48 protein-coding genes and 2 tRNA genes (1 of these 50 running past the window's edge) are annotated in these 56,834 nt (G+C 71.1%); 24 read left to right on the top strand and 26 right to left on the bottom strand.

Annotated features, from left to right (window positions below; translation table 11 throughout):
- The 3 genes from ACSDR0_RS30375 to ACSDR0_RS30365 form a co-directional block, all read left to right on the top strand.
- Positions 1–140, top strand: the 3' end of a protein-coding gene (locus ACSDR0_RS30375) for a YciI family protein (protein ID WP_435292326.1). It extends 235 nt beyond the left edge of the window; only the last 140 of its 375 coding nucleotides appear in the window; its start codon lies beyond the left edge, outside the window; it ends in the stop codon at positions 138–140.
- A gap of 191 nt (positions 141–331) precedes the next feature.
- Entirely contained in the window at positions 332–1,591 is a 1,260-nt protein-coding gene (locus ACSDR0_RS30370) for an RNA polymerase sigma factor (protein ID WP_435292325.1), read from the top strand.
- A 119-nt stretch (positions 1,592–1,710) separates the two neighbouring features.
- Positions 1,711–1,998 carry a YiaA/YiaB family inner membrane protein gene (locus ACSDR0_RS30365; RefSeq protein ID WP_435292324.1) on the top strand — a complete coding sequence of 96 codons (288 nt, stop codon included), beginning with the start codon at positions 1,711–1,713 and terminating at the stop codon, positions 1,996–1,998.
- An 86-nt stretch (positions 1,999–2,084) separates the two neighbouring features.
- Here ACSDR0_RS30365 and ACSDR0_RS30360 read toward each other — a convergent pair whose 3' ends face one another.
- Positions 2,085–2,594: a winged helix-turn-helix transcriptional regulator gene (locus tag ACSDR0_RS30360; protein ID WP_435292323.1), complete on the bottom strand. Its 510-nt coding sequence runs from the start codon at positions 2,592–2,594 to the stop codon at positions 2,085–2,087.
- Positions 2,595–2,692: 98 nt separating this feature from the next.
- Between ACSDR0_RS30360 and ACSDR0_RS30355 the strand changes: the two genes are divergently transcribed.
- Both ACSDR0_RS30355 and ACSDR0_RS30350 read left to right on the top strand, forming a co-directional pair.
- The gene (locus tag ACSDR0_RS30355; RefSeq protein ID WP_435292322.1) at positions 2,693–3,373 is read left to right on the top strand and encodes a DUF899 domain-containing protein; all 681 of its coding nucleotides are present in this window, start codon (positions 2,693–2,695) and stop codon (positions 3,371–3,373) included.
- Between the two features lie 61 nt (positions 3,374–3,434).
- Positions 3,435–3,956: a pyridoxamine 5'-phosphate oxidase family protein gene (locus ACSDR0_RS30350; protein ID WP_435292321.1), complete on the top strand. Its 522-nt coding sequence runs from the start codon at positions 3,435–3,437 to the stop codon at positions 3,954–3,956.
- 16 nt (positions 3,957–3,972) lie between these two features.
- Here ACSDR0_RS30350 and ACSDR0_RS30345 read toward each other — a convergent pair whose 3' ends face one another.
- Positions 3,973–5,205: an FAD-dependent monooxygenase gene (locus tag ACSDR0_RS30345; RefSeq protein WP_435292320.1), complete on the bottom strand. Its 1,233-nt coding sequence runs from the start codon at positions 5,203–5,205 to the stop codon at positions 3,973–3,975.
- Between the two features lie 173 nt (positions 5,206–5,378).
- Between ACSDR0_RS30345 and ACSDR0_RS30340 the strand changes: the two genes are divergently transcribed.
- The 3 genes from ACSDR0_RS30340 to ACSDR0_RS30330 all read left to right on the top strand — a co-directional run bounded on the left by ACSDR0_RS30340 (position 5,379) and on the right by ACSDR0_RS30330 (position 6,972).
- A complete protein-coding gene (locus tag ACSDR0_RS30340) occupies positions 5,379–5,930 on the top strand; it encodes a TetR/AcrR family transcriptional regulator (RefSeq protein ID WP_435292319.1) in 552 nt (183 codons plus the stop codon).
- A 350-nt stretch (positions 5,931–6,280) separates the two neighbouring features.
- The gene (locus tag ACSDR0_RS30335; protein ID WP_435292318.1) at positions 6,281–6,634 is read left to right on the top strand and encodes an STAS domain-containing protein; all 354 of its coding nucleotides are present in this window, start codon (positions 6,281–6,283) and stop codon (positions 6,632–6,634) included.
- 140 nt (positions 6,635–6,774) lie between these two features.
- Positions 6,775–6,972 (top strand): hypothetical protein, encoded by a 198-nt coding sequence (locus ACSDR0_RS30330; RefSeq protein WP_435292317.1) that lies wholly within the window; start codon positions 6,775–6,777, stop codon positions 6,970–6,972.
- Positions 6,973–7,112: 140 nt separating this feature from the next.
- Here the strand turns inward: ACSDR0_RS30330 and ACSDR0_RS30325 are convergent, their stop codons facing one another.
- Positions 7,113–7,595 (bottom strand): MarR family transcriptional regulator, encoded by a 483-nt coding sequence (locus ACSDR0_RS30325; protein ID WP_435292316.1) that lies wholly within the window; start codon positions 7,593–7,595, stop codon positions 7,113–7,115.
- Between the two features lie 125 nt (positions 7,596–7,720).
- Between ACSDR0_RS30325 and ACSDR0_RS30320 the strand changes: the two genes are divergently transcribed.
- The 4 genes from ACSDR0_RS30320 (at position 7,721) to ACSDR0_RS30305 (ending at position 11,301) form a co-directional block, all read left to right on the top strand.
- The gene (locus ACSDR0_RS30320) at positions 7,721–8,203 is read left to right on the top strand and encodes an HGxxPAAW family protein (protein WP_435292369.1); all 483 of its coding nucleotides are present in this window, start codon (positions 7,721–7,723) and stop codon (positions 8,201–8,203) included.
- Positions 8,204–8,580: 377 nt separating this feature from the next.
- Positions 8,581–9,513, top strand: a complete 933-nt coding sequence (locus tag ACSDR0_RS30315) for an STAS domain-containing protein (protein ID WP_435292315.1) — start codon at positions 8,581–8,583, stop codon at positions 9,511–9,513.
- A gap of 420 nt (positions 9,514–9,933) precedes the next feature.
- Positions 9,934–10,617 carry a hypothetical protein gene (locus ACSDR0_RS30310; protein WP_435292314.1) on the top strand — a complete coding sequence of 228 codons (684 nt, stop codon included), beginning with the start codon at positions 9,934–9,936 and terminating at the stop codon, positions 10,615–10,617.
- A gap of 51 nt (positions 10,618–10,668) precedes the next feature.
- Positions 10,669–11,301 (top strand): hypothetical protein, encoded by a 633-nt coding sequence (locus tag ACSDR0_RS30305; protein ID WP_435292313.1) that lies wholly within the window; start codon positions 10,669–10,671, stop codon positions 11,299–11,301.
- A gap of 81 nt (positions 11,302–11,382) precedes the next feature.
- Here the strand turns inward: ACSDR0_RS30305 and ACSDR0_RS30300 are convergent, their stop codons facing one another.
- From ACSDR0_RS30300 to ACSDR0_RS30285, 4 genes are all read right to left on the bottom strand, one after another.
- Positions 11,383–12,942 carry an ankyrin repeat domain-containing protein gene (locus tag ACSDR0_RS30300; protein ID WP_435292312.1) on the bottom strand — a complete coding sequence of 520 codons (1,560 nt, stop codon included), beginning with the start codon at positions 12,940–12,942 and terminating at the stop codon, positions 11,383–11,385.
- A 236-nt stretch (positions 12,943–13,178) separates the two neighbouring features.
- On the bottom strand, positions 13,179–15,413 hold the full coding sequence (locus ACSDR0_RS30295; RefSeq protein ID WP_435292368.1) for a heavy metal translocating P-type ATPase: 2,235 nt from the start codon (positions 15,411–15,413) through the stop codon (positions 13,179–13,181).
- 205 nt (positions 15,414–15,618) lie between these two features.
- Entirely contained in the window at positions 15,619–16,620 is a 1,002-nt protein-coding gene (locus ACSDR0_RS30290) for a hypothetical protein (RefSeq protein WP_435292311.1), read from the bottom strand.
- 457 nt (positions 16,621–17,077) lie between these two features.
- Positions 17,078–18,277 (bottom strand): hypothetical protein, encoded by a 1,200-nt coding sequence (locus tag ACSDR0_RS30285; RefSeq protein ID WP_435292310.1) that lies wholly within the window; start codon positions 18,275–18,277, stop codon positions 17,078–17,080.
- A gap of 138 nt (positions 18,278–18,415) precedes the next feature.
- Here ACSDR0_RS30285 and ACSDR0_RS30280 point away from each other — a divergent pair, with 138 nt between their 5' ends.
- Positions 18,416–19,108: a hypothetical protein gene (locus ACSDR0_RS30280; protein WP_435292309.1), complete on the top strand. Its 693-nt coding sequence runs from the start codon at positions 18,416–18,418 to the stop codon at positions 19,106–19,108.
- Positions 19,109–19,262: 154 nt separating this feature from the next.
- Here the strand turns inward: ACSDR0_RS30280 and ACSDR0_RS30275 are convergent, their stop codons facing one another.
- Entirely contained in the window at positions 19,263–21,851 is a 2,589-nt protein-coding gene (locus ACSDR0_RS30275; RefSeq protein WP_435292308.1) for a GcvT family protein, read from the bottom strand.
- 75 nt (positions 21,852–21,926) lie between these two features.
- On the opposite strand from ACSDR0_RS30275, the gene ACSDR0_RS30270 reads away from it, so the two are divergent.
- Both ACSDR0_RS30270 and ACSDR0_RS30265 read left to right on the top strand, forming a co-directional pair.
- Positions 21,927–22,877 (top strand): phosphotransferase, encoded by a 951-nt coding sequence (locus tag ACSDR0_RS30270; RefSeq protein ID WP_435292307.1) that lies wholly within the window; start codon positions 21,927–21,929, stop codon positions 22,875–22,877.
- On the top strand, positions 22,878–24,446 hold the full coding sequence (locus ACSDR0_RS30265; RefSeq protein WP_435292306.1) for an amino acid permease: 1,569 nt from the start codon (positions 22,878–22,880) through the stop codon (positions 24,444–24,446).
- A gap of 188 nt (positions 24,447–24,634) precedes the next feature.
- Here ACSDR0_RS30265 and lipB read toward each other — a convergent pair whose 3' ends face one another.
- The 3 genes from lipB to ACSDR0_RS30250 form a co-directional block, all read right to left on the bottom strand.
- Entirely contained in the window at positions 24,635–25,273 is a 639-nt protein-coding gene (gene lipB / locus ACSDR0_RS30260; RefSeq protein WP_435292305.1) for a lipoyl(octanoyl) transferase LipB, read from the bottom strand.
- A gap of 65 nt (positions 25,274–25,338) precedes the next feature.
- Positions 25,339–26,595, bottom strand: a complete 1,257-nt coding sequence (locus ACSDR0_RS30255) for an RNA-guided endonuclease InsQ/TnpB family protein (protein ID WP_435292304.1) — start codon at positions 26,593–26,595, stop codon at positions 25,339–25,341.
- A 231-nt stretch (positions 26,596–26,826) separates the two neighbouring features.
- Positions 26,827–27,012 carry a PspC domain-containing protein gene (locus tag ACSDR0_RS30250; RefSeq protein ID WP_435292303.1) on the bottom strand — a complete coding sequence of 62 codons (186 nt, stop codon included), beginning with the start codon at positions 27,010–27,012 and terminating at the stop codon, positions 26,827–26,829.
- Between the two features lie 215 nt (positions 27,013–27,227).
- Here ACSDR0_RS30250 and ACSDR0_RS30245 point away from each other — a divergent pair, with 215 nt between their 5' ends.
- Both ACSDR0_RS30245 and ACSDR0_RS30240 read left to right on the top strand, forming a co-directional pair.
- A complete protein-coding gene (locus ACSDR0_RS30245) occupies positions 27,228–28,790 on the top strand; it encodes a M28 family metallopeptidase (protein WP_435292302.1) in 1,563 nt (520 codons plus the stop codon).
- Positions 28,791–28,886: 96 nt separating this feature from the next.
- Positions 28,887–30,392, top strand: coding sequence for a M28 family metallopeptidase (locus tag ACSDR0_RS30240; protein WP_435292301.1), 1,506 nt, complete (start codon positions 28,887–28,889; stop codon positions 30,390–30,392).
- A gap of 463 nt (positions 30,393–30,855) precedes the next feature.
- Here ACSDR0_RS30240 and ACSDR0_RS30235 read toward each other — a convergent pair whose 3' ends face one another.
- Positions 30,856–31,488 (bottom strand): mycothiol-dependent nitroreductase Rv2466c family protein, encoded by a 633-nt coding sequence (locus tag ACSDR0_RS30235; protein ID WP_435292300.1) that lies wholly within the window; start codon positions 31,486–31,488, stop codon positions 30,856–30,858.
- A gap of 264 nt (positions 31,489–31,752) precedes the next feature.
- On the opposite strand from ACSDR0_RS30235, the gene ACSDR0_RS30230 reads away from it, so the two are divergent.
- Positions 31,753–32,583, top strand: coding sequence for an undecaprenyl-diphosphate phosphatase (locus ACSDR0_RS30230; RefSeq protein WP_435292299.1), 831 nt, complete (start codon positions 31,753–31,755; stop codon positions 32,581–32,583).
- Positions 32,584–32,649: 66 nt separating this feature from the next.
- On the opposite strand, the gene ACSDR0_RS30225 is transcribed toward ACSDR0_RS30230, so the two are convergent.
- The gene (locus ACSDR0_RS30225) at positions 32,650–33,873 is read right to left on the bottom strand and encodes an extracellular catalytic domain type 1 short-chain-length polyhydroxyalkanoate depolymerase (RefSeq protein WP_435292298.1); all 1,224 of its coding nucleotides are present in this window, start codon (positions 33,871–33,873) and stop codon (positions 32,650–32,652) included.
- 526 nt (positions 33,874–34,399) lie between these two features.
- Here ACSDR0_RS30225 and ACSDR0_RS30220 point away from each other — a divergent pair.
- Both ACSDR0_RS30220 and ACSDR0_RS30215 read left to right on the top strand, forming a co-directional pair.
- The gene (locus ACSDR0_RS30220) at positions 34,400–37,156 is read left to right on the top strand and encodes an ATP-dependent RNA helicase (protein ID WP_435292297.1); all 2,757 of its coding nucleotides are present in this window, start codon (positions 34,400–34,402) and stop codon (positions 37,154–37,156) included.
- 142 nt (positions 37,157–37,298) lie between these two features.
- Positions 37,299–38,681 carry an amidase gene (locus tag ACSDR0_RS30215; RefSeq protein ID WP_435292296.1) on the top strand — a complete coding sequence of 461 codons (1,383 nt, stop codon included), beginning with the start codon at positions 37,299–37,301 and terminating at the stop codon, positions 38,679–38,681.
- A 149-nt stretch (positions 38,682–38,830) separates the two neighbouring features.
- Here ACSDR0_RS30215 and ACSDR0_RS30210 read toward each other — a convergent pair whose 3' ends face one another.
- Genes ACSDR0_RS30210 through deoC form a run of 4 tightly spaced genes read right to left on the bottom strand, consistent with a single transcriptional unit; the run spans position 38,831 to position 42,327 of the window.
- Entirely contained in the window at positions 38,831–39,769 is a 939-nt protein-coding gene (locus ACSDR0_RS30210) for an aldehyde dehydrogenase family protein (protein ID WP_435292295.1), read from the bottom strand.
- Positions 39,762–39,959: a hypothetical protein gene (locus ACSDR0_RS30205; RefSeq protein ID WP_435292294.1), complete on the bottom strand. Its 198-nt coding sequence runs from the start codon at positions 39,957–39,959 to the stop codon at positions 39,762–39,764. The genes ACSDR0_RS30210 and ACSDR0_RS30205 overlap by 8 nt, the downstream gene beginning before the upstream one ends.
- Entirely contained in the window at positions 39,952–41,379 is a 1,428-nt protein-coding gene (locus tag ACSDR0_RS30200; protein WP_435292293.1) for an aldehyde dehydrogenase family protein, read from the bottom strand. The genes ACSDR0_RS30205 and ACSDR0_RS30200 overlap by 8 nt, the downstream gene beginning before the upstream one ends.
- Before the next feature lie 9 nt (positions 41,380–41,388).
- Positions 41,389–42,327 (bottom strand): deoxyribose-phosphate aldolase, encoded by a 939-nt coding sequence (gene deoC, locus ACSDR0_RS30195; protein WP_435292292.1) that lies wholly within the window; start codon positions 42,325–42,327, stop codon positions 41,389–41,391.
- 363 nt (positions 42,328–42,690) lie between these two features.
- On the opposite strand from deoC, the gene ACSDR0_RS30190 reads away from it, so the two are divergent.
- Positions 42,691–42,852: a hypothetical protein gene (locus ACSDR0_RS30190; protein ID WP_435292291.1), complete on the top strand. Its 162-nt coding sequence runs from the start codon at positions 42,691–42,693 to the stop codon at positions 42,850–42,852.
- A gap of 124 nt (positions 42,853–42,976) precedes the next feature.
- The gene (locus tag ACSDR0_RS30185) at positions 42,977–45,835 is read left to right on the top strand and encodes a helix-turn-helix transcriptional regulator (RefSeq protein ID WP_435292290.1); all 2,859 of its coding nucleotides are present in this window, start codon (positions 42,977–42,979) and stop codon (positions 45,833–45,835) included.
- 134 nt (positions 45,836–45,969) lie between these two features.
- Here ACSDR0_RS30185 and ACSDR0_RS30180 read toward each other — a convergent pair whose 3' ends face one another.
- From ACSDR0_RS30180 to ACSDR0_RS30145, 8 genes are all read right to left on the bottom strand, one after another.
- Positions 45,970–46,539, bottom strand: coding sequence for a TMEM165/GDT1 family protein (locus ACSDR0_RS30180; protein ID WP_435292289.1), 570 nt, complete (start codon positions 46,537–46,539; stop codon positions 45,970–45,972).
- 263 nt (positions 46,540–46,802) lie between these two features.
- Complete coding sequence (locus ACSDR0_RS30175; RefSeq protein ID WP_435292288.1) at positions 46,803–47,840, bottom strand: UDP-N-acetylmuramate dehydrogenase; 1,038 nt, start codon at positions 47,838–47,840, stop codon at positions 46,803–46,805.
- Between the two features lie 41 nt (positions 47,841–47,881).
- Positions 47,882–49,147, bottom strand: coding sequence for a CysS/YqeB C-terminal domain-containing protein (locus ACSDR0_RS30170; RefSeq protein ID WP_435292287.1), 1,266 nt, complete (start codon positions 49,145–49,147; stop codon positions 47,882–47,884).
- 214 nt (positions 49,148–49,361) lie between these two features.
- A complete protein-coding gene (locus ACSDR0_RS30165; RefSeq protein WP_435292367.1) occupies positions 49,362–49,790 on the bottom strand; it encodes a MaoC family dehydratase in 429 nt (142 codons plus the stop codon).
- Position 49,791: 1 nt separating this feature from the next.
- Positions 49,792–50,238 carry a MaoC family dehydratase N-terminal domain-containing protein gene (locus ACSDR0_RS30160; protein WP_435292286.1) on the bottom strand — a complete coding sequence of 149 codons (447 nt, stop codon included), beginning with the start codon at positions 50,236–50,238 and terminating at the stop codon, positions 49,792–49,794.
- Between the two features lie 292 nt (positions 50,239–50,530).
- Entirely contained in the window at positions 50,531–50,695 is a 165-nt protein-coding gene (gene rpmG / locus ACSDR0_RS30155) for a 50S ribosomal protein L33 (RefSeq protein WP_030921771.1), read from the bottom strand.
- An 80-nt stretch (positions 50,696–50,775) separates the two neighbouring features.
- A tRNA-Met gene (locus ACSDR0_RS30150) sits at positions 50,776–50,849 on the bottom strand.
- 202 nt (positions 50,850–51,051) lie between these two features.
- Positions 51,052–51,124 (bottom strand) — tRNA-Thr (locus ACSDR0_RS30145).
- Positions 51,125–51,495: 371 nt separating this feature from the next.
- Here ACSDR0_RS30145 and ACSDR0_RS30140 point away from each other — a divergent pair.
- The gene (locus tag ACSDR0_RS30140; protein ID WP_435292285.1) at positions 51,496–52,137 is read left to right on the top strand and encodes a hemerythrin domain-containing protein; all 642 of its coding nucleotides are present in this window, start codon (positions 51,496–51,498) and stop codon (positions 52,135–52,137) included.
- Between the two features lie 271 nt (positions 52,138–52,408).
- Here ACSDR0_RS30140 and ACSDR0_RS30135 read toward each other — a convergent pair whose 3' ends face one another.
- Positions 52,409–56,002 carry a BTAD domain-containing putative transcriptional regulator gene (locus ACSDR0_RS30135; RefSeq protein WP_435292284.1) on the bottom strand — a complete coding sequence of 1,198 codons (3,594 nt, stop codon included), beginning with the start codon at positions 56,000–56,002 and terminating at the stop codon, positions 52,409–52,411.
- 95 nt (positions 56,003–56,097) lie between these two features.
- On the opposite strand from ACSDR0_RS30135, the gene ACSDR0_RS30130 reads away from it, so the two are divergent.
- Positions 56,098–56,409, top strand: coding sequence for a hypothetical protein (locus ACSDR0_RS30130; protein ID WP_435292283.1), 312 nt, complete (start codon positions 56,098–56,100; stop codon positions 56,407–56,409).
- Positions 56,410–56,834: the final 425 nt, after the last annotated feature.

Here is a 56,834-nt window from a genome sequence, read left to right as displayed (position 1 = left end):
ACCAGGTCCGGTCGAAGGAGGAGGCCGTGGAGTGGGCCTCCCGCTTCGTGAAGATCCACCGCGACCACTGGGAGGGCTGGGAGGGGGAGGGCGACCTCCTTCGCGTCTTCGGCCCCGAGGACTTCGCCGCCCCCGCCTGAAGCCGCCGTCGCCGACGCCCCGGCCGGGATCCCCGCGAGGATCCCGGCCAGGGCGCCGGTCTCTCCTCACCGATCTCGCCCCGCACCCTCCCCGGCACCGGTCGCCGCGCCCGACCGGGGAGCCAGGGAAGCCTGGAAGCCGGGAAAAGGGCGATGTCACGAGCGGGGACGACGTGCTTGGATCGGGAGGCATGACGGTTGGTGATCCTCACAAGGCCATCGAGGCGGTCTGGCGGATCGAGTCCGCGAGGGTGATCGCGGGGCTCGCCCGGATGGTGCACGACGTCGGCCTGGCCGAGGAGCTGGCGCAGGACGCCCTGGTCATCGCGCTGGAGCAGTGGCCCACGGCCGGCGTACCGGATAATCCCGGCGCCTGGCTCATGCTCACCGCCAAGCACCGGGCGATCGACCTGCTGCGCCGCAGGAACCGGTACGAGCAGAAACTCGAAGAGGTCGGCCGGGACATGGAGATCCGCCAGGAGTCGGCCGAGGCCGAGCTGGACGACGCCCTCGACGATCACATCGGCGACGACGTGCTGCGCCTCCTCTTCACGGCCTGCCACCCCGTACTGTCCGCGGAAGGGCGTCTGGCGCTCACCCTCCGCCTGCTCGGCGGCCTGACGACGGAGGAGATCGCGCGCGCCTTCCTGGTGCCCGAGCCGACCGTCGGGCAGCGGATCTTCCGGGCCAAGCGCACCCTCGCCGACAAGCGGGTACGGGTCGAGATGCCCACTCCTGCCGAGCTGGGTGACCGGCTCTCGTCGGTCCTGGAGGTCGTCTACCTCATCTTCAACGAGGGCTACTCGGCGACCGCCGGTGACGACTGGATGCGCCCCTCGCTCTGCGAGGAGGCGCTGCGTCTGGGGCGGATCCTGGCGGGTCTCATGCCGGAGGAGTCCGAGGTGCACGGCCTCGTCGCCCTGATGGAGATCCAGGCGTCCCGCATGCGCGCCAGGACGGGCCCCGGCGGCGAGCCCATCCTGCTCCTCGACCAGGACCGGGGACTGTGGGACCGGCTGCTCATCCGCCGCGGGCTGGACTCGCTCGCTCGCGCCGAGGCGCTCGGCACGCTGGGCCCGTACGGCCTGCAGGCCGCGATCGCCGCCTGCCACGCCCGCGCGCTGTCCGCCGGCGACACGGACTGGGAGCGGATGGCCGCCCTCTACCGGGTGCTCGCCCATGTCGCCCCCTCGCCCGTGGTGGAGCTGAACCGCGCGGTCGCGGTGGGCATGGCGTACGGCCCGGGGCGTGGCCTGGAGATCGTGGACGAGCTGGTGACGGAGCGCGCGCTCAGGGACTACCCGCTGCTGGCCGCCGTACGGGGTGACCTGCTCGTGAAGCTGGGCCGCCTCGACGAGGCGCGCGAGGAGTTCGAACGGGCCGCGGGGCTCACCCGCAACGAGCGCGAGAGGGCCCTCTTCCTCGCCCGCGCGACCGCCGCGACCGGCTGACGGGCCGCGAGGAGAACCGGGGACCGGACCGCGGACCGGCTGTCGCGGCCGTCGTACTCACCGGTAACTAAGTAGCGGTGCTCACGCCCCGGGAGCGGATCGTCACGACGATGGAGTGCATGACGACACGACCGGTGAAAAACACGACGACGACCGCTTTCTACGCGCAGGCCGTCCTCTCCTTCGGGCTGTCGGTGGCGGCCCTGGGGATCGGCATCGCCTACCTGCCCGTGACCTCCTGGGTCCGATCCTTCATGGGGATCGGGCTGCTCTACGTGGTGACGTCGACGTTCACGCTCGCCAAGTGCGTCCGGGACCGGAACGAGGAGGCGGCCGTCGTCAGCCGCGTCGACCAGGCCAGGCTGGACAAGCTGCTGGCCGAGCACGACCCCTTCAAGAACGACTGACGCCCACGGGCCGGCGGCGACCCGGCACGCGCGGAAAACCGGTCGTCCCCCGCCCGCACCCGGTGCCCGGGTGGCGGGCGCACGTCTCAGGGCTCGGAGTGCTCGTACCGGTCCGTGCGGGCCTGGTCGTGTGGCGCGGGCGGGGACCCGCCCCCGGGGCCGGGCAGCACGTCGACGTCCGTGGCGCGCATCGGCCGGTCGCACACCGCGCAGTGCAGTTCGACATGGCTGATCTCGCCGCAGGCGTGGTGACGGTAAAGCACCGGCGGACCGGCCTCGCCCGCCGTCCACCGGTCGCCCCAGCGCACCATCACCAGGAGCAGGTCGCACAACTCCAGGCCCTTGGTGGTGAGCGTGTACTCGTGGCGGGGCGGGCGGCTCGAATACTCCTGCCGCTCCAGCACACCGTTCTCGACCAGCCACTTGAGCCGCTCGGCGAGCACCTTGCGTGAGATGTCCAGACTCTGCTGGAGCTGGTCGAAGCGGCCTATGCCGACATAGACGTTCCGCAGGATCAGTGGCGACCACGGCTCACCGATGACATCCAGCGTGCGGGCGATCGAGCAGGCCATGTCACCGAATCGGGTTCGCTGCATGAGGGCAGTCTAGGCGAGAGGGTTCCCTTAGGGAACGATCCCCTGTTACCGTCTCCCCTGCCAGTTCCTTGAGGGAACTCACTGGAGGGAGCATCGTCATGAACCGTCCACAGGTCGTCTCGGCCCAGGATTGGCGGGCCGCGCGGGAAGCACTGCTGGTGAAGGAGAAGGAGCACACCCGCGCACTGGACGCGCTGGCCGCCGAGCGGCGCAGGATGCCGATGGTCCGGATCGGCGGGGACGGCGGGGGATACGTGTTCGAGGGCCCGGACGGGCCGGTGAGCCTGCTCGACCTGTTCGACGGGCGGCGCCAGCTCATCGTCTACAGCTTCATGTGGCTGGGCGCCGACACCTTCTGCCCGGGGTGTTCGATGTTCACCGACAACATCGGGCACCTGAGCCATCTCCACGCGCGCGACACCTCCCTGGTCCTGGTGTCCCGCGGCCCGCTGGCGGAGATCACGCCGTTCAGGGAGCGCATGGGTTGGACGATCCCGTGGTACTCCTCGCTGGGCAACGACTTCAACGACGACATGGGAGCGGGCGACGGGTTCGCGCTGAACGTCTTCCTGCGCGACGGCGACGACGGCGACGGCGACGACACCGTCTACCGCACCTACTTCACCTCGGGACGGGGCGTCGAGCGGCTCGGCAGCGGCTGGACCTTCCTCGACCTCACGCCGCTCGGCCGGCAGGAGACCTGGGAGGACTCCCCTGAAGGCCGGCCGCGGAGCCGACCCTACGAGTGGTGGCGCCTGCACGACGAGTACGAGGTGTGAGCACCACCCGATCGATCATCTCCCGACGAGGAGTCAGGACGCCGAGAATGAGGAACCCGCGATGACCGAGACGACGCCCGTCGCCGAGCTCCTGTTCGGCGACGCCGACGCGACACCGATCAGCACGGACGAAGCGACGATCAAACCGTGGGACGAGGCGCGGGCGTGCCTGGAGTCCGCGCCGAAGGCCTGGCTCTCGACGGTGTGGCCCGACGGCCGCGCGCACGCCGCGCCCATCCTGCTGGTCTGGGTCGGCGACGCGTCCTGGATCGCCACCCGCCCGACGTCCCGCAAGGCCAGGAACCTCGCCGGTAACCCCCACTGCGTCATCACCGTCGCCGACGAGACCCTCGACCTCGTGGTCGAGGGGAACGCCACCCGGGCGCGGGACGAGGACGAGCTCCGGCGGGTGGCCGCCGCCTTCAGGGCGAAGTACGAGTGGGAGCTCGCGGTGCGCGACGGCTCCGTCCACGAGGACAGCCTCCCCGGCTCACCCGAGTACGGCTTCTACCAGGTCAAGCCCACGCGCGCCTTCGGTTACGGCACGGACGGCAGGACGGCGACACGCTGGCGGTTCGGATGACCGGAGCCGCCCGGCCTCACGCCTGCTCACGCCCGGCCCGTTCCCCGCGGGAGTAGTCCCTGAGCTCGATGGTGTCGTGCAGGCGCACGCCCGTGCGCTGGAGCCCGGCCAGGGCGCGGATCACACCGGGGGGCAGGAAGGCGAACAGCCGCGTGCCCAGCAGGAGGGCCCGCAGCTGGAACCGGCTGTCCGACACGAGCCTCTTCGCCATCCTGCGCCCCATCGCCCAGCTGTATCTCACGTAGTCGCCCAGCTCGCTCTCGTACGCGCGAAAGGCACGCTCGTGGTCGCCACCGGCCGCCGCCAGCTCTCCTGCGAGGACGTAGGCGCCGACCACCGCGAGGCTGGTGCCGCCTCCGACCGCCGCGCCCGGCGAGTAGCCCGCGTCGCCGACCAGGCTGATCCGGCCGCGCGACCAGGAGTCCATGCGGATCTGGGTGATGGAGTCGAAATAGAAGGCGGAACTCCGGTCCATCTCGTCGAGCAGTCTCGGCACCTCCCAGCCCGCCCCGGAGAACGCCTCCCGCAGCAGCCGCTTCTGGCGCGGGACGTCGCGGTGGTGGCAGTCCAGCTCCTCGCTGCGGAACAGGAAGAGCGCGCGGGCCTCGTCCAGGTGCGCTGCGCTGTAGAACGCGACGCCCCTGCCCACGTCGCCGTACGCGAGCATCTCGGCGTCGAGGTCCCGGTAGTCGGGCAGGGAGAAGACCCCGAGATAGGTGCCGACGAACTCGGCGAAGCGCGACTCCTCGCCGAAGGTCAGGCCGCGCACGTTCGAGTGGACGCCGTCGGCACCGATCACCAGGTCGAACCTGCGGGGCGCGCCCGTCTCGAAGGTGACGTCGACCCCGTCGGCGTTCTCCCGGAGGGACGCGATCGAATCGCCGAACACGTACTCCACCCGGTCACGGGTCGCCCCGTGGAGGATCTCGCTCAGGTCGTCGCGCATGATCTCGACGTGCCGGTCGGAGAACGCGACGACCAGGCGGTCGATGTCCACGCGGACGGGCCGCCCGCCCCCCGCGCCGACGAGGGTGACGCGCCGGGTGCCCGTCTTCCTCTCCTCGATCGCGGGGAGCAGGCCCATCCGCTCCACGATCTCCACGGCCGGTTTGAACAGGTCGACCGCGTGCCCGCCCGCCTTGCGCAGGGCCGGTGCCCGCTCGACCACGGTGACCTCGAAGCCGTGGTGGTCCAGCCAGTACGCCAGGACCGGCCCGGCGACACTGGCCCCGGAGACGAGGATTCGCATGGTTTCCCTCCCTCTCAGCCGTTTTACTTAACGGAAGGTAAGTCATTCGGACGCCCTCACACAAGTGCTTACCTATCGTTAAGTCAGGAACCTGCACCGTGCCGGTACCCTTGGGCCGAGCACGAGGACGCCCGCGTACGGACGTCCGGCACGAGGACAGGAGAGAGCACCAGGTGGCCAGGCCGTCCGACACCAAGGCGCGCATCCAGGCGGTCGCACGGGAACTGTTCGCCGAGAAGGGCGTGCAGCAGACGAGCCTGCGGGACATCGCCGACCGGCTCGGGATCACCAAACCCGCGCTCTACTACCACTTCACCTCGCGGGAGGACCTGCTCCGCAGCATCGTCCAGCCGCTGATCGACGATGTCGACGCCTTCCTGGCCGACACCGAGGCGAATGCTCCACAGAGTCCCCGCGATCTTCTCCAGAGCTACTTCGACATCACCTTCCGGCACCGGGAGGTGACCGTGATGGTGGTCCGGGATCTGTCCACCCTGGCCCACCTCGATCTGGGGTCCCGCATGGGCAGCTGGCGGCGGCGGCTCATCGCCCTGCTGCTCGGCCCGGACCCCGACCTGGCCGCCCGCGCCCGCGCGGTCGTGGCCATCGGCGGGCTCTCGGACTGCACGGTGGAGTTCGCCGACGTACCGGCCGCGGCACTCGGCCCTCCCGCGGTGGCCGCCGCGCTGGCGGCGCTCGGGGCCGGCCCGCCCGTGGCCGGGTGAGCCCCCGCGAAAGCGGCCCCACCGGAACGGGTTCCGGGGGAAACCTGAGTACCGGCGTGAGTTCCGGCGAAAACCCGAGAGCTCACGTGACCTCCGGTGAAACCCCGAGGGCCGCGGGAAAGCGGCTCCGGTGGACCGAACCTCGGCGGAAAGCGAATTCACCGGGTCGGTTATCGGTGAAAAGCAGACCCGCCGCCCCGAACACCCAGTGGTGCCGAACAGGCACCACGAAAACGCACCCCGGTGTGACACACTTTCGACATCGCCACAGCGGCATCGATCGGTCACCCCGCCCCATTCCAACGGACGCACCACGGGTTGATGCCCGCGGCCGCCGATCGGAGGTCCACATGGACCTGTCCACGCACGCCCACCCAGACTGGATGATCTGCGACGTCGCAGGGGAGATCGACATCTTCACGGCCAACGCCCTCCGCGAGCATCTGCTGGCCGCGCTGGGCCGCCCGGGATACCGGCTTCTCCTCGACATGTCCATGGTCACCGCCATGGACGCCAGCGGGGTGGCCGTGCTGCTCTCCACCCTGCGCAGGGCCGTACGACGCGGTGGCACGCTGCGGCTGATCGCGCCCGCGCCGGTGGTGCGCGGGCTGCTGAAGACCAGCGGGCTGTCGGGGAAATTCGCCGTCAGCGCCGATCTGGCCGGTGCGCGGATCGCGGAACCGCTGCTCGTCGGCGCCATGTGAACCACCGCCCGCACGCCGTTTCGGCCCGGGGAACCCCCGCGGACCCGGGGCCGGGGCGGTCCCGGGCAAGCCTCATTGATTTATCAGCAAAAAGAGCGAGGAAACATCATAAAAGCGTCAAACGAGTCTAAAGTTAGCTCATGGTGACTCACCGCACGGCGGTCGTACCGGCAGATTCAGGAACCCCCGGCAAATGTCTCTGCGGCCATCAGGCCGACTACGTGATCGAAACGCGCTGGTTCTCCGGCAGGCACTCCCGCGATCCGGTCTGCGCCCCCCATGTCACCGAGGTTCTCCAGGGAATCGCGAAGCAGAATGCCCGCCGCGACGGGGGGTGAACGCTCGACGGGAACCGGCCGCGAGCTCGCCCGCGCGCCGGTGATCGACACTCCGGCCGGCGTGAGCGTCACGATCAATGCCACGACCCGTGGACACTCCGGGTCGCGGACCCCGTCCTCGACGGGCACGACACCCGGCCTCAGGGGGCCGGAGATTCGCGGATCTCGGCCAGGGAGATCCGCATGGCGTCGGCGGCGCGCGTGAACCAGTCGGAGATGGCGGCCAGCTCGTCCGGGCCATAGCTCTCGAAGAGCTCGGTGAGCCGCCGATAGGTGGGCTCGTACGCCGACGCGAGGCGGACGGCCGAGTCGCCTTCCGGGACGATCCGGACACGGCGCCGGTCCCGGGGATCGGGGACGCGCCGGGCATAGCCCGCGTTCTCCAAACGGTTGACCACGCCGGTGACGGCCCCGGTGGTGAGACCGGCCAGCTCGGCGAGACGTCCCGCGGTGAGCGCCTCCTCCCCCGCGCCGAGGACGAAACCGAGACACGTCAGGTCCGTGACGTTGATGCCGAGGCGCTCGGCGAGCGTGTGCTGCCCGACCAGGCTCAACGCGATCAGCTGGTCCATCCGGGCCAGGACCTCCAGCGGCGAGGCGCCGGCTTCGGAGTTGCGTTCCACCGTGAAATCTCCTTACTATCTAAGAAGCTTAGCTCGTGAGATAAATGATACGAGCGGATTCAACCTAGCGCCTGCCGCCACGGCCCGCGGGGGACGGCGCTTCAGATGGAGGAGACATCGTGGGGATGAGAAAAGACCTCGCGGAGCTGGCGGAGATCCACGAAGAGCACGACATGGGACACACCGTGGCGGGCTGGACCGGCTCGATCGTCTGCATCACCGGCTTCGCGATCTCCGGGGTGGCGATGACCGCCGCCAGCGTTCCCTTCTTCTGGATCGGCGCGGGGGTCGTGGTCCTGGGCGGCGCCCTGGGATGGCTTCTCCACCAGATGGGCCTCGGCAAGGAGGTCGGGCCGCGACCGGCGTCCGAACGCGGCATGCGCTGGCGCCCGGCACCGAAAACGCCGAAAACGCCGGAAGCACTGGGAGCACCGGGAGCACCGGGAGCACCGGGAGCACCGGGAGCACCGGGAGCACCGAGAACGTCGGGGGTGCCGGAGGCTTCGGGAGGAGCGGCACGGTCCCGTACGGAACCTCACGTCTCCGCCCGCCCGGCTCAGCCCGTGGCGGCGGTCCAGGCCGCATCGGGCACGCGGTCCACTCTCTGATCCGGCCGTATCCCGCACGATCCGGCCCCGGTGTCTCACCGGAGCGCGCAGGCCGGCCCCTCAGCCGAGGGGCCGGCCTTTGCGATTCTCCCGCCCGTTCGGCCCGTCCCGTCTCCGGCTCGCTCCAGCACGTCCCGGCCCGTTTTGGCCTGTTCAGGCCTGTTCAGGCTCGCTCGGGCCGGTGAAGAAGGGCCGTTCGAGACGGAGATCCAGCGGCCGGCCCTCCGAGCCACCGACACTCACCCCGCCATATGCCAGATGGGACGAAATCACGCAAGTACACTGTAATTCCCCGCCATCAGGGCGACCAGATCTGCATACCTGGTAAGACGGGGGGAACGCCCGCCCTGTGAACTGCGGGTCTAAGGAGTTTTTCCATGCCACCCGAAGGTGTGAACACGCTCTCGATATCGGCCGATGTGCGCGGAAGCGCCATCGTGGTCCGAGCGATCGGAGAGCTCGACTACGACTACGCACCGATCTTCCGGAGAGAGCTCACCAGGGTCTGGATCATGGGCGCCGGTAACGCGTCATCCGGGCTTCCAGCGTCTTCGCCGGTCGCCGCGCCGCCCGAGCTTCCGGTGCCCACGGCACTCGACCCGTCACCGCTTCCCTCGGAGACGTCCTTCCTCCTGGAGGCGCCGCTCCTCCCGGAGACGTCGTTCTTCTCAGGGTCGCCACTCCTGCCGGAGACGCCCTTCCTCTCGGAGGCACCGCTTCTCCCGGAGACGCCGTTCCTGTCGGAGAGACCGTTCCTGTCGGAAGTCCCGCCGACCTCGGAAGGCCCGCCCCCCTCGGGGCCACCGTCACCGCTGTCGCCCGAGCCCCCTTCACCGTTCTTTCCCGGGGGCCCGCCTCTCCCGGAGCCGGGCAGTCCGACGCCGCTCTTCCCCGAAGGTCCCTCCCCCCTCTCCCCGGACGTGCCGCCACCGGACGAGCCACCATCGAACGGGCCGCCATCGAACGGGCCGCCATCGCTCTCCACGACGGCCTCGCCCCCTCCGCCGCCACTGGTCGTCCCTTCCTCCCCTGAGGCGTCCCCGGGCACGCGAGCCGAAGGCGCGCCCTGGCTCATCCTCGATCTGGAGGGACTCACCTTCTGCGACTCCACCGGGCTCGCGGAGCTGCTGTGGATCCTGCGCAGGAGCCAGGAGACGCGGACACGCCTGGTGGTGACCGGGGCGAGCCGGACGCTGCGTCACATGATGGCCATCACCGGGCTCCTGCCCTACTTCGCAATGGCCGCCTCCGTGGAGGAGGTCCTTTCGGAGATGGAGTCCAGCACGGCGGAAGGACAGGGACACCACTGACGCGCGGGTGCGCGACGGCTCCGGTCTCCGGCGTGGAGCGGCTCCCGGCCGGGTGGCGGAGCCGGTGAACCGGCCACGGACCGCGAGCGGCTGACGGGGAGAGCGTCCGCGCCCTTCGGGAGGGCCCCGCGGGGAGGCACCTCTCAGGAGGACCCCTGAGGAAGACCCCGCGGGAGAGACACCCCGCTCCGGGAGACACCCCCCTGCGGGAGACACATCCGCAGGGGACGCCCCCGCGAAGGACGCGTCCCCGCGAGACACATCCCTGGAAGGCGCGCCCGCGGAAGAGTGTCCGCAGAAGTCTGAGACGTATGTCGTTAAAACGCACTCATTCGCCTGACAAATGGGTCAATATCTTCTTACGGGAAAATCCACTATCCCTCGAAAGTGGGGGTCCCGATGCGGAAGATGTCACCGCGGATGATCGCGGGAGCACTGCCCGAGTCCCTGGACGGGCTGCCCGTAGAACCCAGGGAATTCCTCGCCCTCGTGTCCGTGGACTTCACCGGGACGTACCAGGTCTACCTGGCGGCCAAGGACGAGCGCATCAAGATGACCCGGCTGTCCATGAGCCTGCTCGCCGCCCCGTTCGCCGCCGCGGTCGCGCTGGCCAGCGCGAAGGTGGTCAGCCCGCAGATGTTGACCACCTGGCACAGCGTCCCCTGGCACCTGTTCGCGATGGTCGCCGCGTTCGGGCTGCTCAGCGTGCTGCCCTTCCTGCGACTGATCGAGGCGGTCAACGCGCACATGAGGACCGCGCGGGCGCTCAACAACTTCCGGCTGCTCTACACGGTCCACCTCAAGGACCAGTTCGCGGCCCTCGGCTGGACTCCCAACCTGCCGGTGGATCCCCGCTATCCGGAGACGTACGCGCCGCTGGCCTGGCCGGGGATCAACGTGATGATGCTGGCCCTGGTCAACAGTTCCTACATCGCGGTCGGCGTGCTCGGGATGATCGGGGCCGCGCCGACCGTGGCCCTGCTCCTGGTGATCATCGGACTGCTCGCACTGGTCCACTATTTCGTCTACTACGTCCGCGCCAATGTTTCCCGGCAACGACGACTCCCACACAATCCCTTCCATTTCCCCAACGTGGAGACCTGAATGCCCGACCTCCTCAGATTCGCGTCTTGTGGGGAGACGTGGATCTGGCTGATGCGACACGTGACAGACAACGGCGGGCCCGCCCTGGACGACCGCGGCCCGATCATCGAGGCTCCGGCGGTGCTGTTCGAGGTCACCGGCCTGACCTGGGACGATCCGGTCCTGAAATGCTACGGCGACGCCGGGAAGATCCCGCTGTACTCCAGCAAGTTCAGCGAGCGGTCGATCGTCCCGCCGTTCAAGTACAGCTACGGAGGGCGGCTCCGCCAGTTTCTCGGCGTCGACCAGCTCGGCTGGATCGCCGACGTGCTGCGCGCCAAGCCGTACACCAAGAGCGGCTGGATCTCGCTGACCGCCCCCGGCGAGCCTCCCGACGCGGTGCCCTGCCTGACCAGCCTCGCCTTCAGGCTCCGTGCCGGGCGGCTGGTCATGACCGCCGCCTTCCGATCGCAGAACGTGTACACCTCCTACCTGAACTACGTACCGCTGCGCGGCATCCAGAGCGAGGTCGCGGACGGCCTCACGGTGGGCTGCGGATCGATGAGGGTCTTCGTCGACGTTCCCCACATCTACACCGCGGACAGGGCGGCGGTCGGGGAGATCCTCCAGCTGTCGGAGCACGACGGGCTCGGCGAGGGAGCACCGGCACCGGGCCCCGATCGTCGGATCTGCCCCGTTCGCTGACCTGGCGGGCCGCCTTTCGGGACGACCGGCCGCCTCCCGGCGCCTGCCGTCCCGAAACGCGGCCCGCGACAGGTCACCGCGTCACAGGGAGGCGAGGTGGGCGGCGACCTCGTGCCGTCCCCCGTGCTCGGCCCATCCCAGGGGCGTGGCGCCGAACTCGGTGTCGCGTACGGACGGGTCCGCGCCGAGTTCCAGGAGGGTCTTGACCATGGGCAGGTCCCCCGCCCACGCCGCCTCGTGCAGCGGCGAGGCCCGGCGCACGAGGCCGACCTCGAACCCGAGGGAGGCCATCAGCCGCACCGCCTCGGCGTTCCCGTGCGCCGCCGCCCGGTTGACCAGGTGCGGCATGCGCTCGACGGCCCTGGCCACCAGTCCGGGAGCGGCGTCCAGGCGCTCGGCGCGCATGCAGGCGCCCAGGAACAGGTCGACCTCGTCCAGGGAGCCCGTCGCCCCGGCCTCCGCGAGCATCGCGGCCGCCTCGACGTTCCCGCCGAGCACGGCCAGCTCGTAGGGCGTACGGCCCTCGAAGATCGGATGACCGGTGCCGGGGCCGTTCACACCCGCGCCGTGCTCGATCAGGAGCCGCAGGCGCCGGGGCCGCCGCATCATGGTCGCGGCGAGCACCTCGTCCTGGAGCATCCGCTCCGGTGTCGCGTGGGCGGGACCGAGGCGCCGGTGCCACGGCCCGCCGTCCCCCCGGCCGAGACCGTACTCGAAGAGCAGTTCCAGGTGCTCGGTGTCGTCGGCGCCGGATGCGCCGAGTCCCCGGTTGTAGAGGGTCTGGCTGTCGTTGGGATCGGCGCCCGCCTCCAGCAGGAGCCGGGCCAGCTCGGCGGAGCGCGGGTGCGGCGGCTCGCCGCGCTCGCCGCCGCCGAAGACCCCGGTGAGCGCGGTGAACGGCGAGGGCAATCCGTCCCACAGGTATCCCGCGTCCGGGTCGGCGCCGTGTTCGAGCAGCACCCGGGCGGTCTCCAGCGCGTCGCCGCCCTCGACCCGCGAGTACGCCAGGTAGAGCAGCGGCTCCCACCGGTGCGGCCCGCCCTCGGCCCGCGCCTGGGCCGGGTCGGCCGCCAGCGTCGCGGCCATCGCCTCCGCCTGACCGGTCGCGGCCATGGTGTGAACGCTCGCGACCGCGAGTCGCGGGTCCAGGGCCAGCGCCCGCGCCGCCCCGCGACGGCGCGACGGGTCGTCGTTCCCGTACGGCAGGCAGGCCAGCCGGAGGAACTCCTCGATCGGGTCCGCGCTCTCGGGCATCAGGTGGGGTGAGCGGGAGTGCCGCGCGAGGACGTCGAGGTGTGCGCGGAGCCTGGGCCAGCTCGCGAAGCCGTACGCCCTCGCGACCGTCAGCTGGGCATCGGCCAGCGTGAACCCCTCCGGCGCACGCGGATGTCCCCCGACCCGCGGTGACACCACGGGTCCTGCGGGGAACCCCGGCGTCGCGGATCTCTCCGGGCGCGGACGGTCTTCGCCCCGCGGCGATGCCGAGGGGCGCTCGGGAAGCTCTCGCGGTGGGCGGGGATGAAACTCCGCGACCAGTTCCAGCGCGGCGGTGTCGGCGGCGCGGACCGCCTTCTTGAGCCGCTTGGCCTGGTTTCTCAGGTGTTCGAGGCTGGGGTTGTCGGGAAGACGGCGAACAGGCACGGGTGCCTCCCTTTCGTCGCGCCCGACGTCCGCGTGATCAGGCCGAAAAGGAGGTTGGCCGCATGAGGGGGGTGGCGCTCAGGTGGGCTCTGCCCTTCCCGCGGACCGGGTGCGCCCTGCCGCGCGGACTCCACCATAACGCCCGCGCCGCGAGGGCGCCCCTCACCCGAGGCGGCGCGACCGGAGGCCGTCGCCGGTCCGCGCGGCCACCCCGAACCCGGTCGTGATCCCAGACCTCACCTGAAGCGGCGCAGCCGGAGGCTGTTGCTGACCACGAACACCGAGGAGAGCGCCATCGCGCCCCCGGCGATCATCGGGGTGAGCAGCCCGAACGCGGCCAGCGGGATGGCGGCGACGTTGTAGGCGAAGGCCCAGAACAGGTTGCCCCTGATGGTGCGCAGCGTGCGGCGGGACAGCCTGATCGCGTCGGCGGCCACCCGCAGGTCGCCCCGGACCAGGGTGAGGTCGGAGGCCTCGATCGCGACGTCGGTGCCGGTGCCCATCGCCATGCCGAGATCGGCCTGGGCGAGCGCGGCGGCGTCGTTGACCCCGTCGCCGATCATCGCCACGGTACGGCCCTCGGACTGGAGCCGCTTGACGACCTCCACCTTGTCGGCGGGCAGCACGTCGGCGATCACGTCCTCGATGCCGACGGCCTCGGCGACCGTACGGGCCACCGTCTCGTTGTCGCCGGTCAGCAGGATCGGGCGCAGGCCGAGCGCGCGCAGCGCGGCGACCGCCTCGGCCGAGGTGGGCTTGATCGCGTCGGCGACGGTGAGCACCGCGCGGGCCTTCCCGTCCCAGCCGACCGCGACGGCCGTCTCCCCGCGCGCCCGCGCCAGCTCCAGCTCCTCCTCCAGCTCGGACGGCAGGCGCTGCGACCAGTCGGCGAGCAGCCGCGGCCGGCCGACGAGAACGGCGTGCCCGTCGACGACGCCCTGGACGCCGAGGCCCTCGATGTTCGCGAAGTCCTCGACCTGGGCGGTGGATTCCGCGGCACGGGCGACGGCGCGGGCCACGGGGTGCTCGGAGGCGGCCTCCAGCGCCCCGGCCAGCCGGAGCACCTCCTCGCGCTCCTCACCGGCGGCGGGGAAGACGTCCTTGAGGGTCATCGTGCCCGACGTCACGGTGCCGGTCTTGTCCAGGACCACGGTGTCGATGCCGTGGGTCGACTCCAGCGCCTCCGGACCCTTGATCAGGATTCCCAGCTGGGCGCCCCGGCCGGTGCCGACCATCAGCGCGGTCGGCGTGGCGAGGCCAAGGGCGCAGGGGCAGGCGATGATCAGCACCGCCACGGCGGCGGTGAAGGCCGCGGCGGCGCCGGAGCCGGTACCGAGCCAGAAGCCGAGGGTGGCCACGGACAGCGCGATCACGATCGGCACGAACACCGCGGAGATCCGGTCGGCCAGCCGCTGCACGGCGGCCTTGCCGTTCTGCGCGTCCTCCACCAGCCTGGCCATCTGGGCGAGCTGGGTGTCCGAGCCGACCCGGGTGGCCCTGACCACGAGCCGCCCCCCGGCGTTCACGGTGGCGCCGACCACCGCGTCACCCGGCCGCACCTCGACCGGGACCGACTCTCCGGTCAGCATGGAGGCGTCCACGGCCGAGGAGCCCTCCTCGACCACGCCGTCCGTCGCGATCTTCTCCCCCGGCCGTACGACGAAGAGATCGCCCACCTTGAGCCCGTCGACGGGAACGAGTTCCCCGGAGGCCAGCGTGACCTCCTTGGCGCCCATCGACAGCAGCGCGCGGAGCGCGGCACCGGCGCGGCGCTTGGAGCGGGTCTCGAAGTATCGGCCCGCGAGGATGAAGGTGACCACCCCGGCGGCGGCCTCGAAGTAGATGTTTCCCGAGCCGTCGCCCCCGGACAGGGTGAACTCAAAGCCGTGCCGCATGCCCGGCATGCCCGCCGTGCCGAAGAACAGGGCCCAGAGAGACCAGGAGAAGGCGGCGATCGTCCCCAATGAGACCAGCGTGTCCATGGTCGCGGCGCCGTGTCGCAGGTTGGTCCAGGCCGCCCGGTGGAAGGGCCACCCGCCGTAGACCACGACGGGACCGGCCAGGGCGAGGGAGAGCCACTGCCAGTTGTCGAACTGCAGCGCCGGGATCATCGCCATCGCGACGACCGGCACCGACAGCACGGCGGAGATGATCAGGCGCTGCCTGAGGGGGGCGAGCCCGTCGCGCTCCCCTTCCCCCTCCGCTCCGGCCGTCCCGTCCGTCTCGGCGGATGCCGGAGGAGCGGGCAGCTCGGCGGTGTATCCGGCCTTCTCCACCTCCGCGACCAGGTCATCGGGGGTGACGTCGGCGGGGTATACGACCTTCGCCTTCTCGGTGGCGTAGTTGACGGTCGCGGTCACGCCGTCCAGCTTGTTGAGCTTGCGCTCGATGCGGGCCGCGCAAGAGGCACAGGTCATGCCGCCGATGGCGAACTCGATCTCGCCCTGGACGGACGCCTCGCCGGTGGTCATGGACGTCACGGCCTCTCCTCATACCTTGTCTGTCGTGTCGGGCGGCCCGGGGCCGCCACCGGCCGGTCGGCCGGGGCCGGAAACCTCGCCGCCGTGCGGAAGCGAGCCCGTCCCTCGACCCGGCACGGGATGCCGCCCCCGGGAGGGGTGTGTCGAGGCATGTGTCTCTCCTTGTCATGAGAACGCATAACCCCTACGGGGTATTTCACGGCTGGTGGCTGTGCCCGTGGCCGTCCCCGGACGGCGCCGTGGCCCCGCCTTCGGGATCCGGGCTCGTGGCGGCGGTGAACACGGCGGTGCGCACGGTCCCGGCGTGCTTGAAGTCCAGGTAGAGCCCGTAGGTCCCCGCGCTCGGCACCTCGGCGTAGAAGGTGATGTTCGGGCCGGGCACGGTGCGCCCGTCCCCGGGCGTGCCGTCTGGGTGCACGTGCAGGTAGGCCAGGTCGCCGTCACGCAGCGCGACCAGGTGCCCGTACGCGGCCAGATAGGGCTGGAGGTCGGTGACCGGCTCGCCGTCCTTGGCGATCGAGAGCGTGAGCATGCTCGTACGGCCGGGGACGAGGTCACCCTTCAGGGTGACGGTGTAGTCGCCCACCTTGGCGGTCTCGGCCGGGATCGCGGGCGGCTCGGGCCGGTAGTCACCCGCCACCGACAGGTCCATGCCGAGCGTCAGGGGCCCCGCCCCCTCGGGGGCGAAGTCGGCGAACGCGCGGTACTCCCCGGCTGCGGGGAGCTCAAGAGGGACCGACCAGATCCCGCCTCCCAGCAGGGTGGGATGCAGATGCTGAAAGCCCGTCAGGTCGCGGCGGACCACGATGAAGTGCAGCTTCTTGTCGTGCTGCGTGGTGAACCCGGTGACGGGGGAACCCCCGGGGCCGATCACCGAGAAGCGGAAATCGGTCCGTTTGCCCACCTTGACCTCGTCGGTCTCCGGCATGAGCATGTATCCCCCCTGGGAGACCTGGAGTCCCGCGGGAACGGTCAGCGCCTTCGCGGCCGCCGTCTTCTGCTCCGTGCCCTGATGGGCACCGTGACCCGCGCCCGCCCCGGCGTCCTGACCCGCGCCGCCCTCGGCGCCTGGAGGGTCCTTGGTCGCCGCGCCCGCGGCCGGGCCGACCGGCCCCGCCACCCGGCCCGCCCCCATGGCGCCGCCGAACACCACGGCCAGCACCAGCGCGTACGCACCCACCTTGATCGCGCCGTTCATCTCGACCACTCCTCCTGAATACCCATAGGGGGTATCTTTTCGCTCGACCACAGTGCCACACCACCACCTTTTCTGCAACCCCCAGGGGGTATACCTGACGCCGGTCTCCAGGTCACAGAATGGCTGATGTGTGGGTCGATGACGGGAGCTATGGGAAATCCGGGACGGGCGTTGCCCTCTCACCGCCGGGCGCGCGAAGGGCCGTGAAACCGGGCGAACCCCAGCCGGCCAGCGCCTTTACTCTCCGGCGGCCCCGTCGGCCACTCTCCGGCGGCCCTGCCGGCCGCTCTTCGGTGGATCTGCCGACCACTTTCCGGTGAACCTGCCGGCCGCTCTTCGGTGAACCTGCCGGCCGCTCTCCGGTGGACCTGTCGACGCCGGACCCGGCGTACGCGCCGGGTGACCTGTCCCGCGGCCGTGCCGGGCGGGGAGAGGAGCCTCCCCGCCCGGCCGTGACTCAACTCGTCGCGATGACGCCCGGGAAGCCGTAGTAGGCCTCATAGATGTCGGTGAAGTACTCCCTGCACGGGTCGAGCGCGCCGCCCCAGTTGTCGGATCCACCGCCGCCGGAACCGCTGTGAACCCCCTTGGCGATCACCTTGCCCGCCGAGTTCACCGTGTAGACGGGACCGCCAGAGTCACCGCCGATGTTGCACTGCCCCTGCTTGTAGCCGCGGATCATGTTGCGGGCGTAGTTGCCGCTGCCGTACCGAACGTTGATCTTCAGGGCGTTGACCTTCCACCCGCACAGTTCGCCCGTGGAGGTGCCGCCCGTGCAGTACTGGTCGCCATAGGTCGGGCGCCGCGACCACATGCCGCCCACGGCGCGACTGGAGCCGGAGGTCTTGTTGCCGACGTAGATGCGGGCGGTGCTCTTCTTGCTGCCGCTCAGCTTGATCAGCGACAGGTCTCCGCGATAGGTCGACTGCCCGTCGATGTAGACGGTCCCCTTGCTGTTGTTCCAGGTGTCCTTGACCACCGTTCCCATGGACTCCGAGGGGGTGGAGACGGAACCGTTGAGGCTGGTGCAGTGCCCGGCGGTGATCATGGCGTGGTAGCCGCTGTAGCGCCAGGGGAAGGCGTTGGTGCAGCCGCCGACACTGGTGCTGATACGGGCTCCGCCGTAGAAGCCGCCGACGCTGGTGTCGTTCCACCGGGCGTCCTCTTCCGCGGGAGCCGGGTCGGCGCTCACCCGGACGACGACGGCGTCGGAGCCGTAGCGAGTCGCCAGGGCGAGGCGCAACTCGTCGGACGCCTGGGTGGCCTCCACGATGACCCGGTCCTGCTCGACCTGGACGAGCGAGCCGGTGACCGTGTCGACGCCGGGAAGGACGTCGGGGGTCAGCGCGACGACCTCGTCCTTGACGGCCTCAAGCCGGCTCAGACCGTACTTGACCAGTTTCACCTTCGGGTAGACGAGCCAGGGATTGTCGACGGCGGGCTGCGAGGCCGCCGACTCCAAAACCTTCTGCTCGGCCGTCAGGCCGGACCTGTCGGTCGTCCGCGCGGTCGCCGAGGGCTCCTCGACGGGCACGGACTCCTTGTCCTGCGGCGGCGGGACCGAGTCGGGATCGGCCGTACCGTCGTCCGGGGGAGTGAGCTGGGGCGGCAGGGTCAGGGGCCGCTCCGCCTCCGCCCGCACGTCCTCCGTGGTCACGGGGATGACGATGACCCCGGAGTTGACGTACGGCTGGCCGTAGGCGGCGGGGTTGGCCTGGGCGCGCGCTGCTCGGCCTCCTTGAGCGCGTAACTCAGCTTGTAGTCGGGAGGGGTCACGTTCGCGTAGGGGTCATCGGTGATCACCGCTACGGGTGTCACCGGATCGGCGCCGGCGGCGGGTGTGGGGATCGCGGTCCCCGCCTACCTGGTCCTCGCCCCGGCCTCGGTCCTCGACACGGCTCCGGCGCGGCCGGGCCCGGCCGCCGCCTCGGAGACGGCGGGCCCGGACACCGGCGACCAGGGCGCACCGCAGCCCCTTTTCACCGAGCCCCCGCCCCCCGCGCCGACGCCCACGGCCACCCCGCGCATCTCCCGGCCGCCCATCGACATCGGCAGCGGGAACACGGTGGGACGGGTCCGCGTGGGCTACATGCCCAAGGGCCTCGTACGGGACGAATGGGCGGTGAACCACGGCGACAGATACTCCACCTCGTGGAGCTATCCGGATGACAGCGGAGGCGGCTACCGCATCCAGATCTTCGTCTTCGAGGGCCTGTCCGCCGCGACCACCGACAAGCACTGGCAGACATACGTGAACAACGGCACGGCGAAGAAGGTGTCCCTGGGCGCCGGCCGGATCGGCCACATCACCAACCAGTGGGTCGGCGAGGACGGCGGCAAGGGAACCCCGACCGCCTTCGTAAAGGTGGGCGAGGAGAGGGTGGTCGAGGTGTTGATGAGCCCCGACTACGCGAAGGACCTCGGCAGCGAGAGGGCGATCGATCGCGAGCTGACCAGGGTCGCGGCCGGTCTGACCGCCGACGACTGAGGACCGCTGAGGACCGCTGAGGACCGCTGAGGACGACCGAACCGGTGGGGAGGCGCACTCCGGTGCGCCTCTCCGCAGGTCCCGCGCGTTCCCTCGGGATCCGGCGGAGCGCGCCTTCGGGGACGGCCAGGACCTCGGGCTCAGGACCGCGGGCTCAGGACGGCAGGCGCCGGACGCGCTCCGAGGACGGGTCGTAGAGGGGTTCCGCGGTGACGGCGGCACCCACCCAGGTGCCGGTGACGCCGACCTCGACGCGGTCGCCGGGGGCGGTGCCCTCGGGCAGGTAGGCGTAGGCGATCGAGCGGTCGACACGGTGGCCGTACCCGCCGCTGGTCACCCGCGAGGCGGGCAGCCCGCCGGCGCGGACCGGTTCCCCGCCGAGGCAGACCTGGCGGGGGTCGTCCAGGACCAGGCAGAACAGACGCCGCGCGGGCACTCCGGCCCCCGCACCCGCGCTCACGTCCGAACCCGCATCCGCACTCACGCCTGAACCCGCACCCGCACCCGCCTTCGCGCCCGCGTCCGGTGCGCCCGGTGCGGGACGGTCCGTACCCGGTGCGGGACGGTCGCCGGCAGAGTGTCCGGCGGTGTCCAGGGCCGCGTCCAGAGCGGCGCGGCCGAGGAAGTCCTTGTCGCGGGCGACCGCGAAGCCCAGGCCCGCCTCGTGCGGGGTGGTCTCCGGGGTGATGTCCATGCCCCAGACGCGGTATCCCTTCTCCAGGCGCATCGAGTCGATCGCGCGGTACCCGGCCGGGCGCATGCCGTACGGCGTTCCCGCCTCCATGAGCGTGTCCCACAGCGTCAGCCCGTACTCCGACGGGCAGTACAGCTCCCAGCCGAACTCGCCCACGAACGTCACCCGCTGGGCCAGTACCGGGACGTTCCCGACGCTGATCTCCCTGGCCCTCATGTAGCCGAAGGTCAGGTCGTCGCCAGAGATGGAACCGAGGATGTCGAGCGCCCGCGGACCCCACAGGCAGTAGCAGGCGTGGGCCGAGGTGACGTCGCGGACGTCGAGGCCCTGGCCTCGGAGCCAGGCGGCGTCGTGGACGCCGAAGGCGGTGCCGGTGACCAGGCGGAAGCGGTCGTCCGCCAGGCGGGTGACGGTCAGGTCGGCCTCGATGCCACCGCGCCCGTTGAGGAGCTGGGTGTAGACGATCGAGCCCACCGGCCTGTCGAGCTGCCCGGCGCACGCCCGCTGCAGCCCCTCCAGGGCCCCGGGCCCCGACACCTCCAGCTTGGAGAACGAGGTCTGGTCGAAGAGTCCCGCGGCGTCGCGGGTGGCCAGGCACTCCTCGCGCACGGCGGGCGACCAGATCCGTCCCGCCCAGCCGTCCGGGCGGGGGCTCCGGTCATCCGGGGGGACGTCCTGGCCGGGCTCGTACCATTTGACCCGTTCCCAGCCGGACTTCTCGCCGAACGCCGCTCCCAGCTCCACGTGCCGCACCCAGGCGGGAGAGCGGCGGAGCGGCCGGGCGGCGGAGCGTTCCTCGCCGGGGTAGACGATGTCGTAGTACTTCGAGTACGAGTCCAGGGCCTTGGCGCGGGTCCACGACGCGGAACGGGCGTGGGCCCCGAAGCGCCGCAGATCCATGCCGAACACGTCGTACTCGGGCGAGCCATCCACGATCCACTCGGCCATGACCTTGCCCACGCCTCCGGCCGCCGCCAGGCCGTGGACGCAGAAGCCGGCCGCCGCCCACAGGCCGCGGACCGGGGTCTCGCCGAGGAGGAACTCGCCGTCGGGGGTGAACGCCTCGGGGCCGTGGACGACCTTCGTGATCTCGGTACGGGCCAGTTCGGGGACCCGCCGCACCGCCGATTCCCACGATTCCTGAAATTTCGGCATATCGGGGGGAAACAGGGTCCGAGGCTCCTCCAATGGAGCGGCCGTATCCCATATTTCTGGATTCCGGATATATCCGCCCACCAAAATCCCGGCATTCTCTTCCCGGAAATAGACAATGTTGTCCGGATCCCGCACCGTGGGCATGGACGACGGAACTCCGAATGATTCGGTGATGACATATTGGTGTTTGATCGGCACAACCGGAATATCCACCCCGGCCAGCCGCCCGACCCGCCCGCTGGCCGCGCCCGCCGCGACGACCACGGTCTCCGCCAGGACCGACCATTCCTCGACGTCGTCGGAGCCCTCCGCTCCCGACGCGAGCCGCACCCCGGTGATCGCGCCGTCCTTCACGTCGAGCCCCGTCACGCGGGTCCCGGTGTGAATCCGCACGCCCAGCTTCTGCGCCCCGGCGGCCAGCGCCCTGGCCAGCAGTGCCGGGTCCAGCCAGCCGTCCCCGGGCAGCCAGAGCGCCGCCCGCACGTCGTCGGCGTGCAGCAGCGGGAGCATCTCCTTCGCCTCGGCGCCGGAGACCACCTCCAGGCCGAGCCCGTAGGTCTCCCCCGCTCCGGCCAGCCGCAGCGACTCCTCCACCCGCTCGGGCGTGGTCGCCAGGCGCAGGCCGCCCACCCCGTGCCACCCCGGGTCCAGCCCGGTGAGCTCGGCCAGTTCGGGGTAGAGACCGGCCGAATACATGATCATCTTGGTCTGGGTGACGGTGGAGCGGAGCTGGCCCACGAATCCGGCCGAGTGCCAGGTGGTTCCCTCGGTGAGTTCGTGCCGCTCGACGAGGATCACCTCGGTCCAGCCGAGCCTCGCCAGATGGTAGGCGACACTGCAACCGGCGACCCCGCCGCCGATCACGACGGCCCGCGCGGAGCTGGGAAGTTTCAAGGAGCGCAACCCCTCTGTAACAACTAGTCCACAGAATCGGATCAATGGTATGAAGGTAGGCCAAAGGAGGGCGGCATGCCAGATCCTCTAGCGGACGTCCGTAAATGGGCTGACCAGCCCCTGACCGAGGCACCGATCAAAGGCGGGCTCAGCCACCGGATCTCCCGGCTGACCACGGCCGACGGGCAGCGATGGGTGCTGCGCGTGCTGGATCCCCGGGTGGCGGAGGCCGGCCTGGGCATACCGCTCGACCAGGAGATCGCCAACACGGTCCACGCGGCGGACGCGGGAGTCGGCCCCCGGGTGCTGCACCGGCTGCCGGACGCGCTGGTGCTGGAGTATCTCGACGGCGTCACCCTGGACGCCCACGCCGTACGGACGATTCCAGGCCCCATCGCGGCGGCCTGCCGCCGGCTGCACGCCGGGCCCCGGTTCGTCAACGACTTCTCCATCTTCCGCAAGCTCGACGAGTTCCTCGCCCTCTGCCGTACCCACGAACTGGGCACACCCGACGGCTACCAGGACCGTCTTCCCGCCGCCGCGGAGATCGAACGGGCGCTGGCCGCCGACCCGCTGCCCACGGTGCCGTGCCACAACGACCTGCTGCCGGAGAATTTCATCCGCTGCGGCGCCGAGGTCAGGATCGTCGACTACCAGCTCTCCGGGAACAACGACCCGGCCTTCGAGCTGGGCGACATCGCCGCGGAGGCGGACTACGACCCGGACCTGACCACCCGGCTGGCCCGCGCCTACTTCGGCACCGACGACCGGCGGCTCACCTCCAGGGTCCGGCTCAACCTGATCATGTCCAACCTGACCTGGACGCTCTGGTTCGCCGTGCACCACGGGCTGCTGAAGGAGCAGGCCGCCGACGCCGACTTCGACTACGAGGCCGAGGCGGCCGACAAGTTCTCGCAAGCCGTACGGGACCTGGACGACCCGGGGTTCGGACGGCTCGTCGACGACGTCCGGGGCGCGAGCGCCGGATTTCCCCACCCCCCCGCACCACCACGCAAGGAGGCTTGAGTGACCAAGCCAACATCGGTCGACGAGGACGCGAAGCGCCTCGCGGAACTCGGTTACAAGCAGGAACTCTCCAGAACCTGGAGCGGCTTCTCCAACTTCGCCATCTCCTTCTCGATCATCTCCATCCTGGCCGGCTGCTTCACCACGTTCGGCCAGGCCTGGAACAACGGTGGCCCCGTCGCCATCGCGTGGGGGTGGCCGCTGATCTCGATCTTCATTCTGATCATCGGGCTCTGCATGTCGGAACTGGTCTCGGCCTATCCGACCGCCGGCGGCATCTACTGGTGGGCCGCCAAGATGGGCAAGCCGATCCACGGGTGGTTCACCGGGTGGTTCAACCTCATCGGCCTGATCGCGGTGACGGCCTCGGTCGACTACGGCTGCGCGACCTTCCTGAACATCACCCTCAGCCGGTTCTTCTCCGGCTGGGACCCCAGCCTGACCAACGCGTTCATCCTGTTCGCGATCATCCTCGTCCTGCACGGCCTGATCAACATCTTCAGTCACCGGCTGATCGCGACGCTGCAGAACGTCTCCGTGTGGTGGCACGTCTTCGGCGCGGCGGTGGTCGTGCTGATCCTGATCTTCGGCCCCGACTCGCACCAGTCGATGTCGTTCGTCTTCACCGAGACGATCAACAACTCCGGCTTCTCCGACTCGTCGTACTGGTTCTACGTGCTGCCGCTCGGCTTCCTGCTGACCCAGTACACGATCACCGGGTTCGACGCGTGCGCGCACGTGTCGGAGGAGACCCAGGGCGCCTCCACCGCCGCCGCCAAGGGACTGTGGCAGTCGATCTTCTACTCGGCGATCGGCGGCTGGATCCTGCTGCTGGCCTTCCTGTTCGCGGCCACCGACGTGGACGCGGTCAACGAGGCGGGCGGCTTCGTCGGCGCCATCTTCGACAGCGCGCTCCCCGGCAACCTGGCCACGGCGATCTTCGCGATCTCCACCATCGGCCAGTTCTTCTGCGGGATGAGCTGCGTGACCTCGATGTCCCGGATGACCTACGCCTTCTCCCGCGACGGCGCCATCCCCGGCTGGCGCCTGTGGTCGAAGGTGGACGCCAACCGGACCCCCGTCAACGCGATCATCTTCGGCTGCACGGCCGCGCTGATCCTCACCCTGCCCGCGTTGTACGAGGCCCCCGGCGGTCTGCCGCTGGCCTTCTACGCGGTCGTGTCGGTGGCGGTCATCGGCCTCTACATCGCCTTCGCGATCCCGATCTGGCTCCGGCTGCGGATGGGCGACCGGTTCCAGCCGGGCCCCTGGACGCTGGGGTCGAAGTACAAGGTCATGTGCTGGATCGCCATCGTCGAGATCGTCATCGTCTCGATCTACTTCATCATGCCGCTGGTCCCGGCCGCCGTGCCGTTCAGCGACGACTTCACCTGGACCGCGGTCAACTACTCGCCGATCGTGGTCGGCGTGATGGTGCTGGCCGTGGGCCTGTGGTGGGCGCTGTCGGCCAGGCACTGGTTCACCGGCCCGCGCCGTACGGTCGACGTGAACGAGGCGTTCGACCCGACCGGCACGGTCGACACGGCCGGCAAGGAGCCGATCGGCTGACCCGCTCCAAGGCCGCCGCGAGGCCACCGTGAGATCGCGCGGTGACCGGCCCGCTCCCCGAGACCGGGCCGGTCACCGCGCGAACCCGCACCACCACGTGAACCCGCACCACCACGCGAACCCGCACCACCACGCGACACCTCGGCGACCGGCCCGCGTGAACCCGCTCACAGATGACGGGAAACCGGTCAGCTCGCCTCGAAGGCCTCCGCCACCGCCGCACGGACCCGGTCCATGGCCGCGGCGGCGGGGGCCTCCCGCCCCATGGACGTCATGTCGACGTCGGGCATGCCGCAGGCCACCGCCCAGCCCCACGGGGTCAGGTCGCCGTCGACGTTGAGGGCGAACCCGTGGCTGGTGACACCGCGGCTCTGGCGCATGCCGATCGAGACGATCTTGCGTTTCGTCTCGGTCGTCCACACGCCGGTCAGCAGCTCCGAGCCCGGCGGGGTGTCGCGGCGCTCGGCCGGGACACCCAGCGCGCCGAGCGCCGCGACGAGCCTCAACTCGACCTCGCGGACGTAGTCGACGATCCCCTCGCCCTCGTCGAGCTTGACGATCAGATATCCGACCAGCTGGCCGGGGCCGTGGTAGGTGAGCTGCCCGCCGCGACCCGTGCTCACGACCGGGATGCCGTGAGCGGGGTCGGGCAGGTGCTGCTCAGGGGTCCGCCTGCCCACGGTGTACACCTGCGGGTGGCTGAGCAACCAGAGCGTGTCGGAGCGCTCGTCGCGCTGCCGCCGACCGACCAGGTCGGTCATCCGCTCCATCGCCTTCTCGTAGTCGACCAGGTCGTCCTGGACCAGGGACAGTGGACGTCGCCTCATGCCCCCAGCCTATTTTCATTGACGCGCTCTCCGACCTGAGGGGCCGGAGTTCAGTCCGTGCCGCGTCATGCGGCACCTCTGAGGCTTCCTGCTTCGTCGGCATCTGCCACCGCGAGCGGTGGTCTTACGTCACCTCCACAGGCGTTTAACGTCTCCGCCTCCTGCCGCGTCTCAGCGGCGGGTTTCCGTCCAGCGGCGACGATTCGTCGTCCTTCGGCCAGCACGTTGACGGCCGCATTGATGTCTCGGTCATGAGTCGCGCCGCAGGTGCATACCCAATCGCGGACGTTCAACGGCATCGACGCTTGCAGGGTGCCGCACTGCGAGCACAGTTTCGAGGAAGGAAACCAGCGATCGATCTTGACGAACGTCCGGCCGTACCGAGCGGTCTTGTACTCCAACATCCCGACGAACTGTGACCATCCGGCGTCGTGAACCGATTTGGCCAGGCGGGTGCGGCCGAGTCCGGACACGGCGAGGTTCTCCACGTAGACCGCTTGGTTGTCGCGGATGATCGCGGTGGAGAGCTTGTGTGCCCAGTCGCGGCGCGCATCGGCCACCTTGGCGTAAGCCCTGGCGACCTTCCGCTTGGCCTTCCGCCGGTTGGCCGACCCCTTCTGAGTGCGGCTCAGCGCTTTGTGCGCGCTGCGGAGCTTCCTGGCCGCCCGCCGCAGAAGGCGCGGATTGTCGATCTTCGTACCGTTCGACAGGGTCGCGAAATGCGTCAATCCCAGATCGATGCCGACCTCGCCCAACGGCTCGGACAACGGATCGCCCAGCGGTTCGTCGATCGTTTCGACGACGAATGACACGAAGTACCGGCCCGCCGCGTCTTTGATCACCGTGACCGATGAGGGCTCGCACGGCAGGTCTCGCGACCAGCGGACGGTGAGGTCGCCGATTTTCGGCAGGTGCAGCCTCCCGCTCGCGGTCACGCGGAACCGGGCGTTCTTGGTGAACCGGATTGCCTGCCGACTGTCCTTCTTCGAACGGAACCGGGGCAGCGCCACCTTCGGCCCCTTGCGCTTGCCGGTCAGGGAGGCGAAGAAGTTGCGGTAGGCGGTGTTCAGATCCGCGAGCGCCTGCTGCAGCACCACGGCCGACACCTCGCCCAGCCAGCAGCGCTCCGGGGTTTGCTTGGCGGCCGTGATGACCCGCTTGGACAACTGCCCGTCGCAGATGTACGGCAGTCCCGCCTGGTGGGCGTCCTGGCGTGCGCGCAGTCCGTCGTTGAACACCACGCGGGCACACCCGAACGCCTGGGCCAGCGCTTGACGCTGGGGGGCATCCGGGTAGGCCCGGTATTTAAAGCGAAGCCGCACGGCGATCAGCGTGCTCCGATCTGTAACGGACCGTACGGGAATCCGAACGATCCGTGAACATATCGGCGACCGCGCCAACGCCGCCCGATCATCTCGGCGAGCACGCCAACGTCGAACGCGATGGCCGCACCCTCACCCGTTCAGCCACGTGATCATTCTGGCCGTCCGGTGCCGCCCAGTGCGGCATCCGGGCGGCACATCACGACAGGGCGAACGTTCCTTGAAACGGCACTAGTAACGGACTGCGGGCGCCTTGGGGACGAAGATCCACATGAGCACGTAGGCGACCCACAGGGGGCCCGGGATGAGCGAGAGCAACAGCCAGAACACCCGGACAAGGGTGGGCGGCATGTTGAGGCTCTCCGCGATCCCTCCGCAGACGCCGGCCACTATCTTGTGGTTTCTCGAACGGTGCACGATACCTCTCCCCGAATCGGTGTTCTTCTTCTCATCAAACGAACAACCGGAACCAACCCGTTCCCGAGACATCCCTGAGAAAACCCTGTCAGGGTCGGCTTGATAACTTTTCGTGCACCTGAGCGTCGGCACATCTAGGCGAAACCAGTTGATCACGGTACGTTCCGCCATGTACGTAATAGGGGATCCCCCTCCGTTCCACCCCGAGGAGCGCTATGCGCCTGAGGTTACGACGCAGCATGGTCCAGACCGCCACCCTGGTCACGGCCATCGCCCTCCCTCTCGCCTTCATCGCACCGGCGAGCGCGACCACCGCGACCACCACGTCTCCCGGCGTCACCGACGTCCTCGCCAACGTGTTCGCGACGCAGATCAAGGGCAGCAACGTCAAGAAGCACCTGGACAAGTTCCAGGAGATCGCGACCGCCAACGGCGGCAACCGCGCCGCGGGTACACCCGGTTACGACGCCTCCCTGGCCTACGTGCAGGGCAAGCTGCACAAGGCCGGTTACAAGACCTCCACGACCGACGTCGAGTTCCCGCTGGGCTGGGAGGAGGCGAGCCCCTCCGTCCTGCAGCAGACGGCCCCCGAGGCGAAGACCTACGCCAACCCGGCCGACTTCGTCACCGTGATCTCCTCCAGCGGAGGCGACGTCACCGCGCAGGTGCAGGTCGTCGACGCCGTCATCCCGGTGCCCCCGGTCCCGAACACCTCGACGGCGGGCTGTGAGGCCGCTGACTTCGCCGGGTTCGTCCCCGGCCGCATCGCGCTGATCCAGCGCGGCACCTGCCCGTTCGTCGACAAGGCCACCAACGCCAAGGCGGCCGGCGCGGCAGGCGTGATCTTCTTCAACGAGGGCCAGCCCGGTCGTACCGACCCGCTCGTCTTCGACATCGTCGAGTGGCGCTTCGGCTTCCCCATCGTGATGGCGAGCACGGCCGTCGGCCTGGACCTGGCCGACAGCCCGAACACCACCGTCCGCCTGAAGGTCGACGCCGAGACCGCGGTCGGCCGTACCAAGAACCTGATCGCCGACTCCCGCTGGGGCAAGTCCGGCGAGATCGTGGCGGTCGGCGCCCACCTCGACAGCGTGCCCGAGGGCGCCGGCATCAACGACAACGGCTCCGGCAGCGCCGCCATCCTGGAGACCGCGCTGAAGCTGGCCCACGTGCCGACCAAGCAGAAGGTGCGCTTCGCCTGGTGGGGCGCCGAGGAGCTGGGCCTGCTCGGCTCCGACCAGTACGTCGCCGGCCTGTCGCAGTCCGAGAAGGACAAGATCAGGCTCTACCTGAACTTCGACATGATCGCCTCCCCCAACGACGGCACCTTCCTGTACGACGGTGACGACTCCGACGCCGAGGGCGCCCCCGCCGGACCGGCGGGCTCCCCCGAGATCGAGAAGCGCCTTGAGGCGTTCTACGCCAAGCGCAGCCTGCCCTTCGAGGGCACCGACTTCACCGGCCGCTCCGACTACGGCGCGTTCATCGCCAACGGCATCCCGGCCGGCGGTATCTTCACCGGGGCCGAGGGCATCAAGACCGCCGAGCAGGCCGCCAAGTTCGGCGGGACCGCCGGTATCGCCTACGACCCCTGCTACCACTCCGCCTGCGACGGCATCAACAACATCAGCGCCGCCGCGCTCGACCGCAACTCCAAGGCCGTCGGCTACGCCACCGCGTTCTTCGCCTACGACCTGACCGGCATTCCCGACCGCAACGCGGCACTCGCCAAGTCCGCGGCGAAGACCGCGGCGGCCCCCGAGGGCGCCGCCCGCTAGGGACTGCTCCGCAAGCGCACCACCACGCTGTACGGCGCGCACCCGCCACGGGTGCGCGCCGCTCGGGGGACCCACACACCCTCAAACCCGAGGAGCATGATGCGCAGTCTGTGGACCATGGGCATGGCGGCGATCCTGGCCATCCCGTTGGCGTTCACCGCACCATCGGCGTCAGCAGCAGTCCCACCGGACATCTCCCTGACCGCCGTGAAGGCACACCTCACCCAGTTCCAGTCCATCGCCACCGCCAACGGCGGCAACCGCGCCCACGGCCGCCCCGGCTACCTGGCCTCGGCCAACTACGTCAAGGGCCTGCTGGACGGCGCGGGATTCACCACCTCCCTGCAGTCGTTCACCTACAACGGCGCGACCGGCTACAACGTCATCGCCGACTGGCCCGGCGGCGACCCGAACGACATCCTCATGGTCGGCGCCCACCTCGACAGCGTGGCCGCGGGGCCGGGCATCAACGACAACGGCTCCGGCAGCGCCGCCATCCTGGAGACCGCCCTTGAGGTCTCCCGCCAGTCGCTGGCACCCACCAAGCACCTCCGCTTCGCCTGGTGGGGCGCGGAGGAGCTGGGCCTGCGCGGCTCCCAGTACTACGTGAACAACCTCCCGGCCGCCGAGCGGGCCAAGGTCAAGGGCTACTACAACTTCGACATGGTCGGCTCGCCCAACGCCGGCTACTTCGTCTACGACGGCGACAACTCCGACGGTGTCGGCTCGGGCCCCGGCCCGGCGGGCTCCGCGCAGCTGGAGTCGACGCTCCAGGCGTACTTCACCTCGATCGGCGTGGCCACCCGGGGCACCGACTTCGACGGCCGCTCCGACTACGGTCCGTTCATCGCCGTCGGCATCCCCGCGGGCGGCACCTTCACCGGCGCCGAGGGCATCAAGTCCAGCGCCCAGGCCACCCTCTGGGGCGGTACGGCGGGGCAGGCGTTCGACCCCTGCTACCACCGGGCGTGCGACACCAGCAGCAACATCAGCGACACCGCGCTGAACCGCAACGCCGACGCCATCGCCTACGCGGTGTGGACGACCGCGACCGCCGTACCCCCGACGGTCGTCTGGCAGGACACCTTCGAGACCGCGACCGGCTGGACGACCAACCCCTCAGGGACCGACACCGCCACGCTCGGCCTGTGGGAGCGCGGCGACCCCGAGGCCACCACCTCCAGCGGCGCCAAGCAGCTCGGTACCACCGTCAGCGGCAGCAACGACCTGGTCACCGGCAGGCTCGCGGGAGCCGCAGCGGGCGATTACGACCTTGACGGAGGAATCACCAGCGTCCGGTCACCGGCCGTCACCCTGCCGTCGACGGGAACGCTCAAGCTGGCGTTCTCCTGGTATCTCGCGCACGGTTCCAACGCCTCCAGCGCCGACTTCCTGCGCGTGAAGGTCGTCGGTTCCACCACCACCCAGGTGTTCCAGCAGCTCGGTGCGGCCTCCAACCGCAACGGCGCCTGGGGCGCGGCCAACGTCGACGTCTCCGCCTTCGCGGGGCAGAGCGTCCGGATCCTGGTCGAGGCCGGTGACGCCTCCGGCGCCTCCCTGGTCGAGGCCGGGGTGGACGACGTCAAGCTGACCCGCCAGTGAGTCGAGGCCGGGGCGAACGACGTCACATCGGCCCGCCGGTGAGTCGAGGCCGGGGCGAACGACGTCACGCCGGCCCGCCGGTGAGCGGGACGGTGACCCGGCGGCGGTAAGCGAGACCGGGTGCGGCCCGCGCCTTCCCCCTCCACGGGCCGTTCGGAGCCCCTCCGGACGGCCCGCCACGCGGGTCGCACCCCTCTCAGACACGCCCCGTCTCAGACACCCCGTCTCGGACGCTCACTCCCAGACGCTCCATCTCAGACACTCACTCCCAGACGCCACGTCTCGGACGCTCCCCTCAGACGCCCCCTCTCGGACGGACCACTCCCGGACGGATCCCCCTCGTCTCGGACAGGCTCCTCTCAGGCCTCGCAGGCGCTCCCTCCGAACGGACCGGCATCCGGCGGCGGTGAATGCGGTGGTGAATACCGGGCGTCCTCACCGCGCAGGACGCTCTCGGGGCCGGTCAGTCCGAACCGTCGAGCCGGGGCCTCTCGTGCGAGGCCCCCTTGAGCTCGTGGAAGCCCGGGGTCGCGGCCACGAGCAGCGTCCCGTCCCACAGGCGGCCCGCCCGCTCCCCCTCGGGAATCCGGGAGATCACCGGACCGAAGAACACCACGCGCTCGCCACCGGTGGCGGGGCCGGTGGCGGCGACCACCGGGGTGCCGACGTGCTCGCCGATCAGGCCGATGCCCTCCGCGTGCGAGGCGCGTATCGCCTCGTCGTAGGCCGTCGACGTCCCCGCCTCGACCAGCCCCGGCGGCAGACCGGCGGCGGCCAGGGAGTCGTGCAGGGAACCGGCCCAGTCTTCCCCGCGAGCGCGCCCGACGGTCCACATCGCGGTGTACAGCCTGCCGAGCGCCTCCTGCCCGTACTCCTGTCGCACGGCCATGCAGATGCGTACGGGCACCCAGAGGTACCCCTCCGTGTCACCCTCCGGATCCTCGTCGCGGCCCTCGTTGAGCACCGACAGGCTCATCACGTGCCAGCGCACCTCGACCGGCCGCACCCTCTCCACCTCCACCAGCCACCGGGAGGTGATCCAGGTGTACGGGCAGGAGGGATCGAACCAGAAGTCCGCGATCGTCTTGATCGTCATCCCTCAACTCTCCCATCGCCGTCCTCGGATCGCGGACAGGGACATGCTGATCGTCCAGATGCGGGTGATGCCCGCCGGCCCCGCGCTCGGCAGCGGGGCGAACGACCCGCTCCACGGCCGTCGCCCGGCGCCGGCACGGGTTCGGTCCACGGCCGATCACGAAGGGAGCGCGGCGGGCATCGGCCGAACGGCCGGGTCACAGTCACCCCTCCGCTCCGCTAGCCTCGCGTAGGTTACGCACGCGCTGGTACGGAAGGTGCTCAAGTGATCGGCTGGTTCGAAGCGGTGGTCCTCGGACTGATTCAGGGATTGACGGAGTTTCTGCCGATCTCCTCCAGTGCCCACATCAGGGTGGTGTCGGCGTTCTTCGGCTGGCAGGACCCGGGAGCCGCGTTCACCGCGGTCATCCAGCTCGGCACCGAGGCCGCGGTGGTGATCTACTTCCGCAAGGAGATCTGGGAGATCATCTCCACCTGGACCCGCTCCCTGTGGACCCCCGCCCTGCGCGGCCACCACGCCGCCCGGATGGGCTGGTACGTCATCGTCGGCACCATCCCGATCGTGGTGCTCGGCCTGCTCTTCAAGGACTCCATCGAGGGCGCCTTCCGCGACCTGCGCCTGATCGGCACGACGCTGATCGTCTTCGGCCTGGTCCTGTGGTTCGCCGACCACACCGCCCGCAACAAGCTCACCCTGGAGCGGCACCTCAGCTTCACCCACGCCCTGATCTACGGCTTCGCCCAGTCGCTCGCCCTGATCCCCGGCGTCTCCCGCTCCGGCGGCACCATCAGCGCCGGCCTGCTGCTCGACTACCGCCGGGAGGAGGCCGCGAAGTACTCCTTCCTGCTGGCCATCCCGGCCGTGCTGGGCGCGGGCTTCCTGGAGCTGTTCAAGATCGGCGAGGGCAGGGCTCCCGAGTGGGGTCCCACGATCCTGGCCACCGTGATCTCGTTCATCGTGGGTTACCTGGCGGTCTCGTGGTTCCTGAAGTACATCAGCACCCATCGCTTCACCGGTTTCGTGATCTACCGGATCGCCCTCGGGGTCATCATCATCGCCCTGGTGAGCACGGGCGTCCTCGAACCCCTGGCCTAGGAACGGCCGACCGGCCCGCTGATCAGCGGGCCGGTCGCGTTCAGGTTTCCGCCGTCCGGCGACTCGCTAGCACTCGCTGTCGGCGACGACCCAGTGGTTGGGGCCGGTCTGCTTGAGGCCGTGCGTGACGAGGGTGTTCCACAGGCCCATGGCGTTGTTGGACCCGTTGGCGTAGGTGTAGCCGCCGGACTGGTAGGCCCGTCCGGCGGTGGTGTGGGCGTAGTTGCTCGCCCTGACGCAGATCTGGGGCGCCGTCGGGGTGGGGGTCGGGGTCGGCGTGACGGTCGGGGTCGGGGTGGGTTGCGTCCCACCGGTCAGGCCGAAGAACTGCGCGTCGTGATAGGCCGAGCAGATGGTGTCGAGGAAGTACGCCGCCGCGCTGCCGCACTGGTCGGCGGCGCCGCCGGGATCGATCGGCAGCCCGTGTCCCATGCCGGTGATCTCGTACAGGCGCACCGCGTCGTTGCCGTACACCTTCAGCGAGGTGCCGCCGGTGAGGCTCCGCGCGGAGGTGGGGCTCTGCGAGACGCCCCGCACGTTCGTCCACTGGTCGCGCAGCTGCGCGGCGTTGGCCGGGACGACGGTGTAGTCGGACGACCCCTGCCAGATCGCGACGCGCGGGTACGGTCCGGAGTAGCCGGAGTGGGCGTTGCGCACCAGGTCGCCCCACTGCTGCGGGGTCTTGCCGACCTGGCCGCGCTGGCAGGGGGAGGCCTGGAGCAGGCTGGTGGCGCACCGGTACGCGAGTCCCGCCCCGATCGAGCCGCCCGCGAAGACGTCCGGGTAGGTGGCGAGCATGACCGCCGACATGGCCCCGCCCGCCGACAGGCCGGAGACGTAGACGCGCGCCGGGTCGGTCCCGTAGGTGGAGAGCGCGTAGGCGACCATCGCGCGGATCGAGGCGGCCTCGCCCTGGCCCCGGGCGGTGTCGCCGGTCTCGAACCAGTTGAAGCAGCTCGACGAGTTGTTCGCACCGCTGGTCTGCGCCAGGACGAGGGTGAACCCCGACTGGTCGGCGTACTTGCGCCATCCCGAGTTGGCGAAGTAGCCGTTCGCGTTCTGCGTGCAGCCGTGCAGCAGCACCACCAGCGGGCGTCCGGCGGTCGACCCGTCGGGACGGTAGCTGAACATGGTGAGGTTGCCGGGATTGCTGCCGAACGACCCGACCTGGACGAGCGAGGCGGCCCGCGCGGGAGCCGTCGTCGCGGTCGCCGCGCCGAGCAGTCCGAGCAGCCCGAGCGACAGGGTGAGGAGGATGCGGAGAAGTCCCGCTGGAAGGGATGCGGCCATCACGTGCTCCTTTGTGGCCCTGTGACCTGTATCACCGGCCCTTACCAGCGCACGTTAAAACGGCCGTAACCCCTTCGACATGTTCCCGAGACACACTCTTCGTCTCCGCGTTATGGATCACACGGGGGCGGGCGGGGCTCCCCCTCTCCGGACTCCACGAACCCTCGGGGCCTCCCGGGCTTCCTGACCTTCACGGACTTCCCGGACGCCCTCCGCGGGAGGCTCCGCGGGCTCCCTCTGCGACCGCCGCGAGGCGTCGCTCTCCGGGACGAGTCCGGCTCTGGCTCCGGCGGGAGACTGCCGGGCGTCCGCCCGCAGCCGGGCGGCATGTTGGTAGGCGGTCACGGTGGCGACGAACATAGCGGTCAGACCGATCACAGAGGGATCATTCCCCCACCCGGCACGACGAACACCACCGCGAGCGAGAGTCCGCGATCGTGCCCCGGACGGAACCCGGGAAAAGCCCCACCGGCCCGGGTTGATCGCCGCGTCCCACCCGGTGCCGGACTCGGGGGACACTGGACGGGTGCGTTCCGACTGGTCCGGCCTGCCCGTACGCCACGCCCTGCCCGAGTTGCTCGCGGCGCTGGACGGGCGGGGCGTCGCCGTGCTCACCGCCCCTCCTGGCACCGGCAAGACCACGCTCGTCCCGCTCGCGCTGGCCGGGCTCCTCGACGGCTCGGCGCCCAAACGGGTGATCGTGGCCGAGCCCCGGCGGATGGCGGTACGGGCGGCGGCGAGGCGGATGGCGTGGCTGCTGGAGTCCGAGGTGGGGGCGGAGGTCGGGTTCTCGATACGCGGCGAGCGCAGGGCCGGTCCCAGGACGGTCGTCGAGGTCGTCACCACGGGAGTCCTCCTGCAGCGGCTCCAGCGCGACCCCGAGCTCGAAGGCGTGGACACGGTCCTGCTCGACGAGTGCCACGAACGCCACCTGGACGCCGACACCGCCCTGGCATTCCTCCTGGACGTCCGCGCCGCGCTCCGTCCCGATCTGCGGATCGTCGCCACCTCCGCCACCGCCGACGCCGCCCCCTGGGCCCGCCTCCTCGGCTCCCCCGGCGCTCCCCCACCTCCCGCCGACGCCGGCGACTCCGCGCCGTCGGATGTCCCTGTCGACACCGCCGAGCCCGCCGAGTCCGCCGAGCCCGCGCCGATCGTGCACGCCGCAGGCACCATGCACCCGGTCACGCCCGTCTGGGTGCCGCCCGCCGGGACCGTCGCGCCGCCCCACGGCATGCGGGTGGATCCGGCGTTCCTGGCCCACGTCGCCGGTGTCGTACGGCGTGCGCTGGCCGAGCACGAGGGCGACGTGCTCTGCTTCCTGCCGGGCGTCGGCGAGATCGGCCGGGTGGCCGCGATGCTTCCCGGCGTCGACGTCCTCCAGGTGCACGGCCAGGCCCCGGCCCGCGTCCAGGACGCGGTCCTGTCCCCGGGCGACGGGAGGAGGGTGGTGCTCGCCACCTCGGTCGCCGAGTCGAGCCTGACCGTGCCGGGCGTGCGGATCGTGGTCGACTCCGGCCTGGCCAGGGAGCCCCGCACCGACCACGCCCGCGGTCTCGGCTCGCTCACCACCGTCCGCGCGTCCAGGGCCTCGGCCACCCAGCGGGCGGGGCGGGCGGGCCGCGAGGCGCCGGGCGTGGTCTACCGGTGCTGGTCGCGGGCCGAGCACGACCGGCTGCCCGAGCACGCGCGGCCCGAGATCGCGCTCGCCGACCTGACCGGCTTCGCGCTCCAGGTCGCCTGCTGGGGCGACCCCGCGGCCACCGGCCTGGCCCTGCTCGACGCGCCGCCGCCCGCCGCGATGGACGCCGCCCGCCGCACCCTGTACGCCCTGGGCGCCCTGGACTCCCCCGGCACCCCGCGGCCACCGGGCGTGCCGGAGCACCCGGCGGACCTTCCCGCGGGCCGGGTGACCGACCGGGGACGGCGGATGGCCGGGGTCGGGGTCCATCCGCGCCTGGCGCGGGCCCTGATCGACGCCGGCGCGGGCACCGGTACGGACGGGATCGACGCCGGCCCCCGTGCCGCCGAGGTCGTGGCGCTGCTGTCGGAGCAGTTGCCCCGGGACGCGGGCGACGACCTGGTGGCGGTCTGGCGCTCCGCGCGCCAGGGCGGTGACGGCTTCTCCGCCCGCTGGCGCCAGGAGACGGGCCGCCTGGCCCGTGCCGTACCCGCCACCGATCGGCGCCGGGGACGCGAGCCCGCCGGTGCCGGTGCCCGGCCCGGGAGGGGCGATGCCGGAACGAGGTCCGCGAGGAGCGGCGGCGCGGCTCCGGCCAAGGACGGCGGCACCGCGCCCCCGGGTGGCGGGGCGGCCGGGGGTGACGACGCCGTGGCCGGGACGGTCGTGGCGCTGGCCTACCCGGAGCGGGTGGCGCGGCGGCGCGGCGGGTCGTACCTGATGGCCTCGGGAACGGCCGCGGAGCTGCCGCGCGGGTCGCGGCTGGGGACGGCGGAGTGGCTGGCCGTCGCGGTCGCGGACCGGCCCACCGGAGCGGCGTCCGCCAGGATCAGGCAGGCGGTGGTGATCGACGAGGAGATCGCCAGGCTCGCCGCGGCCTCCCTGTACAGCTCCGGTGAGGAGGTCACCTGGCACACGCCGCCGGGAGAGCGGCGCGGCGACGTGCTGGCGCGGCGGGTCGAGCGGCTGGGCGCGATCGAGCTGTCCAGCGGCGTGCTCCGCGGCGCCGACGTGCGGCCCGCCGTCCTGGAGGGCCTGCGCGCGGAGGGCCTGTCGGTCCTGCGCTGGACGCCCGAGGCCGTGGCCCTGCGCGAGCGGCTGGCCTTCTGCCGCCGTACGCTCGGCGACCCGTGGCCCGCGACGGACGACGACGCGCTGATCGGCGCGGCCGACCGCTGGCTGGAGCCCGAGCTGTCGCGAGCCCGCCGCCGGTCCGACCTGGAGCGCCTCGACGTGGTCTCCGCGCTGCACCGCCTGGTCCCGTGGAACGCCCGGCTGGCGGAGGTGGCCCCGGAACGGGTCGAGGTGCCGAGCGGGTCGCGGGTCAGGATCGACTACTCGGGCGAGCGGCCGGTGCTGGCGGCCAAGGTGCAGGAGCTGTTCGGCTGGGCCGAGGCCCCGCGCGTCGCGGGGGTCCCGCTGGTGATCCACCTGCTCTCCCCGGCGGGCCGCCCGGCCGCCGTCACCGCCGACCTGGCCTCGTTCTGGCGCGAGGGCTACCGCGCGGTCCGCGCCGAGCTCCGCGGGCGCTACCCCAGGCATCCCTGGCCCGACGACCCCCTGTCGGCCACCGCCACCCGCCGTACCAACCCCCGCCGCTGACCCCGGCGGGCCGGGAGGCCGTGCGCGCCGGGCGGGATAACGCCAACGAGCCGGACAAGTCATCTGATTGAGATGTGGGACGCTTCCCCTTACGCATTCGCCGGACCACACTCGGTGCATGTCGTGGGTGGGAAGTTCCGCAGTGGAGATCGCGGATGCCGTGCGACGGGGGAAGGTCACGGCACCCGTGGTGGTCGCCGAGCACCTCGACGCCATCGCCGAGCGTGACGGGCGCGTCGGGGCGTTCCGCGTGGTCCTCGCCGAGCGGGCGCTGGCCGAGGCCCGGGTTCTGCAGGAGCGCGAGGACCTGGCCGGGCTGCCGCTCGCCGGGGTGCCGATCGCGATCAAGGACAATGTCGCGGTCCGGGGCGAGACGTCGCGCAACGGTTCCGCGGCGACGCCCGGCGTGCCCGCGGACGAGGACCACCCGGTGGTCGCCAGGCTGAGGGCGGCGGGCGCGGTGGTCGTCGGCATCACCAACGTGCCGGAGCTGTGCCTGGCCGGGTTCTCCGACAGCGTGTACGGCGTCACGCGCAACCCGTGGGATCCGGCCCGCACCCCCGGCGGCTCCTCGGGCGGGAGCGCGGCGGCCGTGGCGGCGGGGATGGTCCCGCTGGCCCACGGCAACGACGGCCTGGGCTCGCTGCGCATCCCCGCGGCCTGCTGCGGCCTGGTCTCGATCAAGCCGGGGCAGGGGCTGGTCCCGCCGCCCGAGCACGACTGGTACGGGATGTCGGAGAACGGGCCGCTGGCCACGACCGTGGCCGACCTCGCCCTGGCCCTGGCCGTCATGGCGGGCGACATGTCGCTGGCGACGCCCGGCGAGAGCGAGGCCCTCGGCGTGGACAGCGCCATCGACGACTACCCGGGCGGGCTGACCCTGTCGGAGCCGCTGAGGCTGCGGATCGCGGTCGCGCCGATGCCGCTGCCGGCGGGCCTCTCGATGGACGCCGAGTTCCAGCGGGCGGTGACCGGGGCGGCGGAGGTTCTGGGCGCCGCCGGGCACACCGTGGTGGACCACACCGAGCGGATGCCCTTCGGGATCGGCGCCGCCGCCGTGGCCACCTGGTTCGCGTGCGCCAGGGGCGACGTCGAGGGCCTCGACCCGCGGAGCCTGGAGCGGCGCACCCGGTCCCTGGCGAGGATGGGCCGGCGGCTCGCCAGGTTGGGGGCGGACGGCGCGACGGGCCGCGACCGCTGGCGCGCGTACGGCGCCGACCAGTGGTTCGGGAACGCCGACGTGCTCGTCACCCCGACACTCGCCGCCATACCGCCGCCCGCCGAACGCTGGGGCCGCCGGGGGCTGCTGGCCAACGTCCGCGTCAATCTGACGTACGCGCCCGCCACCGCGGCGTGGAACATGGCCGGCTGGCCCGCCATGAGCGTCCCGTACGGCAGGCACTCCAGCGGCATGCCGATCGGCGTCCAGCTGGTGGCGGCCCCGGGCGGCGAGGCGCAGCTCCTGGCCCTGGCCGGCCAGCTGGAGGCCGCCCGGCCCTGGACCCGCCACGCCCCGCTCGCCTGACCGGCGACCGGGGCACGGCCCAAGAGCCGAGGGACAGGGCCGAGGGACGGGGCCGCGCGGGCGTGTCAGCCCGAACCCGTCAGCCCGGACCAGACGGACCGACCAGACCGGGCCAGACGGACCGGATCGGGCGCGTCAGACCTGGCGCGTCAGATGCCGGTGGGGTGCCAGACCGTCTTGGTCTCCAAAAAGGCCGTCAGGCGCCTGGTGCCGGGGTCGGCGGACCAGTCGGTCGCGGCGGGGCGGAAGACGCGCTTGAGGTTCTCCGCCGCCGCCTGCTCGCACGCGATCGCCAGGCCCTCGTCGGTGACACCGGTGAGGTCGAGGGCGTTGACGTCCATGTGCGCGGCCAGCCAGGGGGCGATCTCGGCGGCCGAGCCGGTGAGGATGTTCACCACCCCACCGGGCAGGTCCGAGGTGGCGAGCACCTCGGCCAGGGTGATCGAGGGCAGCGGGGCGCGCTCGCTCGCGATCACGACGCAGGTGTTGCCCGTGACGATCACCGGGGCGATCACCGAGACGAGCCCCAGCAGCGGCTCGTCGGGGGCCACCACCGCGACCACGCCGGTCGGCTCCGGCGAGGAGAGGTTGAAATAGGGCCCGGCGACCGGGTTGGAGGACCCGGCGACGGCGGCGATCTTGTCAGACCACCCGGCGTACCAGACCAGCCGGTCGACGGCCGCGTCCACGACCTCCCCGGCCTTCTTCGTCCCGGCCTCCGCCAGTTCGGCGGTGAACTGGGCCCGTCGGCCCTCCAGCATCTCGGCGACGCGATAGAGGATCTGTCCCCGGTTGTACGCCGTGGCGCCCGACCAGCCGCCGAAGGCCTTGCGCGCGGCCGTCACCGCGTCGCGGGCGTCCTTGCGGGAGGCCCTGGACGCGTTGGCGAGGAAGTCGCCCCTGGAGGAGGCCACGGCGTAGGACCTTCCGCTCTCGGAGCGCGGGAACGCCCCGCCGATGTACAGCTTGTACGTCTTGCGCACGGCGAGCCGTGCGGGCTCGCGGGCCGGCTCGCCCGTACGGTCCTCCACGGGGTCGCCCGCCTGCCTGCCCGCCCGCGCCCGGCTCGGCCTCTCCGTCTTACTCATTTCCCAGCCCTCTCCACGAGCTCTCCTGCTGCGCCAGCCGGGCCGGCACGAAGATCTGACCGCAGCGGCTCACGCCGCACCGGTGGGCGAACCAGCCCCGCAGCACCGGCCGTCCGGCGCGGGCGAAGCCGTGGTCCCGGGTGCTCTGGGCACGGCGGGGACGGCGTTTGGCCCTGTGATGCTCACACATCGAGATACGCCTCCAGCCCGTGCCGTCCGCCCTCGCGCCCGTACCCGGACTCCTTGTAGCCGCCGAACGGCGAGGTGGGGTCGAACCGGTTGAAGGTGTTGGCCCAGACGACGCCGGCGCGGAGCTTGCTCGCCATCCACAGGATGCGTGAGCCCTTCTCCGTCCACACGCCCGCCGACAGGCCGAACGGGGTGTTGTTGGCCTTCTCCACCGCCTCGGCCGGGGTGCGGAAGGTCAGCACGGACAGGACGGGTCCGAAGACCTCCTCGCGGGCGATCCTGTGCGACTGGGCGACGCCGGTGAAGATGGTCGGCGGGAACCAGAAGCCCTTGTCGGGCAGCGAACAGGCCGGGGACCAGCGCTCGGCGCCCTCCGCCTCTCCCAGGTCGGACAGCTCGCGGATCTTGGCGAGCTGGGCCGCCGAGTTGATCGCGCCGATGTCGGTGTTCTTGTCCAGCGGGTCGCCCAGCCGGAGGGTGCCGAGCCGCCGCTTCAGCGCGTCGAGCAGCTCCGTCTCGATCGACTCCTGCACCAGCAGCCGGGAGCCCGCGCAGCAGACGTGGCCCTGGTTGAAGAAGATCCCGTTGACGATGCCCTCGACGGCCTGGTCGAGCGCGGCGTCCTCGAACACGATGTTCGCGGCCTTGCCGCCGAGCTCCAGGGTGACCTTCTTGCCGGTGCCCGCGACCGACCTGGCGATCTGGCGGCCGACCTCGGTGGAGCCGGTGAAGGCCACCTTGTCGACGTCGGGGTGGTTCACCAGGGCGGCGCCGGTCTCGCCCGCGCCGGTCACGATGTTGACCACGCCGGGCGGCAGGTCGGCCTGCGCGCAGATCTCCGCGAACAGCAGCGCGGTCAGCGGGGTGGTCTCCGCGGGCTTGAGGACGACCGTGTTGCCGCAGGCCAGCGCGGGTGCGATCTTCCACGCGAGCATGAGCAGCGGGAAGTTCCACGGGATGATCTGGCCGGCCACCCCGAGCGGGCGCGGGCTGGGACCGTACCCGGCGTAGCCGAGCTTGTCGGCCCAGCCGGCGTAGTAGAAGAAGTGGGCCGCGACCAGGGGAAGGTCCACGTCACGGGACTCGCGGATCGGCTTGCCGTTGTCCAGGGACTCCAGCACGGCCAGCTCGCGCGAGCGCTCCTGGATGATGCGCGCGATCCGGAACAGGTATTTGGCCCGCTCCGAACCGGGCAGCGCCGACCAGACGCCGAACGCCTTGCGGGCGGCCTGGACCGCCCGGTCGACATCGGCCTCGGTGGCCCAGGAGACCTCGGCCAGGACCTCCTCGGAGGCCGGGTTGACGGTCTTGTTGCGGTTCTCGCCCTGGGAGTCGACCCACTCGCCGCCGATGAACAGGCCGTAGGACGGCCTGATGTCGACGACGTCACGCGACTCGGGCGCCGGTGCGTACTCAAACATGTGAACGCCTTAGTCGAGGGTGAAGTAGTCGGGACCCGCGTACCTGCCGGTGGCCATCTTCTGGCGCTGCATCAGCAGGTCGTTGAGGACGCTGGAGGCGCCGAGCCGGAACCAGTCGGGGCTGAGCCAGCCGTCGCCGACGGTCTCGTTGACCAGGACGAGCATCTTGATCGCGTCCTTGGTGGTCTTGATGCCGCCCGCGGGCTTCACGCCGACCTTGCGGCCGGTCGCGGCCAGGAAGTCGCGGACCGCCTCCAGCATGATCAGCGTCACGGGGAGGGTCGCGGCGGGCTGCACCTTTCCCGTGGAGGTCTTGATGAAGTCGCCCCCGGCCAGCATGGCCAGCCAGGACGCGCGGCGCACGTTGTCGTACGTGGACAGCTCGCCGGTCTCCAGGATCACCTTCAGGTGGGCGGTGCCGCACGCGGCCTTGATCGCGACGATCTCCTCGAAGACCTTCAGGTAGTCGCCCGCGAGAAACGCGCCCCGGTCGATGACCATGTCGATCTCGTCGGCACCGGCCGCCACCGCGAAGGTGGTGTCCGCGATCTTGACGTCGAGCGTGGAGCGCCCGCTGGGGAAGGCGGTCGCGACGCTGGCCACCTTGACGCCGGAGCCCTTCAGGGCCGCGACGGCCCCGGCGACCATGTCGGGGTAGACGCACACCGCGGCCACCTTGGGCACGGAGGGGTCGGCCGGGTCGGGGTGAACCGCCTTGGCGCACATCGCGCGGACCTTACCCGGGGTGTCGGCCCCCTCAAGGGTCGTCAGGTCCACCATGCCGATCGCGAGGTCGATGGCCTGGGCCTTGGCGGTGGTCTTGATGGATCGGGTGCCGAGCGTCGCGGCGCGCTGGTCGGCGCCCACGCGGTCGACACCGTGCAGGCCGTGCAGGAAGCTTCGCAGCGCGACGTTGGACGTTGTCACGTCGGTGAGCGAGGTCGTCATAGTTGACACCTCTCCAGCATGCCTACTGGTGTGATTAGTTCCAAACTGGACCCTGCCCAGCAAGCTTGTCGGTTTTCGTCAACATCCGCCGACCGGCCCGCGCGGGGCGCGGACACCACCGGCTCTCCCCGCCGCACGAGGTCCCGGTGATCACGCGGAACCGCTCCCGGAACCCTCCCGGGGCAGGCGAATCGGTGTCGTCTAGGTAGTGCCGGGACGGTTCGGGCCCCACCTAGGTAGTCCCGGGGCGAGAAGCGTCCGGGAGATAGGACATCCTCCCGATGTGGGACCGGGGGCCTTAGGGCGAATCTTGAGTCTGTAAGGAAAGCGCGCCGCGAGGCGCCACACCAGGAAGGAACCCTCATGGGTCCCGAGCTCCACCTTCAGATGATCGCCCACCGGACCACCGAACTCCGCGAGGAGGCCGACAGCTACCGCCTCGCCCGTAAGGCGCAGGAAGACGGGAAGACCCACTCGTCCGAGAAGCGCCGCAGGGGCCTCTTCGGCAAGATCATTCCGGCATGACCCCGCCCCGAGAGCCCGGCCGCTCCCATATGCCCGGCCGGGCCTCGCTGCCTCCCTGAGACGCCGGTTTCACCGAGCGAAAAATAGGGAGATCACACCTTTAAGGCATGACATGCTGGCAGACATGGTGGGTCGGGCGGTAAGCCCCGTCTTCGTGGGGCGGGAGAGGGAGCTTGCGGACCTGGCCGAGGCGTTCGAGCAGGCACGCAAGGACGCGGCGGTGACCGTGCTGCTCGGCGGCGAGGCAGGTGTCGGCAAGTCACGACTGATCGGGTGTTTCGCGGAGAGGGCCACGGCCGACGGCGCCCACGTGCTCAACGGGGGCTGCGTGGAGCTGTCGACCGAGGGCCTCGCCTATGCCCCGTTCACCGCGGCGATCCGCCAGCTCGTCCGCGAGTGCGGGGCCGAGGAGGTCGCGGCGCTCCTCCCCGAGGGAGGGGCCCGCGACCTGGCCAGGCTGCTCCCCGAGTTCGGCGAGCCGAGCGGCGACACCGAGAGCGACACCGCCCGCGCGCGGCTCTTCGAACAGATCCTGACCCTGCTGGAGCGGCTCGCGGACCGCCACCCGGTGATCCTCCTCATCGAGGACGTCCACTGGGCCGACAGCTCCAGCCGCGACCTGATCGCCTTCCTCAGCCGGAACCTTCGCACCGCTCCCGTGCTGATGGTCCTCACTTACCGCTCCGACGAGCTCCACCGCCAGCACCCGCTCCGGCCGGTGCTCGCCGAGCTCGGCCGGCTGGACGGGGTCCTCCGGATGGACCTGCCCCGGCTCACCCGGTCCGAGGTGGCGGCCCAGATGGCCGGAATCCTCGGCACCGCACCCGAGTTCGCCAAGGTCGACAAGGTCTTCCAGCGCAGCGAGGGCATCCCGCTGTTCGTCGAGGCGCTGATGGAGTGCGGCGGCGAGTGCACCTTCCCCGACTCCCTGCACGACCTGATCATCGGCTCCGTGGAGCAGCTCCCCGAGGAGACGCAGCGGGTGCTGCGCATCGCCGCCGCCGGCGGCATCCGGGTGAGCCACGCCCTGCTCGTCGCGGTCAGCGCGCTGTCGGACGTCGAGCTCGACGACGCGCTGCGCACCGCGATCGCGGCCAACGTGCTGCAGGTCGCCGACGGCCGCGCCTACGTCTTCCGGCACGCGCTGATCCGCGAGGCCGTGCACGACGAGCTCCTGCCCGGCGAGCACGCGCGGCTGCACGCCCGCTTCGCCGAGGAGATCGGCAAGGACCGCACGCTGGTGCCCCCCGGCCGGGCCGCCATCGAGATCGCCCACCACTGGCACTCCGCCCGCGACGACCTCTGGGCCCTCGTCTCCGCCTGGGAGGCGGCGGGCAAGGCCGCCAAGACCTTCGCCCACAGGGAGATGATGCAGCTGCTGGAGCGGGTGCTGACGCTGTGGAGCAAGGTCCCCGGCGCCGCCGAACGCATCGGCGTGGACCACACCACCGTCCTGGAGCAGGCCGCCGAGGCCGCGAGCGCGTGCGGGGAGGTCGACCGGGGCAGCAAGTTCGTCAAGGCCGCGCTGCACGAGCTCGACGAACGGACCGAGCCCGCCCGGGTGGCGAACCTGGTCGTACGGAGGTCGCAGTTCAAGAAGGCCAAGCGGCGGCCGGGGGTGCTCGACGACCTTCGCTACGCCGAGCGGCTGGTGCCGGAGCCGGGGCTGGAGCGCGCCGGAGTGCTGTCCAAGCTGGGCTCGTACCTGATATTCAGCGGCGAGCTGGAGGAGGGGACGGCGCACACCGAGGAGGCGCTGCGGATCGCGCGCGAGCACGGCGAGGAGACCCTGGAGGCGGAGCTGCTGCTCAACCTCGCGCTGGGCCACTCGATCGCGGGGCGCATCGACGTCACGATCGAGCTCAACGAGACCGCGCAGGCGATCGGCGAGCGCGTCGAGTCCGGCCGCAGCGTCCTGCGCGCCATCGCCAACAACGTGGACGCGCTGAACAACATGGGCCGTTCCGCCGAGGCGATCGAGCTCGCGCTCGAAGGGGAGCGGCTGGCGAGAAAGTACGGCCGCTACCGGGACCAGGGCACGTTCATCGCCAACAACCGGGCCGAGGCGCTGGAGGCACTGAGCAGGTTCGACGAGGCGGCCCAGCTGGTCGAGCAGACCCTCGGCATGGACCCCACCCTGCGCACCCGCCACCACCTGCGGCGGATCCGCGGGGACGTGGCGGTCGCCCGCGGCGAGACGGACGTGCTCAGATCCGTCCTGGACGAGGTGGGCGCCTTCGGCACCGTCCCCGAGGAGTTCATGCAGGAGCTGACGACCAACGCCCGGCTCATGATCGGCCTGCACATGCTCAGCGGGGAGCCGCTGGCCGCGCTGGAGGTCGCCGAGCGGGTCGCCCTTGAGGCGCAGCTCACGAGCAAGCCCATGCTGGGCTGGCGGACGCTCGGCCTGCTCGGGGGGATCTGCGAGACGGTCGAGGCGCTCGCGCCCGGACGGGTGACGGCGCTGCGCGCCCACGTCGGGAAGGCCGCGGCGGCGATGACCGTGGACAGCCCCGTCGCCGAGGCCTACCGGCTCGGTCTCACCCGCGACCACGACGCCGCGGCCACCGCCTGGGAACGCCTGGGCCGCCCCTTCCCCCAGGCGAAGTCACTGCTCCACGGGGGAAGGATGGCGGCCGACGCCGGTGACCGTGGCGATGCCGCGGCCCGGCTGCGCGCCGCCTATCCGATCGCCGTGGCGCTCTCCGCCCGGCCGCTGGCCGTCGAGGTCGAGGCCCTCGCCCGCCGGATCGGGATCTCCCTCACCGAGCGGGCCGGAGGCGGGGAACCGCCGCTGACCCCGCGCGAGCTGGAGGTGCTCCGGCTGGTCGCCCAGGGACGGTCCAACCGCGAGGTCGCCGCCGAGCTGTTCATCTCGGCCAAGACCGTGAGCGTCCACGTCTCCAACATCCTCGGCAAGCTGGGCGTCTCCACCCGGGGCGAGGCGGCCGCGGCCGCGCACCGCCTCGCCCTCATCGGCTGACCTTCCGCCCCTCGCCTCGCCCTGACCAGCTGGCTTTCAGCCCACCGCCTCGCCCTGACCGGCTGACCGGCTGACCTCCGGCCCACCGCCTCGCCCTGACCGGCTGACCTCCCGCCCCTCGCGTCCGGCCCTGATTAGGCGAACAGCGGTTCGAGCAGCAGGATCACGCCGAAGACGGCGAACGCCGCGGCCGCGCCGTACCGGATGACCTTCTCCGGCAGGTGCTTGCCGAGCATCCGGCCGACCACGATGGCCAAAGCGTCGGCGGCGACCATGCCCACCGTCGAGCCGATCCAGGTGCCGAACCAGCCGTACTGGGTGGCGAGCGTGATGGTCGCGAGCATCGTCTTGTCACCCAGCTCGGCGAGGAAGAAGGCGACGGTGACGGCGATGATCGCCGACCGGGTGGTGCGCTGCGCCTTTTTCGACTCCTCCTCGGTCAGCTCGTCCCCGCGCAGCGTCCACAGCGCGAAGCCCAGGAAGGCGATGCCGGCGATGATCACGATCGCCGTGGTGGGGAGGAAGTCGCCGACCAGCCCGCCCAGGCCGACGCTGAGGAGATGGACCACCGCGGTGGCCAGGGTGATTCCCGCGAGGACCGGCCACGGTTTGAACCGGGTGGCGAAGGTCATGGCCATGAGCTGGCTCTTGTCGCCGAGTTCGGCGACGAAGATCACAACAAGACTGATCCAGAATGCTTCCAACGAGGGTGCCCTTCCCGCGTGCGCAGCCGGGCGGAAGGGGGACACCCGGGGAGTTTCGGGCACGTCTTCGGCCCGGCGGCATCCGTTAATGCCTGCCAGGCCGAAGGTCTCGTCCGCCACGGAGCCGGGCCGAACCGGCCGGATCCGAGGCCCGCGCGACCGGGCGCCTCAGGCGCCAGCATGTCGATCACGCGATTGGGACTACTCCCCTTCGGGTCGTTCCATCAGACCATAGCAGCCGAAATCGGATGCCCGTTCCCAGCTCAGAGGTGGGTGCCGACCATCACGGGCTCGTTGACCAGGGTGACGCCGAACTTCTCCAGGACGCCGTCCCTGACCTCGCGGGCGAGGTCGAGGAGCTCCTCCGTCGAGGCCACCAACTCCGGATTCGTCATGGCAAGGGTGTGCTTGGTGGAAATGCGGGCCGGGCCGCGCCGGTAGCCCTTCGGGAACCCGGCGTTCTCGATCAGCCACGCCGCCGGAACCTTGACGGCCCCGTCCGGCATGTCCCAGCGCGGGAACCCCGGCGCCCGCAGCTCCAGCCCGGCGGCCTGCGAAGCGGTCAGGACCGGGTTGGTGAAGAACGACCCCGCGCTGCGGGTGTCCGGGTCGGCGGCGTCCAGGACCATGCCCTTGCCCGCCCGCAGCTCCAGCACCGCCGCGCGGGCCTTCGCCGGCGGCACCCGGTCGCCCAGGGCGACACCCAGCCGGGAGGCCAGCTCCCGGTAGGCGACCGGGCCGGACAACGCGTCCCCGGCCAGCTCGTAGGTGACCGCGAGCACGACGTATCGCTCCGGATCATCCTTGAAGGCGCTGTGCCGGTAGGCGAACCCGCACTCCCGCGCGGCCAGGTCACGCACCTCACCGGCCCGGCGGTCGTAGGCGCGGACGGCGGTGATCGTCTGGGAGACGTCCTGCCCGTAGGCGCCGACGTTCTGGATCGGCGTGGACCCGACCAGCCCGGGGATGCCGGACAGGCACTCCACGCCCGACCTGCCCTCCCCCACCGCGCGCTCGACCAGGGCGTCCCAGTCCTCGCCCGCCTGCGCGGTGACCAGGTCTCCCTCGACCTCGACGCCCCGGGAGGCGACGCGCACGACCAGGCCGTCGAAACCCTCGTCGGAGACGACCAGATTGCTGCCGCCCCCCAGCACGAGCACCGGCTCACCCGCCCGGTCGGCCGCCGCCACCAGCTCGACGATCTCCTCGGACGACCCGGCCTCCACGAACGCCCCGGCCGGCCCCCCCAGCCCCAGCGTCGTGTACGGCGCCAGCCGCACCCCCGCCACCCGCTTCGTCATGCGCTTCCCCACCCGCCACCCGGCCGAAATCCGCGACCAGCCTACGGGGAGCGCAGCAGCTTCAGCACCCGGTCATAGGTCCGCCGGGACTCCCTGTCGCGGTATTCGTGGTCCACGCCGTCGTCGCGGCGGTGCCGCTCCTGCCGGACCGGAAGATCCTTCCCCAGGGCGACGAGGGTGCCGGGCAGCCTGAGCGAGAACTCCAGGTCGGCGTTGCGGTAGTAGCGGGCGTCGGCGGGGAAGCCTCCCGCGGCGAGCGCGACGTCGCGCCTGACCGCGATCAGATGGCCGAGCAGCCCCCGGACCTCGCCGGGCTCGGCCTCCAGCCATTCCATGTCGTTCTCGCGGGGATTCACACCCTTCCACCCGGCCGCCGTCACGTCGTCGTCCAGCGCCCTGACCAGCGGGGTGATGGCGTCGCCCTCCAGGATCACGGAGGTGTCCATGACGACGTACACGTCCGAGGTGTCAAGACGCAGCAACCTGTCGTGGCTCGCGCCCCACCCCGCGGAGCCACCCCTCCAGTGCGGCGACTCGGCCACGTGCCAGGCCTCCACCCGGCGGGGGAACTCCTCCGCCATCTCCTGCAGGACCTCTCCGGCACCGTCCACGTTCCCCAGGTCGAGGGCGAGGACCCTGGCCTCCGTACGGGCGACCAGGGCGCGTACGCACCCGCGCAGCTCGTCGGGGCGGCCGTCGACCAGGAGCGCGACGGTCACCGTCGGCCGCGCGGCCGGCGGCTCCTCGACGTCGGGCGGGGGAGTGATCGCCTCGTCGAGCCGGGACACCGACAGGCTGGCGTCCCACAGCAGCTGGGAGGAGACCATCCGCTCGGGATGGCCGTCGAGATCGTCGGCCCGGCCGACCAGCTCCGAGCCCTCGGGCTTCTGCTGGGGCGCCGCCTCCGTCTCGGCGACCCGCTCCGCGTCCAGATCGTCGAGCCGCCCGGGATGACGCCCCGGATCCGCGGCCTCGGCGACCCGCCCGGCATCGGCCGAGTCGTCCCGCCCGGCGTCCTCGGCGTCCGCGGTGCCGGCTCGTCCCGGGGCGGTGGAGGCGCCCGGCTCTCCGCGCGAACCGTTCCGTTCCGCCTCCGGGGAACCCCGCTCGGGCAGGGAGCTCACCGTGGGCCACACCTCGAAGGGGGGAGAGGGGATGAGCTCGAAGCCGTCCGCGGTGTCCCGGACGAGCCAGCCCTCGGCTCTGATCTCGTCGCGGAGCGCGTCGGCGGCGGCATGGTCCTGCTCGGCTCGCGCCTTGGCCCGCCGATCGGCCAGGCCGGTCACGTTAGGAGGTACTTCGCTCATGCCGGGGAGCTACCCCCGGACAGGAAGAAGATTCGGCCCCGGCCCGCGAGCATGCCCCGAACCGCGGAACATGCCGGTCGACCACGCCCTGACCTGCCGCGCGAGAGGGCACCCACGACGGCTGGATCACCGCGCGGACCTTGGAGCCACGACGGCCGGACCACGCGGTCCGTGGAACCCCACGGACAACCGGACCACCGCGCGGACCTTGGACCTATGCCAGCTGGACCACCGCGCGGGCCTTGGACAGGACCCGGGAGTCGTTGGACTTGGCGACCAGCGCGACCACCACGCGCTTGTCCTCAAGCTTCTCCTCGATGATCCCGCTCACCGTGATCACGGCGCCCTGGTCGTCGTCGGGGACGACCACCATGGAGGAGAACCGCACCCCGTAGTCGACGATCGCGCCGGGGTCGCCCACCCAGTCGGTGACGAACCGGCCGCCCTGCGCCATGGTGAACATGCCGTGGGCGATGACGTCCGGAAGCCCGACGGTCTTGGCGAAGCGCTCGTTCCAGTGGATGGGGTTGAAGTCACCCGAGGCCCCGGCGTACATCACCAGGTTGGCGCGGCGCACCGCGTATTCGGCGGGCGGGATCTGCTGGCCCGTCTCGACCTCGTCGTACTTGACCGTCGCGGCCATGTCAGCCCGCCCCTCCACGCTCGACGATGGTGTTGTAGGTCGTGCACACGGGCTCGCCGTCGACGGTGCTGACGTCGCTCTTGACGGTGATCAGCTCGTTGCGGCCGACGCTGCGGATGTCGGTCACGGTGGAGACGCTGACCAGCTCGTCCCCGGCGTGGATCGGCCTGCGGTACTCGAAACGCTGCTCGCCGTGGACCACCATCGCGAGGTTCAAACCGAGCTCGGGGTCGGTCAGGATCGACCCTCCGGCCAGGCTGAACACGATGGGGAAGGTCGGGGGCGCGATCACGTCGGGATGCCCCGCGGCCTGGGCCGCCTCCCTGTCCCGGTAGATCGGGTTGTTGTCGCCGATCGCCGTCGCGAACTCTTTGATCTTCACGCGACTGACCTCGTACGGCGAGGAGGGCGCGGACGCCCGCCCGACGAAGTCACGGTTCAGAGCCATCGTGCTCCTTTGCGGATACCGAACTGGTGGGCCGACACCGGCGGGTTTGACGAGACATTAACAGAACAAGATTCCAGGATGTAGCCTCGGGCGGCCGACCGGGGGGGCGGGCCACCAGGAAACCGTAGCCCGGCCCGCTCTCGCACCGGCCCTCTTCCGCGACCAACGCCCGCACGGGAAAACTGTGCGGATACGACAAACCGGCGCCTCGTCTGAGGACGCCGGTTTCCGTGGAGTATGTGCGTGCCGATGCAGCACTCATCTCCCGCCGCAGCGGAAGGCTTCGCGCAGACTAACGAGTCTCGCGGTGCGCCTGGTGCGTCTTGCAGTTCGGGCAGTACTTCTTCAGCTCAAGCCGATCCGGGTCGTTGCGCCGGTTCTTCCGCGTGATGTAGTTGCGGTGCTTGCACTCCTGGCAGGCCAGCGTGATCTTCGGCCTAACGTCGGTGGCAGCCACTTGGGAGTGCCTTTCTACGTTCGGGACAGTGGACAACCCACGACAGAACCTCTCTGGTGAGAGAAGCCCCGGGTGGGTAGTAGCGGAGGCCGGACTTGAACCGGCGACACAACGATTATGAGCCGTTTGCTCTGCCTGACTGAGCTACTCCGCCTTGAGGCCGACAAAATCGACCGACCTCGCAAGGATACCCGACCCGCAGAGTGCCTGCGTACTTGTGCAGGTCAGGGCGATCTCTTCTGGGTTGCCCCAGTATGCCCGCTCGTGCGTCAGGAACCTTGAGTATTTTCTGGCCCGCCTTTAAGGCCAACCAAGCCGAAAGCCCTAACCGGAAGGTTAGGGCTTTTAGGCTGTTGAGCCCCTTTACGGAATCGAACCGTAGACCTTCTCCTTACCATGGAGACGCTCTGCCGACTGAGCTAAAGGGGCCTGTCCGTGTCGCTCTCGCTTGCGGACAGGTGTAACCATACACGGCTCCGCAGCGGGATGCGAAATCAATCGAGGTCCACCCGGACCACCACACGTTCCCCCTCGAAGCACCCGCGCCGTCCCTCGTGCCGGACCCCGCGACGGACCCCGTTCAAGATCCGGCCCACCCCCTCGAATCCCGCCGGGGAACGCCGGGGAACGCGGCCCCGCCACGAGGTTCGGCGGGCACGGGCGCCTCCCCCTCGTCCTCCCAGGCCAGGAAGGATCCGCCCCTCGCACGCCACACCACCAAGTGGCTACCAAGTAGGTCATAAGAGGGCCACCGCATCGTGGGCGGGTCAACAGCCCGTACCGACCCAGGAGCCCTCGACATGACCCCGGAACTGCTGGGATTCCAGCTCACCCACCGCGCCATGCGCGGTGACACCCGTCGCCTGGCCACGCTCGCCACCGAGCTGTCCGAGGGACGGCAGTCCGCCGATCAAGCCCGCGCCGCCGCCATCGCCGGTTTCGTCACGACCCTGAACCAGGGCATCCACCATCACCACACGATGGAGGACGAGGTGCTCTGGCCCGTCATCGAACGGTCCGCGGGAGCCGAGGTGGACCTGCGCGACCTGAGCGACGACCACGCCGACCTCGACCCGCTGCTGGAGGAGATCAACGGCCAGGCCGCCGCGTTCGCCTCGACCGGCGACGCCTCCGCGCTCGCCAAGTCCCTCACCCGGCTGGCCGACATGCTCGACGAGCACATCGGGGAGGAGGAGCAGCTGCTCTTCCCGATCATCGAGAAGTACGTGTCCGTCGCGGACTGGCAGCGGGTCGAGACGGCGGTCCGCAAGGGCGGGAACGTCAGGATCGACCTGCCGAGGATCGAGCAGTACGCCAGGCCCGACGAGCTGGCCCGGCTGCGCAAGCTCGCCGGCCCCCCGCTGACGGTGATGCTCTTCCTGTTCCGGCGCGGCCACCGGCGGCGCCAGCGGCTGATCTTCGGCCCCCTCGCCGCTTCCTGATCCGCCCTCGCTCCCCCGTACGGTGCCCCAGACCGCCCGCCGCCCCCGGGCCCGCACCTTCCCAAAGGGCCCGTACGGCGCCCCGGGCCGCCCTCCGCCCGGATCCGCGCGTGCGGTGCCCCAAGGCCGCCTCCGCGCTCCCCAGGCCCGCGTCCTTCCCGGAGCGGCCCGTACGGTGATCCGGTCCCGCGCCCACCCGGGCCCGGGTCCGTGTCCATCCGGGCCTGGGTCCGCGTCCCCCCAGCCTCGGGTCCACGTCCATCCGTGCGGACTACGCCCCGTCCGAGCCTCCGGCCGGGGATCGGCCACCGTTCCCCGGTGTCCTCGCAGTCGCCTTCATACGAGCCGCGCGTGCCCAGTGCGGCGAGCCGATCCGCTCGGCGACCCGTACCGCCCGCTCGTAGTGGGCGGTCGCGTCACGGCCGAGGAAGGCGGCCAGATCGCCCAGGATCAGGGCGACCGGCCCCAGGGTGACCGACCCGGAGTGCATCCCCGCCAGCTCGCCGTCCCAGGGCAGAAGAACGCGGTAGCACCATTCGGCCACCCGCCGGTCGCCCAGCGCGACCGCGTTCTCCCCGCGCAGGCCCTGCCACAGGAGCCAGTAGTAGTCCAGGCGGGGCTCCTGGTCGGACCGCCAGTACGCCCGTGCCTCCGCCACGCGTCCCTCGGCGATCAGCGCCCTGACCAGGATGTCCGCCACCCCGTCGGGGACGAGCGCGTACAGCGCCAGCAGCTCCGGGATGTCCTGCGGCAGGCCGCCCGCCAGCCGGGTCACGAACCGGCCGATGGAACCGATGATGTGGGCGTTGGCACCCCCGGCGGCCAGCATGCGCTCGGCGATGGCCAGGTAGGACCGTTCCGCGCCCTCGAAGTCGCCCTCGATCAGCAGGACCAGCGTGTCGAGCATGGACATCACGCCCAGCGCGAGACCGAGCTGGCCGGTGGTGGAGTGCTCCAGGGCGCGGTCCGCGTGGTTCCTGGCGGTCGCCAGGTCACAGCGGCCCAGGCTGACCATGAACAGGGCGTGGTGGCCCTGCATCGCGTACCCGGGCAGCCCCGCGCGATCGCCCAGCTCGACCAGCTCGCGGGCCAGGACCTCCAGCTCGTCGCGGCGATCGGGTGTCAGCAGCACGAAGTAGCGGGCGTTGAGGGCCAGGCAGACGAGGTCCGTACTGTCCAGACGCCTGGCGATCTCGACCGCCTCCGCGCTGTAGGCCCGGCAGCGCTCGTCGTCGTGTCCCTCCAGTTCGAAGACGAGCGTGGCCAGCAGCCGGCAGCGGATCTCGTCGTCGGCGCCGTCCAGCGCCTTCACCAGCGCGTCGACGAGCGGCTGGTCCACGTACCGGCCCGGCTGGATCGACCAGGTCACCGGGGCGTCGTACGCGGTCAGCGCCCGGTTCAGGCCGCCGCCCAGCCGCCGCGCGACGGCGACGGCCCGCTCGCGGTTCTCCCTGGCGGCTATCACGTTGCCCTCGTGCGCCTGTACGGCCACCAGCGAGCAGAGCAGGTCGAGCCGGAGGGCGTCGTCGTCGGCGTGCTCCAGCGCTCCCCGGTAGAACGCCCCCGCCTCCCGGTAGGAGTGCATCCCCCTCGCCTGCTCGGCCGCCGCCCTGGCGTAGGGCACCGCCCACCCCGCCGAGGCCGGGGTGGCCGCGGCGAGCGCGTGGTGGCCCAGCGCGGTGATCTCTCCCGGCCGGACCCGCTCCAGCGCGCCGACGACCCTGCCGTGCAGGCGGGTACGGCGCAGTACGGGCGTGTCCTCGTAGAGGGTCTCCCTGACGAGCACGTGGGCGAAGCGCACCCGGCCGGGCGCGGGCTCGGTCAGCAGCCCGGTCACCACGCCCGCCTCCAGCGCTTCGAGAGCGGCGTCCTCGTCGGTGTTCTCCAGGGCGAGCAGCACGTCGACGTCGACGTCCCGTCCGACGATGGCCGCGTCCCGCAGGATCCTCTGGGTCGTCGCGGGCAGCCGGGCGATCCTGCGGCGGATCAGGTCGCGCACGCCGGGTGGCAGGGCGCGGGCGGCCGAGGTGCCGTCCGTGGTGATCAGCCGTGCGGTCTCGCAGACGAACAGCGGGTTGCCGCCGGTCCGCTCGGCCACGGTCCGCGCGGTCACCGCGTCCACCTCCCGCCCCGAGCGCTCGCGCAACAGCAGGGCCACATCCTCGTCACCGAGCCCGCCCAGATCGAGCCGGTGGGTGTCGCGCCCGGCCAGTGCCGCCCAGGTCGCCCCCAGATGGTCGACGGCCTCGGCGGGCCGGTAGGTCGCGACGATCATGATGTCGGCCTCGGCGGCCCCCGTGGCGAGGTGGCGCAGGAGATGGAGCGTCTCGCTGTCGGCCCGGTGCACGTCCTCCATGACCACCAGCAGCCGGGTGCCCCGCCCGACGATCCGGGAGAGGTAGTCGCCCACCGCCCGGGCCAGCAGGAACGGTCCGACCGGCGGGGCGTCGTCGTCCAGCAGCGGCGCCAGCCGGACCGCCAGGTCGCCCTCCGGCGGCCGGTCCGCGGCCAGGGCGCGCAGCACCTCGCTCCACGCCCACGCGGGCGGCGCCCCGCCGTCGGTCTCCGGGCACCGCCCGGTCGCGGTCAGCCAGCCGCGCGCCGCCAGCCGCCGGGCGAACGCGGCGGCCAGCGTGCTCTTGCCCGCTCCGGGATCGCCGCCCAGCCACACCGTGCGCAACCCGCCCCGGTCCGCGACCGCCCGCAACGCCGCCAGCTCCTCCGTACGGCCCACGAGTCCGGGAACGGGGAGGGGGAAGGCGAGGTCGGCGGAGCCGGCAAGGTCACGATCATGGTCGCGGCCCCGGTCCTTGCCGGGGCCGCGATCCCCGCCCCTGTCACGGTCCCCGTGCCCGTCACGGTCCCCGTGCCCGTCACGGTCCCCATGCCCGTCATGGCCCCCGTGCCCGTCTCCGCCGCGATCCCCGGTCCTGTCGCGGGCCCCACCGCGGTCCTGGCCCCGATCGTGGCCCCATCCGCGATCATGGTCTGCCCGGTCCGGCCCCGGTCGATCCTGTCCGGCCCGTCCCGGGCCACCCCGATCCGGTTCTCCCGCCCCGGCCGGGGCGGCGTCCGAGAGCGGCGCCCGCCCTGCGACGGGCGCGGCCGTCCGGTTCAGGGAGTCGGCGTGGGCCAGGATGTCGGCCTCCAGCGCGCGCAGCGCGGGGCCCGGGTCCACCCCCAGCTCGTCGGCGAGGGTCTCGCGTACCCTCCTGATCGCGGCCAGGGCGTCGGCCTGCCGCCCGGCCCGGTAGCAGGCCAGGGCGAGCAGCCGTACGGCGTTCTCCCTGAGCGGGTGGGCACGGACGTGCCGCTCAAGCTCGACCTCCGCGTTGCGACCGAGCGCCAGCAGCGCCTGCGCCCTGTGCTCCACGGCGACCAGCCGCAGCTCGTCGAGCCGCGCCGCCTCGGGCTCCGCCCACTCCTCGTCGGCGAACTCCGCGTACGCGGGTCCCTGCCAGAACGCGAGTGCCCGGTCGGCCGCCTCCAGCGCCCCCACCCCGTCCCCCTCGGCGAGCGCGGCCCCTGCGGCGTCGACCAGGCGGGGAAACAGCCAGGCGTCCACCTGCTCGGGCTCCAGCCGCAGGCGGTAGCCGGGGACGGCGCTGACCAGCACCGTGGCGGGCGTGCGCGGCAGCCGTCCGGGTTCGAGCACCCGCCGCAGGTTGGACACGTAGACCTGGAGGGCGGCCAGCGCCTTGGGCGGCGGCTGCCCGCGCCACAGGTCATCGATGAAACGATCGGTGGAGACCACGTGCCCGCCCGCCGCGACGAGCCTGGCCACCACGGCCCGCTGCCGGGAGGTGCCCAGGTCCACCGTACGACCGTTGATCTCCGCCTGAAGCGGACCAAGAACACGCAACATAACAAAAGGCAGGGTATGCGCCTTTCAGCACTTTCTGGCGAACACCGAGTCCTTTTGGACGAACACCGAGCCTTCGAAGAACACCAAGGAGCACGATGCTGCAGGATCGTCGCAGGGACACGATCCGGGCGCTCGACGAGAGCGACCGGCCGCACCTGTACTGGCACGGGGTGGACGGCGACGGCCACGTGTGGCTGTTCGAGACCGTCATCGACAGCGGCGGGGAGTACTGGCCCGTGAGACACGCCGAACTGGGCTCGGACGGCCTCGCCCGGACATACTCGTGGCGCCACATCGAGGACGAGCACGGCTTCCTGGCCGAGGGCCCGATCTATCCCGGCGACTTCGGCCTGAACGCCCTGACCGCGGAGGAGTTCGCCACCCTGTGGACCGCGCTCGGCGGGTGAGGCCACTCCCGCCGTACGCGTCCCGGCACCCCGCCTCGATCCGGGAGTACGGACCGGCAGCCGACCGCGTCACAGCCGACGTTGGCCACGGTCGAGGTCACGGCCCGGTCGGGGCCGTGAAGACCGCTCCCACCTCGGCAGACGGGGCCGCGCGTCCCTGGAGACTCCAAACAGACTTCGGGGGACTTCGGATGGGAGCGGGGCCGTGGCGCCACGCCCGTGAACAGGGCGGAACGGGAGAACCGACATTTATCAATCACCCACGAGCCCGCCAGATGACGAATGGTATTCACCACCTCTTTCCATCGATTTTCGACTCTTTTCGACCAGTCATCGGCCGCCGTTCCGGTACTACATTCGTAGATTCACTGGGAGTGGATCACCGCGCCTCCGATAATGGCTGATCAGGGCACGTGTCTGGTGAC

The sequence above is a fragment of the Streptosporangium sp. G11 genome (assembly GCF_051192615.1).
Classification (GTDB): domain Bacteria; phylum Actinomycetota; class Actinomycetes; order Streptosporangiales; family Streptosporangiaceae; genus Streptosporangium.
The sequence above is the reverse complement of the archived record's forward strand: the minus strand, read 5'-3'. Positions and strand labels throughout refer to the sequence as shown.

Coding starts and splice junctions, on each gene's coding strand:
- ACSDR0_RS30370 (WP_435292325.1), top strand. CDS start 332: ATGACGGTTGGTGATCCTCACAAGGCCATCGAGGCGGTCTGGCGGATC.
- ACSDR0_RS30365 (WP_435292324.1), top strand. CDS start 1,711: ATGACGACACGACCGGTGAAAAACACGACGACGACCGCTTTCTACGCG.
- ACSDR0_RS30360 (WP_435292323.1), bottom strand. CDS start 2,594: ATGCAGCGAACCCGATTCGGTGACATGGCCTGCTCGATCGCCCGCACG.
- ACSDR0_RS30355 (WP_435292322.1), top strand. CDS start 2,693: ATGAACCGTCCACAGGTCGTCTCGGCCCAGGATTGGCGGGCCGCGCGG.
- ACSDR0_RS30350 (WP_435292321.1), top strand. CDS start 3,435: ATGACCGAGACGACGCCCGTCGCCGAGCTCCTGTTCGGCGACGCCGAC.
- ACSDR0_RS30345 (WP_435292320.1), bottom strand. CDS start 5,205: ATGCGAATCCTCGTCTCCGGGGCCAGTGTCGCCGGGCCGGTCCTGGCG.
- ACSDR0_RS30335 (WP_435292318.1), top strand. CDS start 6,281: ATGGACCTGTCCACGCACGCCCACCCAGACTGGATGATCTGCGACGTC.
- ACSDR0_RS30330 (WP_435292317.1), top strand. CDS start 6,775: ATGGTGACTCACCGCACGGCGGTCGTACCGGCAGATTCAGGAACCCCC.
- ACSDR0_RS30320 (WP_435292369.1), top strand. CDS start 7,721: ATGAGAAAAGACCTCGCGGAGCTGGCGGAGATCCACGAAGAGCACGAC.
- ACSDR0_RS30315 (WP_435292315.1), top strand. CDS start 8,581: ATGCCACCCGAAGGTGTGAACACGCTCTCGATATCGGCCGATGTGCGC.
- ACSDR0_RS30310 (WP_435292314.1), top strand. CDS start 9,934: ATGATCGCGGGAGCACTGCCCGAGTCCCTGGACGGGCTGCCCGTAGAA.
- ACSDR0_RS30305 (WP_435292313.1), top strand. CDS start 10,669: ATGCGACACGTGACAGACAACGGCGGGCCCGCCCTGGACGACCGCGGC.
- ACSDR0_RS30295 (WP_435292368.1), bottom strand. CDS start 15,413: ATGACCACCGGCGAGGCGTCCGTCCAGGGCGAGATCGAGTTCGCCATC.
- ACSDR0_RS30290 (WP_435292311.1), bottom strand. CDS start 16,620: ATGAACGGCGCGATCAAGGTGGGTGCGTACGCGCTGGTGCTGGCCGTG.
- ACSDR0_RS30270 (WP_435292307.1), top strand. CDS start 21,927: ATGCCAGATCCTCTAGCGGACGTCCGTAAATGGGCTGACCAGCCCCTG.
- lipB (WP_435292305.1), bottom strand. CDS start 25,273: ATGAGGCGACGTCCACTGTCCCTGGTCCAGGACGACCTGGTCGACTAC.
- ACSDR0_RS30245 (WP_435292302.1), top strand. CDS start 27,228: ATGCGCCTGAGGTTACGACGCAGCATGGTCCAGACCGCCACCCTGGTC.
- ACSDR0_RS30240 (WP_435292301.1), top strand. CDS start 28,887: ATGATGCGCAGTCTGTGGACCATGGGCATGGCGGCGATCCTGGCCATC.
- ACSDR0_RS30235 (WP_435292300.1), bottom strand. CDS start 31,488: ATGACGATCAAGACGATCGCGGACTTCTGGTTCGATCCCTCCTGCCCG.
- ACSDR0_RS30225 (WP_435292298.1), bottom strand. CDS start 33,873: ATGGCCGCATCCCTTCCAGCGGGACTTCTCCGCATCCTCCTCACCCTG.
- ACSDR0_RS30210 (WP_435292295.1), bottom strand. CDS start 39,769: ATGAGTAAGACGGAGAGGCCGAGCCGGGCGCGGGCGGGCAGGCAGGCG.
- ACSDR0_RS30205 (WP_435292294.1), bottom strand. CDS start 39,959: ATGTGTGAGCATCACAGGGCCAAACGCCGTCCCCGCCGTGCCCAGAGC.
- ACSDR0_RS30200 (WP_435292293.1), bottom strand. CDS start 41,379: ATGTTTGAGTACGCACCGGCGCCCGAGTCGCGTGACGTCGTCGACATC.
- deoC (WP_435292292.1), bottom strand. CDS start 42,327: ATGACGACCTCGCTCACCGACGTGACAACGTCCAACGTCGCGCTGCGA.
- ACSDR0_RS30190 (WP_435292291.1), top strand. CDS start 42,691: ATGGGTCCCGAGCTCCACCTTCAGATGATCGCCCACCGGACCACCGAA.
- ACSDR0_RS30185 (WP_435292290.1), top strand. CDS start 42,977: ATGGTGGGTCGGGCGGTAAGCCCCGTCTTCGTGGGGCGGGAGAGGGAG.
- ACSDR0_RS30175 (WP_435292288.1), bottom strand. CDS start 47,840: ATGACGAAGCGGGTGGCGGGGGTGCGGCTGGCGCCGTACACGACGCTG.
- ACSDR0_RS30170 (WP_435292287.1), bottom strand. CDS start 49,147: ATGAGCGAAGTACCTCCTAACGTGACCGGCCTGGCCGATCGGCGGGCC.
- ACSDR0_RS30165 (WP_435292367.1), bottom strand. CDS start 49,790: ATGGCCGCGACGGTCAAGTACGACGAGGTCGAGACGGGCCAGCAGATC.
- ACSDR0_RS30160 (WP_435292286.1), bottom strand. CDS start 50,238: ATGGCTCTGAACCGTGACTTCGTCGGGCGGGCGTCCGCGCCCTCCTCG.
- ACSDR0_RS30140 (WP_435292285.1), top strand. CDS start 51,496: ATGACCCCGGAACTGCTGGGATTCCAGCTCACCCACCGCGCCATGCGC.
- ACSDR0_RS30135 (WP_435292284.1), bottom strand. CDS start 56,002: ATGTTGCGTGTTCTTGGTCCGCTTCAGGCGGAGATCAACGGTCGTACG.
- ACSDR0_RS30130 (WP_435292283.1), top strand. CDS start 56,098: ATGCTGCAGGATCGTCGCAGGGACACGATCCGGGCGCTCGACGAGAGC.